Source organism: Rhodovulum sp. 12E13 (genome assembly GCF_003340565.1).
Lineage (GTDB): Bacteria > Pseudomonadota > Alphaproteobacteria > Rhodobacterales > Rhodobacteraceae > HLUCCA09.
The window spans coordinates 1-55,512 of sequence record NZ_QPLK01000020.1 but is presented as its reverse complement, the minus strand read 5'-3'; the positions used below and the strand labels follow the sequence as shown (position 1 = coordinate 55,512).

Annotated in this window: 51 protein-coding genes and 1 pseudogene (1 of these 52 only partly in view); 29 read left to right on the top strand and 23 right to left on the bottom strand. The window is 72.3% G+C overall.

Features of this window, described 5'->3' with window-relative positions; all coding sequences use genetic code 11:
* On the bottom strand, nt 1–757 hold the 5' portion of the coding sequence (locus DLJ49_RS15980) for an efflux RND transporter periplasmic adaptor subunit (protein WP_115394554.1). It extends 596 nt beyond the left edge of the window; only the first 757 of its 1,353 coding nucleotides appear in the window; its start codon is at nt 755–757; its stop codon lies off the left edge, out of view.
* A gap of 325 nt (nt 758–1,082) precedes the next feature.
* On the opposite strand from DLJ49_RS15980, the gene DLJ49_RS15975 reads away from it, so the two are divergent.
* From DLJ49_RS15975 to DLJ49_RS15955, 5 genes are all read left to right on the top strand, one after another.
* On the top strand, nt 1,083–1,748 hold the full coding sequence (locus DLJ49_RS15975) for a hypothetical protein (protein WP_115394553.1): 666 nt from the start codon (nt 1,083–1,085) through the stop codon (nt 1,746–1,748).
* A gap of 53 nt (nt 1,749–1,801) precedes the next feature.
* A complete protein-coding gene (locus DLJ49_RS15970; protein ID WP_115394552.1) occupies nt 1,802–3,190 on the top strand; it encodes an outer membrane protein assembly factor BamB family protein in 1,389 nt (462 codons plus the stop codon).
* A 373-nt stretch (nt 3,191–3,563) separates the two neighbouring features.
* Nucleotides 3,564–6,557 (top strand): isoleucine--tRNA ligase, encoded by a 2,994-nt coding sequence (ileS, locus tag DLJ49_RS15965; protein WP_115394551.1) that lies wholly within the window; start codon nt 3,564–3,566, stop codon nt 6,555–6,557.
* 48 nt (nt 6,558–6,605) lie between these two features.
* Nucleotides 6,606–6,968: a DsrE family protein gene (locus DLJ49_RS15960; protein WP_115394550.1), complete on the top strand. Its 363-nt coding sequence runs from the start codon at nt 6,606–6,608 to the stop codon at nt 6,966–6,968.
* The gene (locus DLJ49_RS15955; RefSeq protein ID WP_115394549.1) at nt 6,965–7,222 is read left to right on the top strand and encodes a DUF3253 domain-containing protein; all 258 of its coding nucleotides are present in this window, start codon (nt 6,965–6,967) and stop codon (nt 7,220–7,222) included. The genes DLJ49_RS15960 and DLJ49_RS15955 overlap by 4 nt, the downstream gene beginning before the upstream one ends.
* 10 nt (nt 7,223–7,232) lie before the next feature.
* Here DLJ49_RS15955 and DLJ49_RS15950 read toward each other — a convergent pair whose 3' ends face one another.
* The 4 genes from DLJ49_RS15950 to fsa all read right to left on the bottom strand — a co-directional run bounded on the left by DLJ49_RS15950 (nt 7,233) and on the right by fsa (nt 10,426).
* Complete coding sequence (locus DLJ49_RS15950) at nt 7,233–7,931, bottom strand: CDP-alcohol phosphatidyltransferase family protein (RefSeq protein ID WP_115394548.1); 699 nt, start codon at nt 7,929–7,931, stop codon at nt 7,233–7,235.
* A gap of 130 nt (nt 7,932–8,061) precedes the next feature.
* Nucleotides 8,062–8,985: a tyrosine recombinase XerC gene (locus tag DLJ49_RS15945; protein WP_115394584.1), complete on the bottom strand. Its 924-nt coding sequence runs from the start codon at nt 8,983–8,985 to the stop codon at nt 8,062–8,064.
* Complete coding sequence (locus tag DLJ49_RS15940) at nt 8,982–9,680, bottom strand: DUF484 family protein (RefSeq protein ID WP_115394583.1); 699 nt, start codon at nt 9,678–9,680, stop codon at nt 8,982–8,984. The genes DLJ49_RS15945 and DLJ49_RS15940 overlap by 4 nt, the downstream gene beginning before the upstream one ends.
* Nucleotides 9,681–9,772: 92 nt before the next feature.
* A complete protein-coding gene (gene fsa / locus DLJ49_RS15935; protein WP_115394547.1) occupies nt 9,773–10,426 on the bottom strand; it encodes a fructose-6-phosphate aldolase in 654 nt (217 codons plus the stop codon).
* 119 nt (nt 10,427–10,545) lie between these two features.
* Here fsa and DLJ49_RS15930 point away from each other — a divergent pair, with 119 nt between their 5' ends.
* Nucleotides 10,546–12,771, top strand: coding sequence for a primosomal protein N' (locus tag DLJ49_RS15930; RefSeq protein ID WP_115394546.1), 2,226 nt, complete (start codon nt 10,546–10,548; stop codon nt 12,769–12,771).
* 194 nt (nt 12,772–12,965) lie between these two features.
* Here DLJ49_RS15930 and DLJ49_RS15925 read toward each other — a convergent pair whose 3' ends face one another.
* On the bottom strand, nt 12,966–14,036 hold the full coding sequence (locus DLJ49_RS15925; protein WP_115394545.1) for a YeeE/YedE family protein: 1,071 nt from the start codon (nt 14,034–14,036) through the stop codon (nt 12,966–12,968).
* Between the two features lie 258 nt (nt 14,037–14,294).
* On the opposite strand from DLJ49_RS15925, the gene DLJ49_RS15920 reads away from it, so the two are divergent.
* From DLJ49_RS15920 to DLJ49_RS15910, 3 genes are all read left to right on the top strand, one after another.
* A complete protein-coding gene (locus tag DLJ49_RS15920) occupies nt 14,295–14,828 on the top strand; it encodes a cupin domain-containing protein (protein ID WP_115394544.1) in 534 nt (177 codons plus the stop codon).
* A 163-nt stretch (nt 14,829–14,991) separates the two neighbouring features.
* Entirely contained in the window at nt 14,992–15,702 is a 711-nt protein-coding gene (msrA, locus tag DLJ49_RS15915) for a peptide-methionine (S)-S-oxide reductase MsrA (RefSeq protein WP_115394543.1), read from the top strand.
* 115 nt (nt 15,703–15,817) lie between these two features.
* The gene (locus tag DLJ49_RS15910; RefSeq protein WP_199533393.1) at nt 15,818–16,468 is read left to right on the top strand and encodes a P-loop NTPase family protein; all 651 of its coding nucleotides are present in this window, start codon (nt 15,818–15,820) and stop codon (nt 16,466–16,468) included.
* 119 nt (nt 16,469–16,587) lie between these two features.
* Here DLJ49_RS15910 and ald read toward each other — a convergent pair whose 3' ends face one another.
* Complete coding sequence (ald, locus tag DLJ49_RS15905) at nt 16,588–17,706, bottom strand: alanine dehydrogenase (RefSeq protein ID WP_115394542.1); 1,119 nt, start codon at nt 17,704–17,706, stop codon at nt 16,588–16,590.
* 131 nt (nt 17,707–17,837) lie between these two features.
* Between ald and DLJ49_RS15900 the strand changes: the two genes are divergently transcribed.
* A complete protein-coding gene (locus DLJ49_RS15900) occupies nt 17,838–18,293 on the top strand; it encodes an Lrp/AsnC family transcriptional regulator (protein WP_115394541.1) in 456 nt (151 codons plus the stop codon).
* On the opposite strand, the gene DLJ49_RS15895 is transcribed toward DLJ49_RS15900, so the two are convergent.
* On the bottom strand, nt 18,278–19,006 hold the full coding sequence (locus DLJ49_RS15895; protein ID WP_115394540.1) for a glutathione S-transferase: 729 nt from the start codon (nt 19,004–19,006) through the stop codon (nt 18,278–18,280). The genes DLJ49_RS15900 and DLJ49_RS15895 overlap by 16 nt on opposite strands.
* Nucleotides 19,007–19,303: 297 nt before the next feature.
* Nucleotides 19,304–20,800 carry a diguanylate cyclase gene (locus DLJ49_RS15890; RefSeq protein WP_115394539.1) on the bottom strand — a complete coding sequence of 499 codons (1,497 nt, stop codon included), beginning with the start codon at nt 20,798–20,800 and terminating at the stop codon, nt 19,304–19,306.
* A 131-nt stretch (nt 20,801–20,931) separates the two neighbouring features.
* On the opposite strand from DLJ49_RS15890, the gene DLJ49_RS15885 reads away from it, so the two are divergent.
* The 6 genes from DLJ49_RS15885 to DLJ49_RS15860 all read left to right on the top strand — a co-directional run bounded on the left by DLJ49_RS15885 (nt 20,932) and on the right by DLJ49_RS15860 (nt 26,331).
* Complete coding sequence (locus DLJ49_RS15885; protein ID WP_115394538.1) at nt 20,932–21,210, top strand: DUF3572 domain-containing protein; 279 nt, start codon at nt 20,932–20,934, stop codon at nt 21,208–21,210.
* Nucleotides 21,207–21,935 carry an HAD family hydrolase gene (locus tag DLJ49_RS15880; RefSeq protein WP_233489101.1) on the top strand — a complete coding sequence of 243 codons (729 nt, stop codon included), beginning with the start codon at nt 21,207–21,209 and terminating at the stop codon, nt 21,933–21,935. Before DLJ49_RS15885 ends, DLJ49_RS15880 begins: the two co-directional genes overlap by 4 nt.
* A gap of 163 nt (nt 21,936–22,098) precedes the next feature.
* A complete protein-coding gene (locus DLJ49_RS15875) occupies nt 22,099–23,706 on the top strand; it encodes a trimethylamine methyltransferase family protein (protein ID WP_115394537.1) in 1,608 nt (535 codons plus the stop codon).
* 65 nt (nt 23,707–23,771) lie between these two features.
* Nucleotides 23,772–24,425 carry a heme NO-binding domain-containing protein gene (locus DLJ49_RS15870; RefSeq protein WP_115394536.1) on the top strand — a complete coding sequence of 218 codons (654 nt, stop codon included), beginning with the start codon at nt 23,772–23,774 and terminating at the stop codon, nt 24,423–24,425.
* Nucleotides 24,422–25,480 carry a GGDEF domain-containing protein gene (locus DLJ49_RS15865; protein ID WP_233489100.1) on the top strand — a complete coding sequence of 353 codons (1,059 nt, stop codon included), beginning with the start codon at nt 24,422–24,424 and terminating at the stop codon, nt 25,478–25,480. Before DLJ49_RS15870 ends, DLJ49_RS15865 begins: the two co-directional genes overlap by 4 nt.
* A gap of 152 nt (nt 25,481–25,632) precedes the next feature.
* Nucleotides 25,633–26,331, top strand: a complete 699-nt coding sequence (locus tag DLJ49_RS15860) for a M48 family metallopeptidase (RefSeq protein WP_115394535.1) — start codon at nt 25,633–25,635, stop codon at nt 26,329–26,331.
* Nucleotides 26,332–26,502: 171 nt separating this feature from the next.
* Here the strand turns inward: DLJ49_RS15860 and DLJ49_RS15855 are convergent, their stop codons facing one another.
* Both DLJ49_RS15855 and DLJ49_RS15850 read right to left on the bottom strand, forming a co-directional pair.
* Nucleotides 26,503–29,103 carry a methyl-accepting chemotaxis protein gene (locus DLJ49_RS15855; protein ID WP_115394534.1) on the bottom strand — a complete coding sequence of 867 codons (2,601 nt, stop codon included), beginning with the start codon at nt 29,101–29,103 and terminating at the stop codon, nt 26,503–26,505.
* 105 nt (nt 29,104–29,208) lie between these two features.
* Nucleotides 29,209–29,781 carry a hypothetical protein gene (locus DLJ49_RS15850; RefSeq protein WP_115394533.1) on the bottom strand — a complete coding sequence of 191 codons (573 nt, stop codon included), beginning with the start codon at nt 29,779–29,781 and terminating at the stop codon, nt 29,209–29,211.
* A 262-nt stretch (nt 29,782–30,043) separates the two neighbouring features.
* On the opposite strand from DLJ49_RS15850, the gene DLJ49_RS15845 reads away from it, so the two are divergent.
* The 6 genes and pseudogenes from DLJ49_RS15845 (at nt 30,044) to DLJ49_RS15820 (ending at nt 36,130) form a co-directional block, all read left to right on the top strand.
* Nucleotides 30,044–32,908 carry a monovalent cation/H+ antiporter subunit A gene (locus DLJ49_RS15845; RefSeq protein ID WP_255566695.1) on the top strand — a complete coding sequence of 955 codons (2,865 nt, stop codon included), beginning with the start codon at nt 30,044–30,046 and terminating at the stop codon, nt 32,906–32,908.
* Nucleotides 32,908–33,219: pseudogene (locus DLJ49_RS15840) on the top strand (Na+/H+ antiporter subunit C); the annotation flags it as partial. The gene DLJ49_RS15845 and the pseudogene DLJ49_RS15840, both read left to right, overlap by 1 nt.
* A gap of 140 nt (nt 33,220–33,359) precedes the next feature.
* On the top strand, nt 33,360–34,967 hold the full coding sequence (locus DLJ49_RS15835; RefSeq protein WP_115394530.1) for a monovalent cation/H+ antiporter subunit D: 1,608 nt from the start codon (nt 33,360–33,362) through the stop codon (nt 34,965–34,967).
* Nucleotides 34,967–35,458, top strand: coding sequence for a Na+/H+ antiporter subunit E (locus DLJ49_RS15830; protein ID WP_115394529.1), 492 nt, complete (start codon nt 34,967–34,969; stop codon nt 35,456–35,458). Before DLJ49_RS15835 ends, DLJ49_RS15830 begins: the two co-directional genes overlap by 1 nt.
* Nucleotides 35,455–35,724 carry a K+/H+ antiporter subunit F gene (locus DLJ49_RS15825; protein ID WP_115394528.1) on the top strand — a complete coding sequence of 90 codons (270 nt, stop codon included), beginning with the start codon at nt 35,455–35,457 and terminating at the stop codon, nt 35,722–35,724. Before DLJ49_RS15830 ends, DLJ49_RS15825 begins: the two co-directional genes overlap by 4 nt.
* Nucleotides 35,725–35,734: 10 nt before the next feature.
* On the top strand, nt 35,735–36,130 hold the full coding sequence (locus DLJ49_RS15820; protein WP_115394527.1) for a Na+/H+ antiporter subunit G: 396 nt from the start codon (nt 35,735–35,737) through the stop codon (nt 36,128–36,130).
* 201 nt (nt 36,131–36,331) lie between these two features.
* Here the strand turns inward: DLJ49_RS15820 and sucD are convergent, their stop codons facing one another.
* From sucD to DLJ49_RS15805, 3 genes are all read right to left on the bottom strand, one after another.
* Nucleotides 36,332–37,228 carry a succinate--CoA ligase subunit alpha gene (gene sucD, locus DLJ49_RS15815; protein ID WP_115394526.1) on the bottom strand — a complete coding sequence of 299 codons (897 nt, stop codon included), beginning with the start codon at nt 37,226–37,228 and terminating at the stop codon, nt 36,332–36,334.
* A 16-nt stretch (nt 37,229–37,244) separates the two neighbouring features.
* Entirely contained in the window at nt 37,245–38,417 is a 1,173-nt protein-coding gene (locus DLJ49_RS15810; RefSeq protein WP_115394525.1) for a malate--CoA ligase subunit beta, read from the bottom strand.
* Between the two features lie 266 nt (nt 38,418–38,683).
* Nucleotides 38,684–39,889 (bottom strand): pyridoxal-phosphate-dependent aminotransferase family protein, encoded by a 1,206-nt coding sequence (locus DLJ49_RS15805; RefSeq protein ID WP_115394524.1) that lies wholly within the window; start codon nt 39,887–39,889, stop codon nt 38,684–38,686.
* Nucleotides 39,890–40,065: 176 nt separating this feature from the next.
* Here DLJ49_RS15805 and DLJ49_RS15800 point away from each other — a divergent pair, with 176 nt between their 5' ends.
* Nucleotides 40,066–41,490, top strand: coding sequence for a helix-turn-helix domain-containing protein (locus DLJ49_RS15800; protein WP_115394523.1), 1,425 nt, complete (start codon nt 40,066–40,068; stop codon nt 41,488–41,490).
* A gap of 257 nt (nt 41,491–41,747) precedes the next feature.
* Here the strand turns inward: DLJ49_RS15800 and DLJ49_RS15795 are convergent, their stop codons facing one another.
* From DLJ49_RS15795 to DLJ49_RS15790, 3 genes are all read right to left on the bottom strand, one after another.
* Nucleotides 41,748–42,929 (bottom strand): vWA domain-containing protein, encoded by a 1,182-nt coding sequence (locus DLJ49_RS15795; RefSeq protein WP_115394522.1) that lies wholly within the window; start codon nt 42,927–42,929, stop codon nt 41,748–41,750.
* A 160-nt stretch (nt 42,930–43,089) separates the two neighbouring features.
* Nucleotides 43,090–43,254 (bottom strand): hypothetical protein, encoded by a 165-nt coding sequence (locus DLJ49_RS22160; RefSeq protein ID WP_199533392.1) that lies wholly within the window; start codon nt 43,252–43,254, stop codon nt 43,090–43,092.
* A 35-nt stretch (nt 43,255–43,289) separates the two neighbouring features.
* A complete protein-coding gene (locus DLJ49_RS15790) occupies nt 43,290–44,720 on the bottom strand; it encodes a DUF2927 domain-containing protein (RefSeq protein ID WP_115394521.1) in 1,431 nt (476 codons plus the stop codon).
* 242 nt (nt 44,721–44,962) lie between these two features.
* Here DLJ49_RS15790 and DLJ49_RS15785 point away from each other — a divergent pair, with 242 nt between their 5' ends.
* The 3 genes from DLJ49_RS15785 (at nt 44,963) to DLJ49_RS15775 (ending at nt 47,328) form a co-directional block, all read left to right on the top strand.
* Nucleotides 44,963–45,517, top strand: coding sequence for a CBS domain-containing protein (locus tag DLJ49_RS15785; protein ID WP_233489095.1), 555 nt, complete (start codon nt 44,963–44,965; stop codon nt 45,515–45,517).
* Nucleotides 45,518–45,602: 85 nt separating this feature from the next.
* Nucleotides 45,603–46,184: a glutathione peroxidase gene (locus tag DLJ49_RS15780; protein WP_115394520.1), complete on the top strand. Its 582-nt coding sequence runs from the start codon at nt 45,603–45,605 to the stop codon at nt 46,182–46,184.
* A gap of 19 nt (nt 46,185–46,203) precedes the next feature.
* Nucleotides 46,204–47,328, top strand: a complete 1,125-nt coding sequence (locus DLJ49_RS15775) for an acetoin utilization protein AcuC (RefSeq protein ID WP_233489084.1) — start codon at nt 46,204–46,206, stop codon at nt 47,326–47,328.
* Between the two features lie 84 nt (nt 47,329–47,412).
* On the opposite strand, the gene DLJ49_RS15770 is transcribed toward DLJ49_RS15775, so the two are convergent.
* Entirely contained in the window at nt 47,413–48,663 is a 1,251-nt protein-coding gene (locus tag DLJ49_RS15770) for a 3-deoxy-D-manno-octulosonic acid transferase (protein ID WP_115394518.1), read from the bottom strand.
* 52 nt (nt 48,664–48,715) lie between these two features.
* A complete protein-coding gene (locus DLJ49_RS15765; RefSeq protein WP_115394517.1) occupies nt 48,716–49,555 on the bottom strand; it encodes a response regulator in 840 nt (279 codons plus the stop codon).
* Nucleotides 49,556–49,634: 79 nt separating this feature from the next.
* Here DLJ49_RS15765 and DLJ49_RS21825 point away from each other — a divergent pair, with 79 nt between their 5' ends.
* From DLJ49_RS21825 to DLJ49_RS15755, 3 genes are all read left to right on the top strand, one after another.
* Complete coding sequence (locus DLJ49_RS21825; protein ID WP_158547487.1) at nt 49,635–49,781, top strand: NepR family anti-sigma factor; 147 nt, start codon at nt 49,635–49,637, stop codon at nt 49,779–49,781.
* A gap of 93 nt (nt 49,782–49,874) precedes the next feature.
* Entirely contained in the window at nt 49,875–50,522 is a 648-nt protein-coding gene (locus DLJ49_RS15760; protein WP_115394516.1) for an RNA polymerase sigma factor, read from the top strand.
* Between the two features lies 1 nt (nt 50,523).
* Nucleotides 50,524–52,470, top strand: a complete 1,947-nt coding sequence (locus tag DLJ49_RS15755) for a sensor histidine kinase (RefSeq protein WP_115394515.1) — start codon at nt 50,524–50,526, stop codon at nt 52,468–52,470.
* Nucleotides 52,471–52,657: 187 nt separating this feature from the next.
* On the opposite strand, the gene DLJ49_RS15750 is transcribed toward DLJ49_RS15755, so the two are convergent.
* The 4 genes from DLJ49_RS15750 to DLJ49_RS15735 form a co-directional block, all read right to left on the bottom strand.
* Nucleotides 52,658–53,845: an aspartate aminotransferase family protein gene (locus DLJ49_RS15750; RefSeq protein ID WP_115394514.1), complete on the bottom strand. Its 1,188-nt coding sequence runs from the start codon at nt 53,843–53,845 to the stop codon at nt 52,658–52,660.
* Nucleotides 53,846–54,190: 345 nt separating this feature from the next.
* A complete protein-coding gene (locus DLJ49_RS15745) occupies nt 54,191–54,388 on the bottom strand; it encodes a hypothetical protein (protein WP_115394513.1) in 198 nt (65 codons plus the stop codon).
* 153 nt (nt 54,389–54,541) lie between these two features.
* Nucleotides 54,542–54,739 carry a hypothetical protein gene (locus DLJ49_RS15740; protein WP_115394512.1) on the bottom strand — a complete coding sequence of 66 codons (198 nt, stop codon included), beginning with the start codon at nt 54,737–54,739 and terminating at the stop codon, nt 54,542–54,544.
* A gap of 307 nt (nt 54,740–55,046) precedes the next feature.
* On the bottom strand, nt 55,047–55,512 hold a 466-nt coding region (locus tag DLJ49_RS15735), incomplete at its 5' end, for a TOBE domain-containing protein (protein WP_147277326.1).

Below are 55,512 nucleotides of genomic sequence, written 5' to 3'. Positions count from 1 at the left end.
CGGCGGTGTCGCTTTCCAGAAGCCCGCCGAAGGGCGCCTCGATCGCCAGCCGCTCGATCTCGGTCTCGGCGGCGGCGACGGCGGCCTCGGCGCTCTGCACGGCCGATTGCGCACCCTCCAGGCCGGCGCGGGCCGTCTCGACCTGCGCGCGGGCCGACGAGACGGCGGCGGCGGCCGCGGCGACCCGCGTCTCGGCGGCGAAGCCCGATTGCGAGAGCGACTGCGCCGCGCGGTCGTTGATCTGCGCTTCGGCGAGCCGCGACTCGGCCTCCTCGATCCGGGCGGCGGCCTCGGGGATGCGGGCACGGGCCTCGCGCAGGCGGGCGCGCGCCTCGGCCAGGGCCACCTCGCGCGTGCCGGGGGCGATCCGGCAGAGCACGTCGCCCGCCTCGACCAGCGCGCCCTTGCGCAGGGGCGCGTTGACGATGCGCCCCGACGTCTCGGCCTGCACCTCGACCTGGCGTGCGGCCTCGGTCCGGCCACGCAGCTGCACCGCGGTGTCGATCTCGCGCGCCTGCGAAGGCATGGCGACGACGCGAATGCGGTCGGGCGCCTCCTCGATGACCGAGGCGCCTGTTCCGGTCGAGCCGAGCGCCGTCTCGTCCTCGCGCTCAACGTCGGCCGCCTCGGTCGCTTCGGGGGGTGCTCCTTCGGGGGCCCCGCGGCCGGCGAACTCGAGCAGCGCCTCGCGCTGGATCACCACCATGTAGATGGCGAAGGCGACCAGAAGCGCCGTGAGACCGTAGATCAAGCGCATGTGGGGCGCCCCTTCCTCGCAAGAACCGGGCCGGTTCCGGCCCCGGCCAGACCTAACATGAATTTCTGAACCGACCAGTTCAGGTTATGCCGCGACGCACGCTTTTCCAAGGGTGTGTTGACGCAGGTAAAGGGCGGCATCCGCGCACCGGGGGTCGGGGGCGGGGCCGGTGGCGGGGGCGAGGCCGGGGCCGCGCCCCGCGGGCAGGCGCCGCGGCGGCGGGCTGTCGCGCGGCCGCATCCCCGGCCGGGCCCGGCCCGGGCGGGGCTGGCATCGGGCGGGGCGATGGGGTAGGGAGCGGGACGCAACCGGGGCCGGGCGCAGCATGAGCGAGACCGACAGCTTCATCGAGGAAGTGACCGAGGAGGTCCGCCGAGAGCGGCTCTTCCGATACCTGCGGCGATATGCGTGGATCGGCGTCGTGGCCGTGGTCGCGATCGTCGGTGGCGCGGCGGCGAACGAGTGGCGCAAGGCGCGGGCCGAGGCAGAGGCGCAGGCGCTGGGCGACGCGCTGCTCGCCGCGCTCGAGACGCAGGATGCCGGGTCCAGGCAGGAGGCGCTCGCCGCTGCCCCGGTCGACGGGGGCGCCGGCGACCTCGTGGCGCTGCTCGTGGCCGCCGAGCGGCTTTCGGCCGAGCAGCCGTCCGCGGCGGCCGACGCGCTGCGTCCGCTCGCTCAGGATATGGACGCGCCCACGCTCTATTCCGATCTTGCAGCACTGAAGCTCGTGATGCTGGGCGAGTCGGGCGGCGTCGATGCCACGACACGCGCCCAGCTGATCGAGCGTCTCTCGGCGCCGGGCGCGCCCTACCGGCTGCTCGCGCTCGAGCAGCAGGCCTACGGGCACCTCGCCGAGGGGCGGCGTGACGCGGCGGTTCAGGCGGCGCGCGATCTGTTGCTGGAGCAGGGCGTGACGCCCGGCATGCGACAGCGCCTCGCGCAGCTGGTGGTGGCGCTCGGGGGCGAGCTGCCGCAGGCCGGTTCCGGCTGAGGCGGGAGAAGGTGTGCTTGAGTGAGGGTCGCGTGACGGGGGACAGGGACGACATGCGCAACGGGACCGGCGCCGCGCGCAGGCACGGCCGCCTGCGCGGCGGGGCAGGCATCGCGCTCGGTCTCGCCATGCTGCTTGCTTCGTGCGGGCAGGAGCCGATCCTGCAGGGCGCGCGCTTCGACGTGCGCACCCCGCTCGAGGCGAGCCTGCCGGGCGAGGACGGCACGGTCGACGCCGGCGCCGCTGCCGCCGCCGACGCGCAGATCAACCGGGCCGAGCCCATAACCCTCCCCGCCACCGTCGACCACGCCGAGTGGACGCACCGCAACGGCACCCCCGCGCATCGCATTCGCCACCCCGCCCTCGGCGGAAACCTCCAGCCGGTCTGGACGGCGACCATCGGCGCGGGTGACGGGCGGCGGGCCTCGATCACTGCCGACCCGGTCGTGGCCGAGGGGCGCATCTACACGCTCGATTCGGCGGCGCGGGCGATGGCGCATTCCACCTCCGGCCAGCCCCTGTGGTCGCGCGACCTCGTGCCGGCCCCCGACAAGCCGGGCGACGCGACGGGCGGCGGCCTCGCCTATGGGGGCGGGCGGCTCTTCGTGACCACCGGATTCGGTGCGCTGCACGCGCTCGACCCGGCCACGGGCGCGGTGATCTGGACGCAGGACTTCGACGCGCCGGTCGACGGTGCGCCCACCGTGTCGGACGGGCTGGTCTACGTCGCCTCGCGCGACGCCCGCGCCTTCGCCGTGCGGGCCGACAACGGGCGGCTCGAATGGCAGCTGCCGGGTTCGCCGTCGCCCTCTTCGACCATCGGCGGCGCGGGGCCGGCAGTGACCGACCGGCTCGCCATCTTCCCCTTCGGTTCGGCCGAGCTCGTGGCGACTCTCAAGCGCGGCGGGGTGCGCGTGTGGTCGTCGACCGTGGCGGGCCAGCGCCGGGGCCGGGCCTATGCGGGCTTCTCCGACATCACGGGCGACCCGGTGGTCGATGGCGGCGTCGTCTATGCCGGCTCGCCCGCGGGCCGCATCGCCGCGCTCGACGCCCGCTCGGGCGAGCGTATCTGGACGGCGACCGAGGGCGCGATGAGCCCGGTCTGGCCGGTCGGCGGCTCGGTCTTCGCGGTGACCGACCAGGGCCAGCTCGTGCGGCTCGACGGCGCCGACGGCGGCGTCATCTGGGCGGTCGATCTGCCCCATTTCCAGAGCGACCGGTTCCGGCGGCGGCAGGCCGTCTTCGCCCATTACGGGCCGGTTCTGGCCGGTGATCGGCTGCTGGTGGCGGGAAGCGACGGGGCGATCCGCGCGTTCGACCCGCGCGACGGCAGCCTCGTCGGCAGCACCCCGATCCGCGGGGGCGCGACGACCAACCCGGTCGTGGTCGGCGGAACGCTCTACGTCGTCAGCGCCAACGGACGCCTGCACGCCTTTCGCTGATCGCCGGGGCAGGCGCACGCGCGGGCGGTTGCGGTTCCGGTGCCCGCTACCCTTTTGCGCGACGCAGGTCTTGCCCCGCGCGGGATGGCTGACGCCGGCGAGAGCCGGGCGGCGAGCCGCGCCCTTGGGTCCCTTCCCATGCGAGGGCGGCACGAGGCGGGGCATCGCCGCGCCGGGCGCCCGCCCGGCCCCTTTACCCCCGGCACCGGCGGCACTATACCCCGGCCCATGAGACTTCGGGTGGCGATCCTCGCGATTATCCGCCCGGCGCCCTGAGGGCATCGCGCCCCGCGCGGGCGTCGGGCCAAGGTGCCTGCGCGACGCGCGCCGCTTTCTTCCGCCCCCTTCTCGTTCCGTTCCGAAGGACCGCCCCATGTGCGCCCACACGACCGCCCCGACCGGACCCGACACCGAGACCGACGCCCCCGATTACAAGGACACGCTGTTCCTGCCGCGCACCGACTTTCCGATGCGCGCCGGGCTGCCCGCCCGCGAGCCCGCCTGGCTCGAGCGGTGGGAGCGGATCGGCATCTACGACCGTCTGCGCGAGCGCGCCGGGGGGCGGCAGCCCTTCACGCTGCATGACGGCCCGCCCTATGCCAACGGCCACCTCCATATCGGGCACGCCCTGAACAAGGTGCTCAAGGACATGGTGGTGCGCTCCCAGCAGATGATGGGGCGCGACGCGCGCTACATCCCCGGATGGGACTGTCACGGCCTGCCGATCGAGTGGAAGATCGAGGAGCAGTATCGGGCCAAGGGGCAGGACAAGGACGAGGTCGACGTCGTCGCCTTCCGCCAGGAATGCCGGCGTTTCGCCGAGGGCTGGATCGACATCCAGCGGCAGGAGTTCAAGCGGCTCGGCGTCACCGGCTGCTGGGAGCGTCCCTACCTGACGATGGACTATCACGCCGAGGCGGTCATCGCGTCGGAATTCATGACCTTCCTGATGAACGGCACCCTCTATCAGGGCTCGAAGCCGGTGATGTGGTCGGTCGTGGAAAAGACCGCGCTGGCCGAGGCGGAGGTGGAATACCACGAGCACCAGTCGCACACGGTGTGGGTGAAGTTCCCTGTCCTCTCGGACCGGCGTACCGAGCCCCTCGTCAAGGGCGAGGGCGTTGTCGCGGGCCGGGTCGAGGCGCTCGGCGATCTCGACGGTGCGTCGGTCGTCATCTGGACGACGACGCCCTGGACGATCCCGCAGAACCGCGCCGTCGCCTTCAACCCCGACCTGTCCTACGGCCTCTACGAGGTCACGGGCACGCCCGAGGAGTGCTGGGCCAGGGTGGGCGACCGCTACCTGCTGGCCGACGCGCTGGCCGAGGAGACGATGGTGAAGGCCCGGCTCGACGACGGCCAGTGGCGGCGCCTGCGCGACGTCTCGGCCAACGAGCTCGCCGGCCTCGCCATGGCCCATCCCCTGCGCGGCGTCGAGGGCGGGCAGGACGAGTGGGATTACGACGTGCCCATGCTGCCGGGCGAGCACGTGACCGACGAGGCGGGCACTGGCTTCGTCCACACCGCGCCCTCCCACGGCGCCGACGACTACGCGCTCGGCCAGCGCCACGGCCTCAAGATGACGCACAACGTGCTGGAAGACGGCTCCTTCCGCCCCGACCTGCCGCTCTTCGGGGGCGCGAAGATCTTCGACCACAAGGGCAGGGAGGGCGACGCCAACAAGCGGGTGATCGAGGCGCTGGTGGGCGCGGGCGCGCTGATTGCGCGCGGACGGCTCAAGCACTCCTACCCGCATTCGTGGCGCTCCAAGGCGCCGCTGATCTTCCGCAACACGCCGCAATGGTTCGCCGCCATCGACCACAAGCTCGACGACGGGATGGGCGACTACGGCGACACGATCCGCGCCCGCGCGCTGCGCTCGATCGACGAGCTGGTGACGTGGACACCGCCCTCGGGCCGCAACCGCCTGTATTCGATGATCGAGAACCGCCCCGACTGGGTGCTCTCGCGCCAGCGCGCCTGGGGCGTGCCGCTCACCTGCTTCGTGAAGAACGGGGCCAGGCCCGACGACGCCGACTTCCTGTTGCGCGACCCGGCCGTGAACGCCCGCATCGTCGCGGCCTTCGAGGCGGAAGGGGCGGATGCGTGGTATGCGCCGGGCGCCAAGGCCCGGTTCCTCGGCACCGATCACGACCCCGACGCCTATACCCAGGTCTTCGACATCCTCGACGTGTGGTTCGATTCAGGCTCGACCCACGCCTTCGTGCTTCGCGACCGCGAGGACGGCACGGAAGACGGCATCGCCGATCTCTACCTCGAAGGGACCGACCAGCACCGCGGCTGGTTCCATTCCTCTATGCTGCAGGCCTGCGGCACCAAGGGCCGCGCCCCCTATCGCGGCGTGCTGACCCACGGCTTCACGCTCGACGAGAAGGGCGAGAAGATGTCGAAGTCCAAGGGCAACACGGTCGCGCCCGAGGACGTGCAGAAGCAATATGGCGCCGACATCCTGCGGCTCTGGGTGGCGCAGTCGGACTATACGGGCGACCTGCGGATCGGGAAGGAGATCCTCAAGGGCACGGCCGACAGCTATCGCCGCCTGCGCAACACGATGCGGTTCATCCTCGGCGCGCTGGCGCACTGGGACGAGGCGCTGCGGGTCGAGCCGGCCGAAATGCCCGATCTCGAGCGGTCGATCCTGCACCGGCTCGAGGCGCTCGACCGCGAGGTGCGGGCGCGCTACGCCGCCTACGACTTCCAGGAGGTGTGGACGCGCGTCTTCACCTTCGCCACGGTCGATCTGTCGGCCTACTATTTCGACATCCGCAAGGACGCGCTCTATTGCGACGCGGCCGAGTCGCTCCGCCGCCGGGCCTGCCTGACGGTGCTCGACGCGCTGTTCCACCGGCTCGTGACGTGGCTTGCGCCGATGCTCGTCTTCACCATGGAAGAGGTGTGGCTCGAGCGGTTCCCCGGCGAGGGATCGTCGGTGCACCTGCAGGACATGCCGGCGACGCCCGTGGCGTGGCGCGACGACGCGCTGGCCGCGCGGATGGAGAAGGTGCGGCAGGTGCGGCGCGTGGTGACCGGGGCGCTCGAGATCGAGCGGCAGGCGGGGAGGATCGGCGCCTCGCTCGAGGCCGCGCCGCATGTCTATGTGACCGAGGAGGTGGCGGGCCTGATCGACCGAGAGACCTTTGCCGATCTCTGCATCGTCAGCGACATGCGCATCTCGACCGAGCCGGCCCCCGACGAGGCGTTCGCGCTGCCCGACGTGCCGGACGTGGCGGTGGTGGCGGCCCCCGCCGAGGGGGCGAAGTGCCAGCGCTGCTGGAAGGTGCTTCCCGACGTGGGCCACCACGCGCATCCCGGCGTCTGTGGCCGGTGCGACGCGGCGCTGACCTGACGGGCGGGGCGTGTTAGCCTCCCCCGCGATCGAGAGGGGGAGGACGGCATGGCGAGCATTCTCGTGCATATCCACACCGGGCCGGGCGACGCCACGAAGGCGGCGCTCGGCCTGCTCGTGGCGGCGACGGCCGCGAAGAAGGGGCACGCGGTGAGCGTGTTCCTCGCGGGCGACGGGGTGCACCTGCTGGCGCCCGACACAGCGGCCTCGCTCGAGGGGCAGGGCACGGGCAGGGCGCGCGACCACCTTGCCGCGCTGTCCGAGCACGGGGCGCGCTTCTTCGTCTCCGCGATGTCGGCACGGGCCCGCGGCTACGACGACAGCCTGCTCGCGGGACAGGCGGCAGAGTTCGCCTTTCCCGACCAGCTGGTGGACCTGGCGACGGAGGCCGACACGGTGCTGTGCTATTGAGCGCCTCGCCGGATGACGACCGGATCGCGGACATCCTGCGCGACCTCGCCCGGCGGCGCGGGCCGGGAAAGACGTTCTGCCCCTCCGAGGCGGCGCGGGCCCTCGCGGACGACTGGCGCCCGCTCATGCCCGGGGTGCGCCGCGTGGCCGGCGAGATGCGGCGACGGGGCGAGCTGCGGGCCACGCGCAAGGGGGCGCCGGTCGATCCCGAAACGGCGGCCGGCCCGATCCGCCTCGGCCTGCCGGATGCCTGACCGGAGGCGGTCAGGCCGGCTGCCGTGCCTCGATGAGTTGCTGCGCGATGCCGGCGAGCAGTAGGTACACGCTGGTCGCCACCAGACCCCAGATCGCCCAGCTCTGCGGGTCGAACTCCACCCACGCCGCCCAGAAGGCGAAGAACGTCCACGCGAAGGCGACGGGCAGCGAGACCGCGCGCCAGCGGTCGGTCCGCACCGGGTGGATGAACTTGAGATCGGTGAACATCGCGCCCGCAAGCACGATCACCAGCGCCAGCGAGACGAAGGGCGGCGGCGAGACCGCAAAGAGCACGAGCACCAGCATGTTCCAGCAGCCGGGGAAGCCCGCGAAGGAATTGTCCTTCGTCTTCATGCGGGTGTCGGCGAAGTAGATGGCCGAGGTGAAGACGATGGCGAGGAGCGCCAGCCACCCCGGCCAGCCGGGCAGCAGGCCCGACTGGAACAGCGCATAGGCGGGGATGAAGACGTAGGTCAGGTAGTCGATGATGAGATCCATCAGCACGCCGTCGACCTGCGGCGCGTGTTGCTGCACGCCGAACCTGCGCGCCAGCGGTCCGTCGATGCCGTCGACCGCGAAGGCGACCACGAGCCACAGAAACATCATCGGCCAGTCGCCCCGGCTCGCCTCGAGCATGGCCAGCATGGCGAAGATCGCGCCGGTGGCGGTGAGCAAGTGGACGGAATAGGCGCGCAGATGCGGGGTCATCGGCTTCTCTTGCCGCATCGCGGGCGGCGGTGCAAACGTCGCCGCCCCCGCGCGGCGCAAATTCCTTGACGAAGGAATTTGCAAATCCCTTGCGAAGGGATTTGCGCGCGCTCCCCGTCGCGCTTGCGCCTCATGCCTTGGGGTGCGCGCTTGCGTAAACCTCCAGAAGGCGGGCGGTGTCGACAGCGGTGTAGCCTTCGGTCGTGGCCAGAGAGGCGTGGCCGAGCAGGTCCTGGATCGCGCGCAGGTCGCCGCCCGCATCGAGCAGATGGGTGGCGAAGCTGTGGCGGAGCGCGTGGGGCGTGGCGGAGGCGGGCAGGCCGAGCTGCATCCGGGCCCGTTCCATGGTGCGCGCGACCAGACGGGGGTTGAGCGGCCCGCCACGGAGGCCGCGGAAAAGCGCGGTGCCTGGGACAAGCGGATGCGGGCACGCCGTGGCGTAGGCCGCGACCGCGTCGCGGGCCGGGGCGATCACCGGCACCACCCGCTCCTTGCCGCCCTTGCCGCTGATCCGCAGCGACTCGCCCAGCGGCAGCAGGCCGGCGTCGAGTCCGAGCGCCTCGGAAATGCGCAGTCCGCAGCCGTAGAGAAGCGTGAGAACGGCGGCGTCGCGCGCGGCGATCCAGCGCTCGGTCGCCTGCGCCGGCGCGGTGTCGAGCATGGCGCGGGCGGCCTCCTCGGCCAGCGGCCGGGGCAGCTTGCGCGCCACGCGCGGCGCGCGCGTGGCGAGGATCGCCGTCACCTCGACCCCGTCGTGATCGGCAAGCCACCGCGCGAAGGACTTCACCGACGACAGCGCGCGGGCCAGCGAGCGGGCCGAAAGGCCTCGGGCGCGTTCGCGCGCCATCCACGCCCGCATGTCGGCCTGTGCCATGCGGGCGAGCGCGGAGGGGCCGGGGGCGCCGCCAAGGTGCTCGGTCAGGAAAGCGAGAAAGCCGCGCAGGTCGGCCGTGTAGGCCGCCACGGTCGCCTCGGCCCGGCCCTCGACGCCGCGCAGGTGGTCGGCCCAGCGCGCCGAGGCGTCGCGCAGGGCGGGGGAGATATGCAGGCTCAGCTCAGCCAGCGCCGCATCTGCCGCTCGAACACGCCACCGAAGAAGGTGAGCAGGTCGGTGCCCTGCGACGGCTTGAACTGGTGCGGGTCCTCGGCGCCCATCGCGATCATGCCGGCCTGCCGCCCGGGCCCGAAATCGAGCCGGACGAGCGCCTCCGACGCCACCCACTGGGCCTGCTCGCCATAGGGGTTGTCTTCCCCCGGCACGGCCTGCCGCAGGGTCACGGTGCGCCAGGGCAGGCCCTCGCGCCCGCCGTCGATATAGGCGTCGATCCAGCCCTCGGGGCGGATCGAGAGGATGTCGGCAAGCCTCGCCTCGAGCGCGTCGCCCGACCCCGGCTCGGGGCTCTCGAGCACCAGCCGGATCGACTCGACCCGCAGGATCGCGGCGACGTCGGTGGCGAGGTTGTGCAGGAACTCCTCGAAATCGACCGGGTCGAGCATGCGCAGGATGGCGCGGTGCACCTGGTTGGTGCCGGCGAGGTTCTCGTAGGCGGCCGCGATGACCGAGCGGTGGGTGTCTTCCAGCCGGTCGAGGCGGGCCTCGAGCCGCTCCATCGCGATGCCGCGCAGATCGACGATCTTGCCGCCGGTGGTGCCGCGCTCCGCGCCCACGAGGGCGCGCATGACCTCGCGGTCCTCGAGGATCCGCTCGGGTGCGGCGAGGATCCGCTCGCGCAGGTCATCCCGCTCCATCGCCGCCTCGCTCATGCCCCGTCCCCCATGCGCCCCTCCTTGTCACGACCATCGCCATGCACATCAACTCTTCCGCCCTTCCCCTTGCGGCGTCAGAGAATTTTCTGCCCCGTCTTTTCCCAGTCCTTGAGGAAGGCGTCCAGACCCTTGTCGGTCAGGGGGTGGGCTGCGAGCTTCTTGATGACCTCGGGTGGCATCGTGGCCACATCCGCGCCGATCTTGGCGGCCTCGCTGACGTGGTTCACGGTGCGGATCGAGGCGGCGAGGATCTGGGTCTCGAAGCCGTAATTGTCGTAGATCTGGCGAATGTCCGAGATCAGCTCCATCCCGTCGAGGTTGATATCGTCGAGCCGGCCGACGAACGGCGAGATGAAGGTCGCGCCCGCCTTGGCTGCCAGCAGCGCCTGGTTGGCCGAGAAGCACAGCGTGACGTTGACCATACGTCCCTCGCCCGTGAGCGTCTTGCACGCCTTGAGCCCGTCGAGCGTGAGCGGCACCTTGATCGCCACGTTGTCGCCGAGCCTGGCCAGTTCGCGCCCCTCGGCGATCATGGTCTCGGCGTCGAGCGCGACCGTCTCGGCCGACACGGGGCCCTCGACCATGGCGCAGATGTCCCGCACGACTTCCTTGAAGTCGCGGCCCGACTTCATCACGAGCGAGGGGTTCGTCGTCACCCCGTCGAGCAGGCCGGTCTCGGCCAGTTCGCGGATGGCGGCGGTGTCGGCGGTGTCGGCGAAGAATTTCATGGCGGCGCTCCTGCTCGGTAGGGGGACGGTCGGGGCGGGTCCCGCCGGCCCCGGCCTGTTCGGGGGCGGGAATACCGCAGAGGCGGGGGCCGGGAAAGGCCGGAACGGGCGCGCACGGCATGGATGATCTGTTCACTCGGGGGCGGGAAGGGGCGGCGCCCGACTTTGCGGAGGGTGCGGTGGTGGCGGTGCTGACGGTCGAGCCGCTCGACCGGCTGCTCGACTACACCGCGCCGACGGGCGGCTGCGGGACGGGCGATTTCGTGGAGGTGCCGCTGGGCCCGCGCCGGGTGCTCGGCGTGGTCTGGGGGCCGGGCACGGGCGGCTACGACCGGGCGAAGCTCCGCCCGGTCACGCGGGTGCTCGATGTGCCGCCGATGGCCGCGGAGATGCGCGAGTTCCTTGGCCGCGCCGCCGACTACACCCTGACGCCGATGCCCGCGATGCTGCGACTGGCGACCCGCGCGCCGGGCCTCGGCGAGGCGCCCGGCACGCGGCGCGTCTATCGCCGGGGCACGGGCGAGCCCGCCCGTATGACCGAGCCCCGTGCCCGCGTGCTCGAAGTGCTCGAGGAGGAGCCGGGCGCGCTCTTCACCCTGTCGGAGCTCGCCGCGCGGGCGGGCGTGACGAGCGGCGTCGTCAAGGGGCTCACGAACGGCGGCTGGGTGGAGGAGATCGAGGCCCCGCGCGACACGCCTTTTCCCAGGCTCGACCCCGACCGCCCCGGCGTGACCCTGTCGGACGACCAGCGCGCGGCGGCCGCGGCGCTCTGTGCCGGCGTCGCCGCGGGCGGCTATGGCACGACCCTGCTGCGCGGCGTCACCGGCTCGGGCAAGACCGAGGTCTATCTCGAGGCGGTGGCGGCCTGTCTCGCGCATGGGCGGCAGGCCCTGGTGCTGCTGCCCGAGATCGCGCTGACCGGAGAGTTCCTCGCCCGCGTCGAGGCGCGTTTTGGCGCGCGCCCGGCCGAGTGGCATTCGGGCGTCACCCAGACCGAGCGGCGCCGGGCCTGGCGGATGCTGGCCGAGGGAGAGGCGCAACTCGTCGTCGGCGCGCGATCGGCGCTGTTCCTGCCGTTCCGCGACCTGGGGCTGATCGTCGTCGACGAGGAGCACGACCCCTCCTACAAGCAGGAGGACGGGGTGCTCTACAATGCCCGCGACATGGCGGTGCTGCGCGCCTCGATCACCGGGGCGCGGGTGGTGCTCGCCTCGGCCACGCCCTCGCTCGAAAGCTGGGCCAACGCCGAGGCGGGCAAGTATGCGCGGCTCGACCTCGCCGCGCGCCACGGCGCCGCCGACCTGCCCGTGATGGCCGCGATCGACATGCGGGGCGAGGACGTGCCGCAGGGCCGCTGGATCTCGCCTGCGCTGACGGCCGAGGTGCGCGCAGTCCTCGAGCGGGGGGAACAGGCGCTTCTGTTTCTCAACCGGCGGGGCTACGCCCCGGTCACGCTCTGCCGCGCCTGCGGGCACCAGGTAGGCTGCGCGCAGTGCGACGCGCGGATGGTCGAGCACCGGTTCCTCAAGCGGCTCGTCTGCCACCAGTGCGGCGAGACGACACCGATCCCGACCGTCTGCCCGGCCTGCGCGGTGGCGGGCAAGCTCGCCGCGCTCGGACCCGGCGTGGAGAGGCTCGCCGAGGAGGTGGCGGAGGTGTTCCCCGAGGCGCGCGTCGCGCTGCTCTCGTCCGACCTGTTCGGCTCGGCGCGGGCGCTCAAGGCGCGGGTGGAAGAGATCGCGCACGGCGCGGCCGACCTGATCATCGGCACGCAGATCGTGGCGAAGGGGCACAACTTTCCCAACCTGTCGCTCGTGGGCGTGATCGACGCCGATCTCGGTCTGCAGGGGTCCGACCTGCGCGCGGCCGAGCGGACCTTTCAGCTCATGCGGCAGGTCTCGGGCCGGGCGGGGCGGACGGTCGAGCACAGGGGCCGCGCGCTCCTGCAGACCTGGCAGCCCGCGCACCCCGTCATCCGGGCGATCCTGTCGGGCGAGGAGGAGGCGTTCTGGCGGGCCGAGGCGTCCGAGCGCGAGGCAGCCGGCATGCCGCCCTACGGCCGGCTGGCGGGCATCGTGCTGTCGGGGCCGGAACTCGCCCCGGTCTTCGACCTCGGCACCGCGCTCGCCCGCGCCACAGCGCCGCTCGACCGGATCGGCGCGCAGGTCTTCGGGCCGGCGCCCGCGCCTGTCGCTCGCATCCGCGGCCGCCACCGGGTGCGACTGCTGGTCAAGGCGGGCAAGGGCGCCGCGCTGCAGGGGGCGCTGTCGGCGTGGCTCGCGCAGGTGAAGGTGCCGAGCCGGATCCGCGTGACCGTCGACATCGACCCGCAGAGCTTTTTCTGAGGGTCGGTATCGCGGCGGAGCGCCTGCGGCGCGTTCCCCCTGGGTCGCGCCCGTTCCGGGCGCGGGCCTCCGGCGGGGATATTTTCAGCAAGAAGAAGGGGCGGGGGCCGCGTTTCGACTCGGCCCGCGAGGGCGCGGCTCACGAGGACCTGGCCTGCGACGGCGAGGACCGTGACGGCTAGGACCGTGACGGGTCAGACGGCGACGGGGGCGCCGCGCGCGCCGCGCTGGTCGAGCAGGCGGTCGGTGATCGCGGCGCCCACCCACATCGCCGTCAGCGCCGCCCAGGCGGTGCCGACGAAGATCGAGCCCCCGGTCACGCCGGCGCCGATCGCGCAGCCGCCGGCGAGCATGCCGCCGAAGCCCATCGCCGCCGCGCCCAGCCCCGAGCGCGTCATCGTGACGGGGTCGTGAAAGCTCTGGGCCTTGAGCTCGCCCGCCGCCCAGGCCGCCAGGAAGGCGCCGATGAACACGCCCGGCACGAGCCCGATATCGAAGTCGAGCACCCGCTCGGGCGCGAGGAAGAACATCAGCGTCGAGGCCGACGGCCCGGTGAAGGTGACGCTCTCGATCTGGACGGGATCGAAGGCGACCCGGGAAAGACCGAAGGTGACGGCCCAGCCCACCGCCACGGCGAAGCCCACGCCCGAGGCGAAGACCAGGGTGGCGACGCGCAGCCGGTTGCGGAAGGACAGCCACAGGGCGATGCCGGCCAGCGCGAGCCCGAGGGCGAGGCCCGACGCCTCGGGCAGGTGCAGGGCGGCCAGCAGATCGAGGTTCCGCCCGCCGCCGGTGATCCAGAGCCCCGCGATCTCGGCCCGCGCGGGGGCGAGGATGCCGTAGAGGCTCATCTGCGCCACGACGGCGAAGACGAGGCCCGCCACCACCGCGCGCAGGTTGCCGGTGCCCGCGAGCACCAGAAGCCGCCCCGAACAGCCGCGCGCCAGCACCATGCCGACGCCGAACAGGAGCCCGCCGACGATGGCCCCCGACCACGAGCCCGGCACCGCCATCATGCGGGCGTCCTCCGCGCGCATCAGCCCGGCGAGGTCGGCCGCCTGCACCCAGACGAGCGCGGTGGAGAAGCACAGCAGCCAGATCGCCATGCGGGGGCCGAGGCGGCCGCGGGCGAACTCCACCGTCGCCGCGCGCAGGCAGAACTGCGAGCGCTGGGCGGCGATCCCGAAGATCACGCCGGTCATGACGCCGAAGAGGGCGGCGGCCGGCGCCTCGCCGATGCGCTCCACGATGCCGAGGATATCCATGCCGCGTCCCTCCACCGACCGCGATCACGTATTCGCACCGCGGAATGGATGCCTTGATCTGGATCAGGGCGGGCGTGTCGCGGCGAAAGCGGCCGGGTTGCGCGGCCTGTCGCGGCGTCGGCGGCGCTCTGGCGGATCGGCCCGCGCCAGTCGGGCCGAAGAAAAACGACTCGCGCGCGTCGCCCGTGGGCGATCCTCGGCCGGCGATCCCGTGCGAGACGGGCGGCGGGGACGCACCGCCGCGAGGGAGACACGGCCATGACGCCCGACCCGACCCTGACCGCCTTCGACCTGGCCGCTGCCGCCCCGGGTGGCGTCGACTGGGAGGGAGCCGAGTGCTGTGGCGAGCTGATCGCCCCCGAGGCGCTCGACGACGCCGCCGGGGCGCCGGCCAACGTGCCCGTCGCGCCCGGGGCGGGCTTTGCCATCATGGCCGAGGCCGTGCCTCTCGAGGGGGGCGACGACCCGGCCTTCGGCACCGTGCGCTGGCGAACGGTGATCTGCGCCGACCGCACGCCCTCCTCCGGCGTGGTGCTGGGCGTGGCAGAGTTCGGCCCCGGCGACACCCTGCTGCCGCATCGCCACGGGCCCGCCGAGGTGTATTTCGGGCTCGAGGGCGGTGGCACGGTCACCATCGAGGGCGTGGCGCACGAGATCGCCGCGGGCGTGGCCGTCTACATCCCCGCCGAGGCCGAGCACGACGTGATGGCGGGGCCGGCGGGCCTGCGTTTCGCCTACACCTTCCCCACGGGGCGGTTCGCCGAGGTCGACTACCGCTTCACGCCGCGCTGAGGCCGTCGCGCGCCCCGGGATGTCTGCCCGGGGGCCCGAGATGCCGAGCCCGGGCCTATGGCGGGCCGCGCCGCGGCGCCCCCTGCGACAGCCCGCCCCGGCGGAGTGGGACGCCGATCGTGGCAGGACTATATCGCGCCCTGACACGAGGCGGAGGGACTCCATGTTCGGATTTCTGAGACGGACCGCGGCCAGGATCGCCGCCGACGAGACGCTGCCGGGACGCGACACGCCGATTCCCACGGCGGAGGCGCATTTCGTGACGGGCCGGCCCCTGACGCTCGAGGTGCCCGAAGGGATGGAGGTGGCGCTGTTCGGGATGGGCTGCTTCTGGGGTGTCGAGCGGATGTTCTGGCGCCGCGACGGCGTGTGGCTGACCATGGTCGGCTATGCGGGCGGCGAGACGCCCAACCCCACCTACCGCGAGGTCTGCTCGGGGCGCACCAACCACAACGAGGTGGTGCGGGTGGTCCACGACCCGGCAGTGATTCCCTACGAGGAGCTTCTGCGGGTGTTCTGGGAGGGGCACGATCCCACCCAGGGGATGCGGCAGGGCAACGACGTGGGCACGCAGTACCGGTCGGGGATCTACTGGACGACCGAGGCGCAGCGGAAGGCGGCCGAGGCCAGCCGCGAGGTGTATGCGGCACGGCTTGCCGAGGCCGGCTACGGCCCCGTGACGACCGAGATCGTCGAGGCGCCGCGCTTCTACTTCGCCGAGGACTATCACCAGCAATATCTCGCGAAGATCCCTGGCGGCTATTGCGGCGTCGGCGGCACGGGCGTGTCCTGCCCGGTCGGCACGGGCGTGGAGGCCGGGTCTGGCGGCGGCACGGGCGGCGGCACGGGCGGCGGCGCCAGGCGGGGCGCCTGACGGGGGCGGCCGGGCGGCCGAGGCGCGTGACGCGGGAAAGGGTGCGCATGGCGGCAGCGACGAGAGCCTCGACCGGTATGACGAGCCCCAGCCGGGGACGCCGCGAGGCGGAGCGGTGAGCGCCGAGGGTGCCTCGGGGGCGACGCAGGACTGCGTCGACGCTCCGCCACCCGGTCCCGGCATCGAGGTGGCCGGGCGCAGCCACCGCATCCACGTCTTCGGTGCCTCCGGCACCGGCACCTCGACGCTCGGGCGGCTGCTCGCCATGCGCCTCGGCTCGCAGCATTTCGATGCCGACGATCTCTACTGGTACCCGACCGATCCGCCGTTCCGCCGCAAACGACCGCCCGCGGAGCGGCGCGCCCTTGCCGGCGAGTTGTTCCTGCCGCGGTCGGACTGGGTGCTGTCTGGCGCAATGGAAAGCTGGGCCGCCGACATTCCCCGCCGCTTCACGCTGGCGGTGTTCCTGACCCTGCCGCAGCCGGTGCGCCGGGCGCGGCTCGAGGCGCGCGAGCGGCTGCGGCACGGGAAGGCCGCCGATCGCGGCGGGGCGGCACACGAAGAGGTGCGCGCCTTTCTCGCCTGGGCCGACGGCTACGAGCACGGGCGCCGCCCCGGACGCTCGCTCGCCCGCCACGAGGCCTGGATCGCCACGCTTCCCTGCCCGGTGCTGCGGCTCGACGCGACGCCGCCGCCCGAGCGCCTCGCCCATGCGGTGCTCGACGCGGTGGCCCGCGCCCCCATCCCCGCCCCTGCGCCCGCCTGAGCGGAACGCTCCACCGGCCGGCGGTGCGCCGCGCAAGAGCCTTCCGCAAGGCTCTTGCCAAATTCCTTCATGAAGGAATTTGCCTCGCGCCGGTCGGGCCGGGGTGCGCTGCTCGTCCGTCAGAGCGCGGCGAGGGCGTCTTCGGCCGGGGCGTGGTTGAGGTTCTGCGCTTCGGCCACAGGGGCGCAGGTGATCCGTCCGGCGGCCACGTTGAGCCCCGCGCGGAGATGCGCGTCGCGCGTCAGGGCCTCTTTCACGCCGAGATCGGCGAGCTTCAGCAGGTGGGGCAGGGTGGCGTTGTTCAATGCGTAGGTCGAGGTGCGCGCAACCCCGCCGGGCATGTTGGCCACGCAGTAATGCACGATGCCGTCGACGGTGTAGAGCGGATCGGCATGGGTCGTCGGCCGCGACGTCTCGAAGCAGCCGCCCTGGTCGATCGCCACGTCGACCAGCACCGCGCCGGGCCGCAGGATCGACAGGTCTTCGCGGCGCACCAGGTTCGGCGCCGCCGCGCCGGGCACCAGCACCGCGCCGATCACCAGGTCGGCCTCGGGGAGGAGCTCCAGCAGGCGCGTGCGCGTCGAATGGGCGGTCTTGGCCGAGGCGCCGAAATGCGTCGCCCGCGCCTCGAGCACCTCCGCGTCGCGGTCGAGGATGGTCACGTCGGCGCCCAGGCCCACCGCCATCTGCGCGGCGTTGAAGCCCACCACGCCGCCGCCGATCACCACCACCTTCGCCGGCGCCACGCCCGGCACGCCGCCGAGCAGCACGCCGCGCCCGCCCTGCGCCTTTTCGAGCGCGTGGGCGCCGGCCTGGACCGACATGCGCCCCGCGACCTGGCTCATGGGCTTGAGCAGCGGCAGGCCGCCCTGCGCGCCGGTCACCGTCTCGTAGGCGATGCAGGTGGCGCCCGAGGCGATCAGGTCGGCTGTCTGCGCCATGTCGGGCGCGAGGTGCAGGTAGGTGTAGAGCGTCTGCCCCGGGCGCAGGCGCTTGCGCTCCTCGGCCTGCGGCTCCTTCACCTTCACCACGATGTCGGCGGTGGCGAACACCTCTTCGACATCGACGACGCGGGCGCCGGCCGCCGCGTAGGCGGCGTCGGTCGCGTCGATCCCGGCACCCGCGCCGGCTTCGACGACCACCTCGTGGCCGTGCGCCACGAGCTCGGCCGCGCTCTCGGGCGTAAGCCCGACGCGGTATTCCTGCGGCTTGATCTCCCTCGGGCACCCGATGCGCATTTCGTCTCCTCCGGCCTGGCGTTTGGCCGGATCGTATCCCGTTGCATGCGGGAAATCGCGGCAAAGTGCTGGCGATTCGGCTCCTGAGATGGAATATTTCCGATCAATCGGCATCTTGGCGGGAAGAAGAGATGGATGAGCTCGACCGCAGGATCCTGGCGCGCCTGCAGGCCGATTCGGGCCGGCCCGTCGCCGCGCTCGCCGAAGAGGTGGGCCTGTCGACCTCGGCCTGTCATCGCCGCGTCCGCCTGCTCGAGGAGAGGGGGCTTGTCGCGGGCTATGCCGCGCGGCTGGATCCGGAGGCGCTGGGGCTGACGATCGAGGTCTTCGTCGACATCTCGTTGTCCGGGCAGGACGAGAAGACGCTGGCCGCCTTCGAGAAGGCGGTCGAGCGCCACGCCGAGATCCTCGAATGCTGGCTGACCGCGGGGCGGGCCGATTACCACCTGCACATCATGGCCCGCGACATGGGCGATTACGACCGAATCCACCGCCACGTGCTCTCGCGCCTGCCCGGCGTCGCCTCGATGCACACCCGCTTCGCGCTGCGCCGGATCAAGCCGTTCCGCGGCTACCCGGTGGCCTGAGCCGCGATCGCCGCGCGCAGCGACGCCTCGATCTGCCCGCCGCACCAGGCCTCGCCCCACGCCTCGACGCTGCGCGCACGCAGGGCGGCCTGCTCGGGCCGGGCGCCGATCCGATCCGACAGGGCGGCGAGCGTGGGCGCGGTGCGCTCGAGGAGGGGGCGAAGCGCGGGCAGCGTGTCGGTCATCGTGCCCCAGAGGACATGGCTCACGAGATCGGCGAGACCGGGCGCCTCCGTGCCGAGCAGGGTGCCGCCGCCCTCGGTCAGTCCGTGGCGCCGGCCCGTCTCGTCGAAGATCGCCATCCAGCGCGACAGGCGCGGCCCGTACTCGGCCCAGGCCTCTGCCGTCCACATCTGCGCGCCGTTGTGGCGGGTCATCTCCATCAGCACGTCGTTGGCGTCGGCCACGACCTTGCGGGTCAGCGCGTCGCGCGCGGGGTCGCCGGGCATCAGACCGTGGACACGGGCGAGGTAGTCGAGGATCGCGGGCATCTGCGCCAGCGTCACCCCTGCCTGACGGTCGGTCAGCACGGGCGGGCCCATGAAGGGCACCGGCTGGTCTTCCGGGTCTTCGGACATCGCGTCCGCGACCGCGTCGATATCGGCCTCGTCCCATGGCGCGTCGGCATGGGCGAGGGTCGCGCGGACGAACTGGCCACGGAACATGACGGGCCAGTATTGGAGGCCGTAGCGGGGGGGCGGATCGCCTTGCATCGCCTTCGCCAACGCCTGGCGGGTGCTGCCGGTTCCGCGCGACGGCGGGTCCGCTCGGAGGGGGCTCGCCCGGTCGGCCGGTCGAGAGCGTGACGCCGATCGACGGCGGCCGTGTCCGCCGAGCGGGGAGGCGCGCTCTTGCCCGAGGGCGGGCGGCGGGCGCGGCGACACACCCCCGTCCGCGATGCGGCCGGACCTGCCAGCATGCCAGACCTGCCAGCGTGCCACTGGCCGGGCGTGCCGAACGCTGGCGGCGATTGCGCCCGGTCGCGCGTATCGGTCCGGCCGGGGCGTGGCTCAGGCCGCCGCCACGCCTCTCGCGCCGGGGCGCCGACCCGACGCTGGGGAGGGCGCGGGGGCGTCGCCGGAGCAGCAGACGCGGTCGCGGCCTGCGCTCTTGGCCCGGTAGAGCGCCCGGTCGGCCCGCTCGATCAGCGTGTCGACGTCGGTCGGGCTGCCGCCGGGCGGCCCGGCATCGACGCAGGCGAGCCCGATCGACACGGTCGGCGCGACCGAGCCGCCGCCCGGCAGGGGCACGGGCAGGGCCGCGACGGCGCTGCGCAGCCGCTCGGCCACGGTGCGCGCCCCGTCGCGGCCTGTATCGGGCAGAACCGCGAGGAACTCCTCCCCCCCGATGCGGGCGAGCAGGTCGACGGCGCGCAGGCCGCGCTGCAGCCGGTCGGCTACCGCGCGCAGCACCGAGTCGCCGGCGGCGTGGCCGTGCGCGTCGTTCACCTGCTTGAAGTGGTCGAGGTCGAGCACGAGCGCGGCGAAGCCGCTGCCGCGCCGCGCCGCCCGTTCGGCCACGCGCCCGAGGTGCGACAGCGCGTAGCGGCGGTTGGGCAGGCCGGTGAGCGGGTCGGTCACGGCCATCTGCAGCCCCTCGCGCAGGCGCCGGCGCATCGCGTCGGCCGCCCGGGCCCGGCGCAGCTGCGTGGCCACGCGCAGCGCCATCTCCTCGGGCTCGGCCGGCTGCTCGAGCAGGTCGGACGCGCCGAGATCGAGGGCCATCGGCCCGAGCTGCGGCGCCCCCGCTCCCAGCACGACGAGGATCGCGGCGTGGCGCGTCGCGGGGCTCGCCCGCAGCTCCGAAAGCAGCATCAGGCCATCGCCGGGCGAGGCGAGGTCGGCCCCGAGCACGACCACCTCCGGCACGTCGTCGCCCGGATCGCGCGCGTCGTCCGCGGCGCCCGAGCGGGCGAGCCGCAGCGCCTCTGCCCGGGTCATGGCGTCGAAGCGGTGCGGCAGGCGGGGCGCGAGCGCGCGCTGCCAGCCGCGGGTCGTCAGGCGGTCGGGGCCGACGAGGGCGACGCGCGCGGGCGCCGCCGCGGCCTCGGCCCCGCCCCATTCGACGCGCGCCTGTGCCTCGCCGAAGCCGAGGGCGCGCCACGTGCCCTCGCGCAGCGCGAGTTCCTCGGCCAGCATTCGCGTGCGTAGCAGCGAGCGGACGCGGGCCGACAGAATCGCGTCGTCGACCGGCTTGGCGAGGTAGTCTTCCGCCCCGGCCCGCAGGGCGGCAAGGCGCGAGCGCGTGTCGGCTTGGGCGGTGACGACGACGACGGGGATCGCCGCGGTCTCGGCCTCGGCCTTGAGCGCCGCGAGCACCTCCAGCCCGTCCATCCCCGGCATGGCGAGGTCGAGCAGGATGAGATCGGGCCGCGCGCTGCGCGCAAGCTCGAGCGCGCGCGTTCCATCGGCCGCCTGGAGCACCTCGTAGCAGGCGATCGACAGCTTCGCCCTGAGCAGGATGCGGTTCGTCGCCACGTCGTCGACCACGAGTATTCTGCCGCCCATGCCAATGCCTCTCGTCGCGTTTCCGGTCGCCTGCCCGCCGCATGGCCTGCGCCTAAGGGGGTCCTTGCCCCGCGTCACTTTTCTTGTCAGTTGGTTAACAAATCCTTAGTCGTTGACCCTGGGGTAGTGGGATGCAGCAGGATCTTGCCGAGACGGTCGCCCTGCGCGCGCTCGCCTGGCTCGTGGCCGATGACGCGTTGCTGCCGGTCTTTCTCGGCTCCACCGGCGCGTCTGAGGCTGACCTAAGGGCGCGCGCCGGAGACCCAGAGTTTCTTGGCGCGACGCTCGACTTCCTGCTCCTCGACGACGCCTGGCTCGGGCGCTTCGCCGCCGAGGCAGACGTCGCGCCAGAGGACGTCGCCCGCGCCCGCGCGGCGCTGCCCGGCGGCGAAGCGCCGCACTGGACGTGAGCGTGCCGGCGGCCCCCGAACCCGGCGCCGAGGCGCGTGGCCTGCGCGGGCTGCTGTTCGACAAGGACGGCACGCTCTTCGGGTTCCAGGCGACGTGGGGCGGCTGGGCGGCCGACCTCGTGGAACGGCTGGCGGACGGCGAGAGCGGGGTGCGCGACGATCTCGCCGCGCGCATCCGGCTCGATCTCGACGCCCGCCTGTTCGACCCCGGCAGCCCCATCGTGGCCGGCACCGTCGACGAGGCGGTGGCGCTGATGCTGCCCGCCCTGCCGGGCTGGGAGTTCGGCGCCCTGCGCGCCCGCGTCATCGACGAAAGCCGCGCCATCGTGCCCGTCGAGGCGGTGCCGCTCGCGCCGCTCCTCTCCCGGCTCGGGCAGGCGGGCTACGCGCTCGGCATCGCCACGAACGACGCCGAGGAGGCCGCGCGCGCGCAGCTCGCCGGGCTGGGCCTCGGCGAGAGCTTTCCCTTCCTCGCCGGGGCCGACAGCGGCCACGGGGCCAAGCCGGGGCCGGGCCAGTGCCTCGCCTTCGCCGCCGAGACGGCGCTCGCGCCGGAAGAGGTGGCGATGATCGGCGACAGCACGCACGACCTGCACGCGGGGCGCGCGGCGGGCATGGTCTGCGTCGCGGTGCTGACCGGCACCGCCACGGCCGACGACCTCGCCCCCCATGCCGACGCGGTGCTGCCCGATATCGGCCACCTGCCCGGCTGGCTGGGCCTCTGAGCAGCCGCCGGCAGAGGTGGGGCCGCGGCCGCCTCCACGGGCTCGCGGCGTGCCGCATCGCCCGACTTTTCCGAAACCGACATCCCGCGTCGGAAAGCGGCATCCGCCCGGCCCTGCGGCTGCCAAGGTGACCCCGAGTTTGCCACGCTCCGGAAGGCCCGACATGTCCGACGCTCCCCGCCCCGCCGGCCGCTCCCGCCCGAACGACGATGCCGACGAGGCGCGGGGCGGGCGCCGCCGCCGGTCGGGCGGGCGCGCGGGCAACGCGCGCCGCATGTCGGCCGGCGCCATCGCGCAACGCCCCTGGCAACTGGTCGAGGCGAGCGACCCCTGGGTGGAGCCGCTGACGCAGGAGGGCGTGCAGGCGATCCACGATGGCGCCATGCGCATCCTCGAGGAGATCGGCATCGAGTTTCTCAACGACGAGGCGCTGGCGCTCTTCCGGCAGGCGGGCGCCACGGTCGAGGAGCGCAACGTGCGGATGGGCCGCGACTGGGTGATGGAGATGGTCGCCCGCGCGCCGGCCGAGTTCACCGTCACCCCCCGCAACCCCGAGCGCGCGCTGCGCATCGGCGGCCGCACCCTGCTGTTCGGCAACGTCTCCTCCCCGCCCAACTACTGGGACAGGCAGAACGGCAAGATGCCCGGCACGCGCGCGCAGTGCCGCGACCTGCTCAGGCTCACGCAGGCCTTCAACTGCATCCACTTCGCCGGCGGCTATCCGGTTGAGCCGGTCGACCTGCACCCGTCGACCCGCCATCTCGATGTCCTGTTCGACAAGCTGACGCTCTCCGACAAGGTGATGCACGCCTATTCGCTCGGGGCCGAGAGGGTCGACGACGTGATGGAGATGGTGCGCATCGCGGGCGGCCTGAGCCACGAGGCGTTCGAGGCGCAGCCCCGGATGTATACCAACATCAACTCCACCTCGCCGCTCAAGCACGACCAGCCGATGATCGACGGCTGCCTGCGCATGATCCGCCGCGGCCAGGCGGTGATGGTGACGCCCTTCACGCTGGCGGGCGCCATGGCGCCGGTCACGATGGCCGGCGCCGTGACCCAGTCGATCGCGGAGAGCCTCGCCGCGATCGCGCTGTTCCAGTGGGTGCGGCCCGGCTGCCCCTGCGTGATCGGCACCTTCACCTCGAACGTCGACATGAAGTCGGGCGCGCCGGCCTTCGGGACGCCGGAATACATGCGCGCCACCCAGATGACCGGGCAGATGGCGCGCTTCTACGGGCTGCCGATGCGGGCGAGCGGCAGCTGCGCGGCCAACGTCCCCGACGGGCAGGCGATGTGGGAGACGAGCCAGGCGCTCTGGTCGGCGGTGCAGTCCGGCGCGCACGTGATCTACCACGCCGCGGGCTGGCTCGAGGGCGGCCTGGTGGCCAGCCCCGCCAAGTTCGTGATGGATTGCGAGGTGATCCAGCAGATCCAGCGCTATTTCGATCCCGCCCTGGCCGCGACCGAAGAGGGCGACATCGCCCTCGAGGCCATCGCCGAGGTCGGCGCGCACGGGCACTTCTTCGGCACTGCGCACACCCAGGCCCGCTACGAGACGGCCTTCTACCAGCCGTTTCTCTCGGACTGGCGCAACTACGAGGCGTGGGAGGCGGGGGGCGCGCAGTGGACCGAGACGCGCGCCGACCGGATGTGGCGCGAGATCGTCGCCGCCTTCGAGCCGCCGCCGATGGACGCCGGCACCCGCGAGGCGTTGTCGGACTTCGTCGAGCGCCGCCGCGCCGAGGGCGGGGCGCCGACCGACTTCTGAGGCGTTGGGCCTTTGTTAAGCCCTCTGTCCTAGCGTTCCGCCTCGAACGGCAGGGGCCAGAGGCGATGCACGGACTGATCAATCGGTCGATCCAGCTCTTCATGCGCGACACCTATGGCGAGGAGCGGTGGCGCGCCGTCGCCCGTGCGGCCGGCATCGGGCCAGAGGGGTTTGAGCCCATGCTCGCGTACGACGATTCGGTGACCGACACGCTGCTGGCGATGGTCGCCACGCATCTCGACAAGCCAGAGGCGGCGGTGCTCGAGGATCTCGGCACCTACCTCGTCAGCCACGAGACGACACGCGGCGTGCGCCGCCTGTTGCGCTTCTCGGGCGAGAGCTTCGCCGATTTCCTCCACTCGCTCGACGATCTGCCCAGCCGGTCGCGGCTGGCCATGCCCGATCTCGATCTGCCCGAGCTCGAACTGCGGGAAGAGCAGGGAGGCCGGTTCCGCCTCTTCGTGCTGTCCACCCAGCGCGGCTGGGGATACGTGATGCTGGGCCTCCTGCGCGCCATGGCCGACGATTACGGCGCGCTGGTGATGATGGACATGGCGCCGGGGGCGAGCTCGGTTGCGGTGATCGAGATCGCGCTGCTCGACAGCGCCTACGCCGAGGGTCGCGCCTTTTCGCTCGCCGAGGGCGTCGCGCAAGAGGGTGTCGCACCGGCTGCCGGCAAGGCTTCCGCACGCACGCGCCAAGAGGGAGGGACACCGTGACCCTGCACACGCCCTCGCCCCTGCGCGCGCCCGGGGCGCGCTGCGCCGCGTCGGAGTGCCGGGGTGGCTGCGCCGCCGCGCTCGGCATCGACCGCGCCGCGCTCGACCGGCTGATGCCGCTTCACCTGATCGTGACCATGGAGGGCACGATCCTCCATGCCGGGCCGACCCTGCACAAGCTGCGGCCCGAGATCGAGCTGGTCGGTGCGCCTTTCCAGGCGCATTTCGACGTGCGACGCCCGCGCGAGGCCGATAGCGTCGCCGATCTCGCGCGCCTGACGGAAAGCCCCCTGCGGCTGCACCTGCGCGATCGCGATCGCACGGCCCTCAAGGGGCAGGCGGTGCCGCTGTCCTGCGGTCGGGCGATGCTGATCGACCTGTCCTTCGGAATCTCGGTGGTCGAGGCGGTGCGCCGCTTCCGGCTCACCTCGGCCGATTTCGGCGCGACCGACCTGACGGTGGAGATGCTGTTCCTCGTCGAGGCGCAGCGCGCCGCGCTGGAGGAGTCGAAGAAGCTGAATGGTCGCCTGCAATCGGCCCGCCTGGCCGCGGAGCAGGAGGCCGCGACCGACAAGCTGACGGGCGCCAAGAACCGCCGCGCGATGGATCACATGCTGATCCGGCTCTTGGGGCAGGGCACGCCCTTCGGGCTGATCCATGTCGATCTCGACGACTTCAAGGCGATCAACGATACCCATGGCCACCCGGCCGGCGACGCCGTGCTGCGCGAGGTCGCCCGCGTGCTGAAGGACGCGACGCGCGCGCGTGACATGGTCGCGCGGATCGGCGGGGACGAATTCGTGGTCGTCCTCCATGGCATGACGCATACCGCCCGCCTGTCTGATCTCGCCGAGCGGATCCTCGCGCGGTTCGACAGGCCGATCCGCCACGACGGGGCCGAGATCCCCGTCTCGGTCAGCCTCGGCATCGCGGCGAGCGCGCTCTACGACAGGCCCGAGGCCGAGACACTGCTGGCCGACGCCGACCGGGCCCTGTATGCCTCCAAGCGCGACGGGCGCGGTCGCTACAGCATCGCGCCCGGCAAACCGGGCTGACGCGGCAGCGGTCTGTCCGTCCGCTCGAGCAGGCCCGGCGACCGGCGATCTGATCGCCCGGTTGACCGATGGCCGCGCCATGCGCTGCACCCTTCGCGCTTTGCCGACGACGGTCGCTTGCCCAAGCGGCGTGCCTCGCCCATATCCAGGGTATGCTGAAGCTCACGCCGCTCCTGATGATGCTGGCCTACGGGTTGGTGATGTATCGCTTTTCCGTCTGGCGGACGAAGCGCGAGCTCGACGCGCGCTCCACCGAGCTGGCCGATGCCAGCCTGCGGCGGCTGACCGATCGGATGGCCGACGCGCTGGGTCTCGAGCGGATCCGCGTGCATATCTACGAGGTGGCGCCGGTCAACGGGCTCGCCGCGCCCGACGGGCGGATCTTCATCACACGCGGCTTCCACGACCGCTACAGGTCGGGCGATGTGTCGGCCGAGGAACTGGCGAGCGTGATCGCGCACGAGTTGGGCCACGTCGCGCTTGGCCATGCCCGGCGGCGGATGATCGACTTCTCGGGGCAGAATGCGATCCGTCTCGTGCTTGCCACCGTTCTCAACCGCGTCCTTCCCGGGCTCGGGGCCTGGATCGCGGGCGCACTCGCCTCCCTCCTGGCCGCACGCCTCTCCCGGCAGGACGAATACGAGGCCGATGCCTACGCCTCGGCGCTGCTGGTCAAGGCCGGCATAGGCACGGCACCGCAAAAGAGCCTCTTCGCCAAGCTCGAGTCGCTGGCCGGTGGCGGGAGCGGCGGCATGCCGGCCTGGCTGATGAGCCACCCCAAGACCGCCGACCGGATCCGCGCGATCGAGGCGCTCGAAGCACGGTGGCAGGTTCCGCGCCTGCCGAGCTGATCGATGTCGCCTGCCGCCCGGTCTCGTCCATGCCGAGCAGGCCCTGTCCGAGGCGCGCGCATTGTAGGTTCGCCCCCCTAAGTCGGTTCGCCCCCTAAGTCGGGACGGCGCTTGACCCGGCATATGGGCGGACAGCTCGAACCGGCTGGCGCCACGGCTGGGGACAGGCCGTCAGAACTCCTCCCATCCATCATCGAGCCCCGGCTCTTCGGGGGCGGCCTCGGCGACGGCGGTGGATGCGGCCGCTGCGCCGGCCGCTCTGCCGCTGCGCACCGCGGACGGGCGGGCGGTCTCTGCGGCAGCGTGCGGTGCGACGGGGGCATGGTCCTTTGCGGGGGCCGGCGCGGCCGGTGGTCGGGGCGTTTGCGGCGCGGCAGAGCCGACCCCGGTCGAGAATCGTGCGACGGTTCCGTTGAGGCTTTCGGCAAGCTGGGTGAGTGAATGGCTCGCGGCGGTCGTCTCCTCGAACATCGCGGCGTTCTGCTGGGTCGACTGATCGAGCTGGTTCACGGCCGTGTTGATCTCGGAGACCCCGGTCGATTGCTCGCGCGACGACGACGCGATGCCCGCCACGAGGTCGGAGATCTCGGTGACCGAGCTCACGATCTGCTCGAGCGCCGTGCCGGCACGGTTCACCAGGTCTACCCCGCGCTGGACCTGCGTGCCGCTCGAGGTGATCAGCTCGTTGATCTCGCGCGCGGCATCCGACGAGCGCTGGGCGAGCGCGCGCACCTCCGAGGCGACAACGGCGAAGCCGCGCCCGGCCTCGCCGGCCCGCGCGGCCTCGACGCCGGCGTTCAGCGCGAGCAGGTTGGTCTGGAAGGCGATGTCCTCGATCACGTCGATGATCTTCGCGATCTTGCCGGCCGAGTCCTCGATGGCCGACATCGCCGCGACCGCCTCGCGCACCACCTCGCCGCTCTGCACGGCGTGACCGCGTGCATCCGACACCACGTCGTTGGCGCGCTGGGCCCCCTCGGCGGCGGAACTGACCGAGGAGGTCAGCTGTTCGAGCGCGGCAGCGGTCTCTTCCAGCGTGGCGGCGGTGCGCTCGGTGCGCTGAGAGAGCGAATCGGCCGACGACGAGATCTCGGCTGCCTCCTTGCGCACGTTCGCCGCCATCTCGGAGACCGACCCCACGAGGCTGCACAGGCTGTCGATCGCCGAATTGAAGTCGGCGCGCAGCCCCTCGTAATCGGCGGCGAAGGCGGTCTCGATACGGGCGGTCAGGTCGCCCTCGCTGACCTTGCGCAGTGCCACGGAGAGGCTGTCGACGACGCGGCTCTGGCGCTGCTCGAGCGCCTCGCGCTGGGCCGTCGCCTCTTCGCGGGCGCGCTCGACCTCCGTCACGTCCTGGCCCATCGCGTAGATGCCCATGAGCCGGTGCTTGCGATCCATGATCGGCGCGAAGCTGCCATCGACGATCGCGGCGCTGCCATCGGCGCGGTGCAGGCCGACCCGGGCGAAAACCGACCGGCCGCCGCGCAGCTCGTCCATGGCGTTCGCCGGCAGGTCGAAGAGCTTGTCCAGCCGGCCTTCGCCAACGGGGGGCTCGCCGCCGTAGGCTGCGCGGAAGTGCGCGTTGGCTGCCAGCAGTAGGCCATCGGGGTCGAACTCGGCCTTGATCTGGTTGTTCTCGATCGCGTCGTTCAGCGCATAGGTCTTGCGACGCTGGGTCACGTCGGTCCACTCGACGACGCTGCCGATGTGGGCGCCCGTCTCGTCGGCGACCGAGCTGACCTTCAGCGCGATGCGGTTGTTGCCGAGCGCGATATCCTCCTCGAAGGGCAGGCGCGACGGGTCGTTGAGGATGGCCTCGATATGGGCGGAGCCCTTGTGGAAGGCCGAGATGTGCCGTCCGACAACGTCGTCGGGGTCGAACCCCTCGATGATCCGGGCGAAGCCCTCGGCATGCTCGGTGAAGAGCTTGTCGACCTGGGCGTTGACGTAGCGGATGGTCAGGTCTTCGTCGATCATCATCATCGCCGCCGACGACGCCTCGAAGGCGGCGGAGCGGAAGGCGTTGTCGCGCTTCTGTTGCTCGGCGGCGGCCAGTCCCTCGCGGAATTCGGCGAGGCGCGCGGCGATCGCCCCGATCTCGTCTCCCCGCCGCTGAGCCGGCAGGTCGCCATCGTAGTCGCCGCCCGCCACGCGCTCCATCGCGCCGGCGAGCGCCACGAGCGGGCGCGAGACGTGGCGGCGCAGGAAGAGCATCGCGGCGAGCGTGGCCAGTATGGTGACGGCGCCCGCCGCCGTGAGCTGCGCCAGCATCTGGCCGCGCGCCGCCGCGAGCGGTGCGGCGGTCGACCATTCCATCGCCACGGCGCCCGCGACCGAGTCGTTCTGCCCGAAGAGCGCGGGGACGGCGACCGACAGCCGGTCGTCCGAAATCGCCACCTCGCCCGCCTCGGCCGCGCTTCGGGCCAGCTCGCGCAGGGCGGGCGACACTGCGCCGCTCTCGGCGGCGGGGCCGTTCGCGAGAGAGTGGCCGAGGCCCGCGAGCGCCTGGCCGTCGGAGGCGGCGATGGAACTGGCGAGCAGATCCGCCAGCGCCTCCGGCTTGTCGAACTGCAGCGCGCCGCCGCTCTGGGTGGCGATGAGGCGCGTGACTTCAAGCGCCCGGGTCTCGACCGTCTCGATCACGGAGGCGCGCTTGGTGGCGCCCGACATGACCGTGAGCGTGGCGCCGACCGCGAGAATGCAGGCGACGACGACCGCGGCGCTGACGAGGAAGACGGACCGGCGAAGCCGGGGCGTGGACGGGGCGGACATCTCGACACCTTTCGGGACGGGAACGGAACGGTCGGGGCGCGCGCACGCGCGATCGGGCGATGCGCGTGCCCTTGGGCGGGCCGGGCATGCCCGGCCGTGGCCGGATTACATCAGCGCCTCGGCGTTGACCCCGACGGTCATCGCGCCGATCGCCTCGCCCGTCGCGGGGTCGGTGATCGTCAGCGAGATCTGGCCCTGGAAGGTCTGCGTGCTGTCGTCGAATTCCACCTCGCCGAAATGCACGGCGTCGGCGCCGACGGGATAGGTCTCGGAGTATTTCTCCTCGTCGCCCTGCCAGTAGTCGGATGTCACGTCGGAGGCGGCGACGTTGAGGCCGCGCGCGTCGAAGGCGAAGACCTCGGTGATCATTCCGCCCGATTCGGACACGCGGGCGCGCAGGAAGTCGGCCGCCGCGTTCTGCATCACCGGGTCTATCGTGGGGGTGGCGCCGCTGCCCACCTCGGACTGCCACGCCTGGTCGAGCGCGTCGATCTCGGACTGGGCGAGCCCGCCCGTGCGGGCGTTCTGCGCGGCGATTGCCGAGACGAGCACCGGGTCCTGGGCCCAGGAGCGCACCTGGGCGTCGAGGAAGGCCTGCATGGCCGGGGCGTAGTCGTTGGCCTGCGCTGCACCGGCGAGAAACGCGGCGGTGGCGGCGGCGAGGGCGAGCGGTTTCATGGCACCTCCTGAGACGGCGTTGACGGCCGACCGCGCGACACTCCCCGCGGCCGGACTGGACGGCCCCGTTCTAGTTGCCGTCTCCGAATCATCCGTTAAGGCGGGCCCGCCGCCTCGCGCGCACGGCATGTCCCCGGAGGGCGTGGCGGCGCGCGGCGCACTTTTCGCGGCGGGGGCGCTTTGCTTCCCGGTTGCCAGCCCATAGACACTGGGTGGGCAGGGGCCGCCGCCAGGCCCAGGCACAATGGGGATTGCACAGCCCTTGTCGCAGACCGACCCGACCCTCGCCCTGATCGCGGCGCTGCCCTTCATCGGCGCGCTGTTCCCGGGGCTAATGATCCGTGCCGGCCGCACCGCCTGCGCCGCCTCGGCCGCCGCGGCGACGCTCGCGGCGCTCATCCTGCTGCTCACGCGGGCGCCGGCGGTCATGGGCGGCACGATGATCGAGGCGCGGATCGGCTGGATGCCGCAGATCGGGCTCGAGGCGGCGCTCAGGCTCGACGGGCTGGGCCTGATGTTCGGGATCATGATCCTCGGCGTCGGCCTGCTCATCCAGCTCTACGCGCGCTGGTATCTCTCGCGCGCAGACCAGGCGGGGCAGTTCTACACCTACCTGATGCTGTTCCAGGGCGCGATGCTGGGCATCGTGCTGTCGGAGAACGTGCTGCTGCTGCTCGTGTTCTGGGAGCTCACGTCGCTCTCGTCGTTCCTGCTGATCGGCTACTGGCGGCACCTGCCCGAGGGGCGGCAGGGCGCGCGCATGGCTCTCACCGTCACCGGCCTAGGCGGTCTGGCGCTGATCGGGGGTATGCTCCTGCTCGCGCAGGCCGCCGGCAGCACCGAGCTGACCGAGATCCTGGCGCGGGGGGATCAGGTGAGGGAGTCGCCGCTCTACGTGCCGGCGCTGCTGCTCATCCTCGTGGGATGCTTCACCAAGTCGGCGCAGTTCCCCTTCCACTTCTGGCTACCGCACGCGATGGCCGCGCCCACGCCCGTGTCGGCCTACCTGCACTCGGCGACGATGGTGAAGGCGGGCATCTTCCTGATGGCGCGGCTCTGGCCGGTGCTCGCGGGCACCGAGATCTGGTTCTACCTCGTGGCCACGACGGGCCTCGTGACGATGGTGATCGGGGCCGCCATCGCGCTGTTCAAGGACGATCTCAAGGCGCTGCTCGCCTTTTCCACCGTCTCGCATCTCGGGCTCATCACGATGCTGCTCGGCTTCGGCACGGCCGATGCCGCCGGCGTGGCGATCCTGCACATCCTGATGCACGTCATGTTCAAGGCGGCGCTGTTCATGACCGCGGGCATCGTCGACCACGAGGCGCATACCCGCGACATCAAGCGGCTCGGGGGCCTTCTGTCGCTGATGCCGATCACCGCGGCCATCGCCATCGTCACGGCGCTGTCGATGGCGGGGATGATTCCGTTCAACGGCTTCATCTCGAAGGAGCTGATGCTCGAGGAGACCACGCATTTCGCCTGGGCGGGATCGGATCTCGCGCTGCCCGTCGCGGCGACGGTCGGCGCGCTGCTCTCGTTCGCATATTCGCTGCGCTTCATCGCGCATGTCTTTCTCGGGCCGGTGCGCGACGACTACCCCCACACGCCGCACGACCCGCCCTTCGGCATGTATGCCGCGCCGCTCCTGCTGGCGGTCGCCGTGATCGTGACCGGCCTGTTCTCGGACGCCACGCTCGGCGCGCTCCAGACCGCGGCGGCCGACGCGACGACGAACGGCGCCTTCGAGTATCACACGCTCAAGCTCTGGCACGGGGTGACGCCCGCGCTGATGATGTCGGGCGTCGCCGCGCTTGGCGGGTTGCTCGTGCTGGCCTTCCATGCCCCGCTAGCGCGGGGCTGGGCCGCGCGGGGGCCGTTCTTCGCCAAGGATGCCTTCGACTGGGGGATGGAGAAGGCGGCCGCCGCCGCGGCCGCGGCGACCGACAGGGCGCATGACGGCGCGATCACCCGTTACCTCGCCATCTTCGCCATCGCCACGCTCGCGGCCGGAGCGGGCGCGTTCGCCATCGGCAATCACGGGCCGGGGAGCCGCCCGCCCGTGCCCGTGACGACGGTCGACGCGGTGGGCTGGGCGCTCCTGGTCGCGGCGACGCTCTCGATGCTCGTTCTCTACCGCCAGCGGCTGCTGGTGCTGGTGCTGCTCGGCATCGTCGGGCTGATCGTGTCTCTGGCCTTCGTCCACCTCTCGGCGCCCGACCTCGCCATGACGCAGGTTTCGGTCGAAGTGGTCTCGATCATCCTTCTGCTGCTCGCCCTCAACTTCCTGCCTCAGACCGACCCCGAGCCCGATCCGCTGCCGCGCCGGCTGCGCGACGGCGCCATCGCCGCGGCCGTGGGCCTCGGCGTCGGCGTGCTGTCGTGGATGCTGATGACCCGCGATTTCGAGACGATCTCGGGCTATTACCTCGAGAATGCCAAGCCGGGCGGTGGCGGCACCAACGTCGTCAACGTGATCCTGGTCGACTTCCGCGGCTTCGACACGTTCGGCGAGATCATCGTGCTGGGGATCGCGGCGCTGGCGATCTTTGCCCTCGTCGAGGCGCTGCTCGACGGGCGCGCCTCGGCCCGGCTCGCCAACTGGCGGCCCGCGGCGCCGAGGGCGGCCGACAGGCACCCGATGATGATGGTCGTGGCGACGCGCCTGATGATGCCCATCTCGCTGACGGTGGGGGGCTACATCTTCCTTCGCGGGCACAACGAGCCCGGCGGCGGCTTCATCGCGGGGCTCGTCGTCGCCATCGCCCTGCTGATGCAATACATGGCGTCGGGCTTCGCCTGGGCACAGGAGCGCGTGCGCATCCCCTACCACACCTTCATCGGACTGGGTGTCCTGATCGCGGGGCTGACCGGCATCGGCGCGTGGTTCGCGGGCTACCCCTTCCTGACGTCGTGGTACGACTACTTCCATATCCCGCCGATCGAGGAGTTCGAGCTGGCCTCGGCCATGGCCTTCGATCTCGGCGTGTTCCTTACCGTCGTCGGCGCGGTCATGCTCGCGCTCTATTCGCTGAGCCGGATCGCGCGGCGCACGGGCGAAGAGGTGAACGTCGAGGCGATGGACTACGACCCCTCGGTCGAGGCGCCCACGGGGCGGCGCACCTGATGGAGGCGCTTCTGGCCTCCGCCATCGGCGTTCTGACGAGCGCGGGGATCTACCTGATCCTGCGCGTGCGCACCTTTCCCGTGGTGGTCGGCACGACGATGCTGTCCTATGCGGTCAACCTGTTCCTGTTCGCCTCGGGGCGCCTCGCGCTCGACCTGCCCCCGATCCTCAGCCCCGATCAGGCGGGCTATACCGACCCGCTGCCGCAGGCGCTGGTGCTGACCGCCATCGTCATCTCGTTCGGCATGACCGCGATCACCGTGATGATCGCCCTCGGCGCCTATCTCGAGAGCGGCAGCGACCGCTTCGACATCGCCGCGGCGCCCCGCCCGGGCGACCACGGCGCGCCGCAGGACATGAGGCTCTCGGCCGATTACGACCCGCGGCGCGAGCCGGGGCCGCAGGGTGAGGGCGGCGGGGATCCGCACGACACGGCGCCGGAGGGCCGGCGATGAGCCACCTGATCGTCCTCCCCGTGGTGTTGCCGGCGTTGCTCGCGCCGGTCATGGCGATGGCCATGCGCCACGACCTCGTGCTGCAGCGCACCTTCGGCCTCGCCGGGCAGGTCGCTCTGCTGGCGCTCGCCGTGGTGCTGGCCGTGCAAGCCTTCACGACCGGCGAGATCCATGTCTACGAGCTCGGCGCCTGGCCCGCGCCGTTCGGCATCGTGCTGGTGCTCGACCGCCTTTCGGCCACCATGCTGACCCTGTCGGCCCTGCTGGGCGTCATGGTCACCCTCTACGCCATCGGCTCGGGCTGGGACCGGCGCGGCTGGCATTTCCACGCGCTGTTCGCCTTCCAGATGATGGGGGTGAACGGGGCGTTCCTGACCGGCGACGCCTTCAACCTGTTCGTCTTCTTCGAGGTGCTGCTCATTGCCTCCTACGGGCTGGTGATCCATTCGGGCGGCGCGTTCCGGCTGCGGGCGGGCCTGCAATACGTGGTGATGAACCTGGCCGGCTCCACCCTCTTTCTCTTCGCGCTCGGCACGCTCTACGCGGTGCTCGGCACGCTCAACATGGCCGACATGGCGATCAAGGCGGCCGCGGTGGCGCCCGAGGATGCCGCGCTGCTCGCGGTGGGCGCGGTGCTGCTGCTCCTCGTCTTCGCGGTCAAGGCCGCGGCCTTCCCGGTGCAGTTCTGGCTGCCGGCGACCTACTCGGCCGCGCCCGCGCCGGTGGCGGCGCTCTTCGCCATCATGACCAAGGTCGGCGCCTACGCGATCATCCGTGTCTACACGCTGATCTTCGGCGAGGGCACGCCCGAGCTTTCGGCACTCGTCTCGGCCATGCTGCTGCCGGCGGCGCTGGTGACGCTCGTCGTGGGCGCGGTGGGGGTTCTCGGCTCCGCGCGGCTCGAGCGCGCGATCGCCTTTTCGGTGCTCGCCTCGATGGGGACGCTGCTGACCGCCATCGCGCTGTTCACGCCGGCGGGCCTGACGGCGGCACTCTACTACATGGTGCACTCCACCTTCGCCGGCGCCGCGCTGTTCCTCGTGGCCGACCTCGTGCGGCGGGGTCAGGAGGGGGGGAGGCGTCCACACGGGGTCACGGTGGCCTTCTACTTCGTCGCCGCCATCGCCATGGCCGGCATGCCGCCGCTCACGGGGTTTCTCGGCAAGGTCTTCGTGCTGCAGGCGGCGGCCCCGGCAGAGGGGGCGCCGGTGATCTGGGGGGTGATCCTCGTCACGTCTCTGGTGCTGATCGTGGGCTTCACCCGCCTCGGCTCGGCGCTCTTCTGGAAGACGGCGCCGGTGCCGGATGGAGATCCGCCCGACGCCGGCGGCGGCCTCGCGCTGCCGGGCGGGCTCGCCGCCGCGGCCGCAGCGCTGCCAGTGGCCGCCCTGGCGCTGATGACGCTGGCCTCCGGCCCCGTGGCCGAGGCGATGGACCGAACGGCGGCGCAGCTCATCGACCGGCCGACCTATATCCGCGCGGTGCTCGACCCGGCCGAGCCCTCCGCCGAGGGCCTCAGGCGCGGCGGTGGTGCCCACGATCGCGGTGCAGACGATCCCGTCGCACCGGGCAGGGGCGCCGCGCCCGAAGAGGAGGCCGAGTGATGCTGCGCCGGATCTTCCCCCACCCGCAACTGACCCTGATGCTGACGGGCGTGTGGCTCCTGCTCGTCAACACCGTCTCGGCGGGTAACCTGCTCCTCGGCCTCGTGTTCGGCCTCGCGATCCCGGTCATCACGCAGCCCTTCTGGCAGAAGCGACCGGTGATCAAGCGCCCCCTCAGGGTCGTGGAATACATCGCCCTGGTGACCTGGGACATCGTGATGGCCAACGTCGTGGTGGCCTACACGATCCTGTTCAAGTCGAACGCGCGCACGCGCTCGGCCTGGGTGCGCGTGCCGCTCGACCTGACATCGCCGGAGGCGATCACCCTGCTGGCAGGGACGATCACGATGACGCCCGGCACCGTCGCGTCGGTGCTGTCGGCCGACGCCTCGTCGATCCTCGTGCATTGCCTCGACACCGACGACCCCGAGGCCGTGCGCGACGAGATCAAGCATCGCTACGAACGCCGGCTCAAGGAGATCTTCGAATGATCCAGGCCGCCCTGACCTTCGCCGTCACCTGCTTCGCGCTCGCGCTGGTGTTCAATCTATGGCACCTCGCCCGGGCGCCCGGCGTCGTCGACCGCATCCTCGCGCTCGACACCATGGTGATCAATGCCATCGCCCTGCTCAATCTCTACGGGATCAGCCAGGGCACGCCGGTCTATTTCGAGGTGTCGATGCTGATCGCCATGGTCGGGTTCGTCTCGACCGTCGCCTATTGCCGCTTCATCCTGCGCGGCAACATCATCGAGTGAGGAGAGACCCATGCTCGAGGACACGACCCTGATCGCCGAGATCGTCGTCTCGGTCCTGCTGGTTGTGGCGGGGGTGTTCGGCCTCGTCGGCTCGCTGGGGCTGGTCAAGCTCGATGACACGATGCGGCGGCTCCACGCGCCGACCAAGGCGACGACCCTGGGGATCGGCGGGGTGCTGATCGCCTCGATGATCTATTCGGCCGTGTTCCTCGACCGGCTGTCGTTCCACGAACTGCTGATCACGGTCTTCCTGTTCCTGACTGCGCCGATCACCGCGAACTTCATCGCGAAATCCTACATGCACCGCCATGTCGACGAGGGTGACCTGCCGCCCACCGAGGGCCCCTACGGCTGGGCCGTGTACGACGCGGTCCCCGAAGACGAGCGGCCGATCGACACGAAGTGACCGCCCGCAGGCGGGAAAGGTCAGGACCGGGGGGCCAGCCCCCCGGACCCCCCGGGATATTTCGGGCAAGAAGAAGCAGGGCCCGGGCGACGGCGACCACGGCTGGAGCGACGGGCGCCGCGCGCAGGCGAGGGATCGCCGGGCGGGCGGGCCGTCGTTCGAAGAACGCGGTCCGCGCCGCCCGGACCGTGGAGGGCGGCGTCAGGCGGCGGCGCGGTGTCCCAGGACGCGGGCCATCGTCTCGCCCATGACCGAGGGGTTGGGCGCCACCGTGATCCCGGCATCCTCGAGGATCACGACCTTTTCCTGCGCGCTCTCGCCGAATGCCGAGACGATCGCGCCGGCATGGCCCATCTGCCGGCCCTTTGGCGCCGAGAGTCCGGCGACGAAGGCGACGACCGGCTTGGTCATGTGCTCCTTGACGTAGGCCGCGGCCACGGCCTCCTGCGGGCCGCCGATCTCGCCGATCATGAACACCGCGTCGGTCTCGGGATCGGCCTCGAACAGCTCCAGGATGTCGCGGAACGACGAGCCGTTGATCGGGTCGCCGCCGATGCCCACGGAGGTGGAGACGCCGAGGCCCAGAGCCTGCATCTGGCTCGCCGCCTCGTAGCCCAGCGTGCCCGAGCGGCCCACGATGCCGACGCGCCCCTCCTTGTAGATGTGCGGCGGCATGATGCCCATGAAGCCGCGCCCGGGCGAGATGACGCCGGCGCAGTTAGGCCCGATCAGGCGCATCTTGCGCTCGCGCGGATAGCGGCGGAGAAACCGCTTGACGCGCATCATGTCCTGCGCGGGGATGCCGTCGGTCACGCAGACGGCGGTGCGGATGCCGGCGTCGGCCGCCTCCATCATGGCGTCGGCGGCGAAGGGCGGCGGCACGAAGAGGAGCGAGGCCTCCGCGCCCGTCTCCCCGACCGCCTGGCGCACGGTGTCGAAGACGGGGCGGCCGAGCACCTCGGTGCCGCCCTTGCCGGGCGTCACGCCGCCCACGACCCGGGTGCCGTACTCGATCATTTCCTGCGCGTGGAACCGGCCGATGCGGCCCGACATGCCCTGCACGATGACGGGGGTGGTCTCGTCGATGATGATGGCCATGGCTGTGTCTCTCCCCTCAGGCGGCGACCGGCTCGCGCGCCGCGACCGCGCGGTCGGCGGCCTCGGCCAGCGTGTCGGCGGTGACGAGCGGCAGGCCGCTCTCGCGGACGATCCTCCGCCCTTCCTCGACGTTGGTGCCCGACAGGCGCACCACGACGGGCACCTTCAGGTCGAGCGTGCGACAGGCCTGCACCACGCCTTCCGCCACCCAGTCGCAGCGGTTGATGCCGGCGAAGATGTTGACGAGTATCACCTTCACCTTCGGGTCGGTCAGCACGGTGCGGAACGCCTGGCAGACCCGCTCCGGCGAGGCGCCGCCGCCGATGTCGAGGAAGTTGGCAGGCGCGCCGCCGGCGATCTTGATCATGTCCATCGTCGCCATGGCGAGGCCGGCGCCGTTGATGATGCAGCCGATGTCGCCGTCGAGGCCGACATAGGCCAGCCCGTGGTCGTGGGCGTAGCTCTCGCGCGGATCTTCCTGCGCCCTGTCGCGCAGGGCCGCGACCTCGCGGCGGCGGAACAGCGCGTTGGTGTCGAAGCTCATCTTGGCGTCGAGCGCGATCAGGTCGCCCGCGCCGGTAACGACGAGAGGGTTGATCTCGACCATCGTGGCGTCGAGGTCCCGGTAGGCGCGGTAGCAGGCGCGCACGACCTGCACCATCTGCGCCACCTGCGGGCCGGTCAGGCCGAGCGCGAAGGCGAGCTCGCGCGCCTGGTACTCGACGAGGCCGGTGGCGGGGTCGATGACCATCCGCACGAGGCTGTCCGGGTCGGTCTCGGCGAGGTCCTCGATCTCCATCCCGCCGTGGCGGGAGGCGACGATCATGATCCGCTCCGACTTCCGGTCGAGCACGAAGCCAAGATACATCTCCTGCGCAATGTCGGTCGCGGCCTCGACCCAGAGCCGATCCACGGAGCGGCCCCGCTCGCCGGTCTGGCGCGTCACCAGCGTCCGCCCGAGCAGCGCGGCGGCAAACTCGCGCGCTGCGTCGGGGCTCTTGCAGACCCTTACGCCGCCCGCCTCGCCGCGGCCGCCCGAGTGGATCTGTGCCTTGACCACGCAGGGGCCGCCGCCGAGCTCGCGGGCGCGATACTCGGCCTGCTCGGGGCTCCAGGCGAGCGCGCCGGGCGGCACCGGCACGCCGAACCGGGCGAGGATCTCCTTGGCCTGGTGTTCGTGAATGTCCATGTGCGTCCTCCTTCGGATGCGTGGGGCGGGGGCGCGCCGCGCCCGCAGGCGACACGCCGCCACGAGCGCGACGCCGGGGCTGCGCGGGGAAAGGCGTTTCGAAACGCCTTCCCGCCCTGTCCCGGCGGCGTGCGGGCGGCCCGGGTCGCGCGCACCGGCGCCGCGCGCGGCTCGCCGCAGGGCCGGTGCGCGTGGCAGGGCGCCGGATCGGCGCGGGGCGGTTCGGGCGGGCGCAGGCCGGGGCGCGCGCCCCGGCCTGCCCGGCGTCACTCGGCGGCGACCTGCAGTGGCGTTGTCACCGGGGCAGAGTCGAGGTACCATTCCTGCGCGGCGGCCACGCCGGCACCGAGCGGCACCCGGGCGCCGGCGCGGGACAAGGAAAGCTCGGCCACCGACAGGGCGGTCAGGCACATCCCCTCGTTCAGGTCGCCGAGATGGCCGATGCGGAACACCTTGCCGGCGAGCCGGGCGAGGCCCGAGCCGAACGACGTTCCGTAATCCTCGTACGCGATCCTCAGGACGTCGCGGGCATCGACACGCGCAGGCACGCGGATCGCGCTGACCGTGTCGGAGTGAAACGACTGGTGTTCCGCCACGAGGTCCAGCCCCCAGGCCGCGATGCCGCGGCGCACGCCCTCGGCGAGGCGGTAGTGCCGGGCGATCACCGCGTCGAGCCCCTCCTGCCGCAGGATGCGGTCGAGCGACACCTTCAGCCCGTGAAAGAGCTGCGTCGGCGGGGTGTAGGGGAAGTAGCCGTCGGCGTTGAACTTCGCCTGGTCGGCGAACTCGAAATAGGCCCGGCGCATCGTGGCCGACTTGGCCGCCTCCATCGCCTTCGGGCTTGCCGCCAGCACACCCAGGCCCGCGGGCAGCATCAGGCCCTTCTGGCTGCCGGTCACGGCGAGATCGACGCCCCAATCGTCCATCCGGAAGTCGATCGAGGCGATCGACGACACGCCGTCGACGAAGAGCAGCGCGTCGTGAAAGCAGGAGTCGAGCGCCTGCCGCACGCCCGCCACGTCGGAGGTGACGCCCGTGGCCGTCTCGTTGTGGGTGGCAAACACGGCCTTGATCTCGCCGTGGCGGTCGGCGGCGAGGCGGCGCTCGTATTCCTTCACGGGCACGCCTGCGCCCCAGGCCACGTCGATCACCTCGACGTCGAGGCCGAGGCGCTCGGCCATCTCGACCCAGAGGGTCGAGAACTGTCCGAAGCGGCTCATCAGCACCTTGTCGCCCGGGTTGAGCGTGTTGGTGATCGCGGCCTCCCAGGCGGCGGTGCCGGAGCCTGGAAAGAGGAAGATCTCGGCATCGCGCGAGCGGACCACCTGCCGCAGGTCGGAGAAAAGCGACAGCGTCAGTTCGCCGAAATCGGGGGCGCGCATGTCCTGCATCGGCACGTTCATGGCCTGGCGCACCGCCTCGGGCACGTTGGTGGGGCCGGGGATGAAGAGATGGGTGATGCCGTTGCGCATTGGGCCGCTCCGCTGGCGATGTCTCGTGTCGCCCCGCTTGTGCGCCCCTCTCCCCCGTTTCTGCAAACGAAAGCGGGTCCTGCTGTGAAAGCGAGATTTTACAAACGGCCAAAAATGTGAAAATGTAAACATCACAGTTTCGCATGCCTTTGCGTACAACCGCCGCGGGAGGGGCCATGCACAAGACCTTCATCGGGCCGCACCTGCGGCGGCTGCGGCAGGAGCAGGGCAAGACGCAGGCCGAGATGGCGCGCGCGCTCGGCATCTCGACCTCCTATGTCAACCTGCTGGAAAACAACGAGCGCAGCGTGTCGGTGCCGGTACTGCTGCGGCTGTTCGAGGCCTTCGGCGTCGACTGGCGCGACATCGCCGAAGACGACGACCCGACGGTGCTGGCCGACCTGCGCGCTGCCGTGCAGGACCCGCTGTTCGAGGGAGAGCGGCCCGACCTCGCCCAGCTGCGCGCCGCGCTTGTCCACGCGCCGGGACTCTCCGCCTGCTTTCTGCGGCTGCACAAGGCGTGGCAATCCGCGACCGAGCAGATGATCTCGGTCGCCGGCACTGTGGGGGCGGCAGGCGGCGGGGGCGAGGCCGCGCCGGTGCTGGCCGAGAGCGCGGAATCGGCGGTGCACGCCTTTTTCCGCCGCAACCGCAACCATTTCCGCGCGCTCGAGAGCGCCGCGGCCGCCTTCTGGGATGGCGCCCGCGTGCCGACCGACGAGATCTATATCCGCGTGAAGGAGCGGCTGCAGGGCAAGCTGGGCCTTGCCGTGCGGGTGCTGCCGGCCGACGCCATGCCCAACACCCTGCGCACACACGACGAAGCGTCCCGCGAGGTGTGCCTGTCGGAGGCGCTCGACCACCCCAACCGCGTCTTCCAGCTCGTCCATGTCGCGGGGCTGATCGAGCAGTCGCGCCTGCTCGATTCGCTGCTCGAGGGCTCCGGCATCTCCGAGTCGTGGGGCCTGTCGCGCTGCCGGGTTGAGCTCGCCAACTACTTCGCCGCCGCGGTGCTGATGCCCTACGGGCCGTTCCTCGACGAGGCGCGCGCCTCGAAATACGATTTCGACCACCTCGCCACGCGCTTCGGGGTGTCGTTCGAGCAGGCCTGCCACCGGGCGACCACGCTGCAGCGCGAGGGGGCACAGGGCGTGCCGTTCTTCTTCCTGCGCGTCGACAAGGCTGGCAACGTGACCAAGCGATTCAATTCCACCGGCTTCCCCCTTGCCGAGCACGGCGGCGCCTGCCCGCGCCTCGACGTGCATACCTCGTTCCGCACGCCAGGGCGGATCGTGCCGCAATTCGTCGAGATGCCGGACGCCTCGCGCTATTTCGTGTTCTCGCGCACGGTCGACCGCCCGACCTTCACCCGTCACCGGCAGGACGTGCGGCTGGCCGTGGCGATGGGCTGCGCGATCGAGCATGCCGGCGAGATCGGCTATGCCGAGAGCGTGACTCCCACCGCCGAGACGGTCGTGCCCATCGGCATCAACTGCCGTGTCTGCCCGCGGTCGAACTGCGACCAGCGCGCCCACCAGGCGCTGATCCTCTCGCAGCCCTTCGACGAGCGCCGCCGCGGCGCGACCCGCTACGAGGCGTGAAGGCGCGCCGCCCGCAGGGCGCGCGGGGCGGCGGCGTCGGGCCGTGCGTATTTGGAACAGAAAGAAGCAGGAGTGTGCCCCACCCGAACCGGCGTGCCGGGGGTAAGCCCGGTAGCGGACACGGTGGCGGGTCCGGTGGTGGCTCCGGTCCTGCGCGTCAGGGGCAGGGGGCGGCCCTTCGATGCCCGCGGCGCCAAAGCGGGTGCACGGGACCCGGACCCGGAGACCGGGACCCCTCAGTCGCGCGGGGCGGCAGATCACGCGAGCAGGCGCATGCCCCGGTCGAGTCCATCGAGGGTGAGCGGCACCATGCGATCGTCGAAGACCTGGCGGATCAGGCCCACCGACCGGGTGTGGCCCCAGTGCCGCTCGGGGAGCGGATTGAGCCAGAGCGTGCGCGGCCACGCCTCGCGTGCGCGCCGGAGCCAGACCGCGCCGGCCTCCGGGTTCCAGTGCTCGGTCGCGCCGCCGGGGTAGAGCACCTCGTAGGGGCTCATCGCGGCGTCGCCGACGAAGATGCACACCCAGTCGGGCCCGTAGGTGTGCAGCACCTCCCAGGTCGGCACCTGCGCGCCCCAGCGGCGGCGGTTGTCGCGCCAGACGCCCTCGTAGAGACAATTGTGGAAATAGTAGTGCTCGAGATGCTTGAACTCGGCGCGGGCGGCCGAGAACAGCTCCTCCACCCCCTTCACGTGGTCGTCCATCGACCCGCCGACGTCGAGAAAGAGCAGCACCTTCACGGCGTTGCGCCGCTCGGGGCGCGTGCGCACGTCGAGATAGCCGTGATCGGCGGTGGCGCGGATCGTGCCCTCCAGATCCAGTTCCTCGGCCGCGCCGTCGCGCGCCCAGCGGCGCAGGCGCTTGAGTGCCACCTTGATGTTGCGGGTGCCCAGCTCCACCGTGTCGTCGAAATCGCGGAACTCGCGCCTGTCCCACACCTTGACAGCGCGGCGGTGGCGGCTCTCGTGCTGCCCGGTGCGGACGCCCTCGGGGTTGTAGCCGTAGGCGCCGAAGGGCGAGGTGCCGGCCGTGCCGATCCATTTCGAGCCGCCCTGGTGGCGCCCTTCCTGCTCGGCCAGCCGTTGGCGCAGCGTCTCCATCAGGCGGTCGAAGCCGCCGAGCGACTCGATCTCTGCGCGCTCCGCCTCGGTCAGGTGCGCCTCGGCTTCGCGGCGCAGCCAGTCCTCGGGCAGGTCGAGCGCCTCGAGCACGGCGGCGAGCGGTATCGCCTCGAGCCCGCGGAACGCCTCGGCAAAGGCCCGGTCGAAACGGTCGATATGGCGCTCGTCCTTCACCATGGCGGTGCGGGCGAGATGGTAGAAGCCCTCGACGTCGTAGGTGACCAGGCCGGCCGCCATCCCGTCGAGCAAGGCGAGATACTCGCGCAGCGATACCGGTACGCCGCCGCGGCGCAGGGCTTCGAAGAAGGGCAGGAACATGCCGCTCACCTCCTGTGGTCGAGGCTAGGGCAGGGGCGCCGCCGCGCCAAGGGGCTCGCCCCTCTGGCGCGCGGCCCGACGTCCGCAGGGAGGCGCGGGGCGCGCCGGCCGAGGGGGCGGGAGGACCCCCGGCGCAATCGGGCGTCGGAGTGCCGTGCGCTCAGAACAGGGTGTCGACCGCGATCGTGGCGAACAGGCCGAGGAGCGCGACGGCGATGGCGTGCGCGGCGGCGTATTGCGCCATGTCGGCCCGGCCCCCGCCCCGCAGCTTCGCCCGGCGTGCGCCGAGCGCCGCTCCTGCAAGCCCTGCCGCCAGCACGATCATCCGCCTCTCCCCGCTTCGGTCCCGCGGGGTCGCGCTTACCGGTCTGCCCGCACGCGGGCAAGGGTGGCGATTTCGGACGCCCGCGCCCGCACCACATCGTCGCGGCCGAAACCGTAGCGCGCCCAGCCGAGCGCGTCCTCGCGCACCGACGCGGCCTCGCGTCCGCGGCCGCCCGCCTCGAGCGCTTCGGCCCTGATCAGCAGGAGGGTGGCGAGCAGCGCCGCGTTCTCGGCCGCGCTCACCGCCGGCAGGCTCTCGTCGACCAACGCCAGCGTTCCCTCGATCTGCCCCGCCGACAGCGAGAAGGCGGCAAGCTGCATGTTGACGTGCGCCGCCTGAATGCGCGTGTCGGGCCGCGCGCGGTAGATCGCGGCCGCCTCGAGGAACGAGGCGAGAGCAAGCTCGGGCTCGGAGCCGAGCGACAGCCGCCCCAGCGCATAGAGCGAGAAGGCGCGCCGCGTGTCGCGCCAGCCGCGCGCCTCCGCGATCCGCACTGCGCGGCGGGCTGCCGCCTGCCGCTCGGCGGGCGTGGCGCGGGGGCCGAGCGCCGTCTCGATGGCGCGGGTCCATTCGGGCGGCGTGGGGTCGGTCGCGCGGCCTGTCCGCCCCTGGCCGGCGGGGTTGAGGCGGGCGAGCACGCCGGGCAGGCGGCTCGCCACCTCGGCGCGTGACAGTCCCGACGAGAGCGCGTCGTCATAGAACACCCGCAGCATCAGCATGTCGAAGCCGGTCAGCACGGTGTGGAAATTGTCGTCGTTGAAGACGCTGTCGGGCAGGCGATAGAGGTCGTTGAGCGGCCCCAGCGCCTGCGCGATCTCTTCGTGCAGGCAATCGCGCGTCTCCTGCGGGCTGACATCGCCCGGCAGGAACACGGCGGCGCGGGTGCGGGTGCGCACCGTCGTCCAGTCGACGGCCGCGGTGCGGCGAGCGCGGCGGAACTCCTCCCAGCTTGTGACGCGCGGCACCACGAAACAGGCGGCCTGCGGCACCAGCCGCTGCAGCTCGCGCCGCGAGAGCACCTCGACGACGAGATTGGCCTCGGCGGCGGGACGGGCGCGGCGGATGTCGATCCCGGCCTCGTTGCGCAGGCGGGCGAGCAGGGCATCGAGGTCGCGCTCGAGGCTCGGCGTGGCAGGGCCGCGCACGCCCACGCGCACCGGACCCTCGAAGCGCGCGAGCGCCGGCAGGCGGCGCCCGCTCTCCATCTGGAAGGAGAGATCGAGGAAGTCCTGCGCGATCTCGCGGTTGGATCGGATCGAGGGCGCGGTGCGCGCGCCGGCGAAGCTCTTCATCGGCGGCAGCGGCCCCTCGAACGCCACGCGGCGTTCGGCGATCTCCGGCGCGGGCGGCGCAGGCGCGCAGGCGGCGAGCGCCGCGGCGAGCGCGCCGGCAAGGATCGCACGCGTGCCAGAGGCCCGGCGGGGGGCGGGGCCGGCCGGAGCCGTCGGGTCGGAGCTGTGCCGCATCGCGCGCGCCTCGTGCAGATTGCGGCCGTGCTCGCCGCCAGTCGTGACCTTAACGGCGAATTGGGCCACATATAGAAACAATTACGCCGGCAAGTTGACCCGCTGCCCGAACGTTGCAGCGCTGCCTCGGCGGTCCGCCGCGCGCGGGCACCCGTTGCCGGGCGCCGGGCCGGGCGACGGGACGTGCGGCGCGGGCGCCCTAGGTGGCAGGGGCGACGCGAACAGGCAAGGGAGACATGCACATGGCCACGCAAGCCGCCGTCGCCGCCAATGACCGCCCCATCATGCGCATCCGCGACAGGGCGGAATTCCGCTCCAAGCCGCGCCCGTTGACCATGCGCGCCGAGACCACGGTCGCCGACGCCGTGGCCGAGATGAGCCGGCGCCGCTACGGCTCGGTGGTGGTGACCGATGCCGACGAGCGGGTGCAGGGCATCGTCACCGAGCGCGACGTGATGACGAAGATGGTCCACGAGGGGCGCGACGCGGCCACGACACCGCTGTCCGAGATCATGACCGCCGAACCGCGCGTCGCCTCGGCCGACGACGACGTGCTCGACTGGCTGCGGATCATGTCGAACGAACGGTTTCGCCGCCTGCCCGTGGTCGATGCCGACGGCCGCGTGACGGCGGTGTTCACGCAGGGCGATTTCGTCAGCTACACGTGGCCCGACCTGATGGGGCAGGCGCGCGAGCTCGCCAAGGCGACCGTGTTCCGCAACTGGCACTTCTTCCTGATCGGAGGCGGCCTGATGGTCTACACGATCGTGATGGCGATCGTGCTCGGCACGGTCTGAGACGGGGCCCGACCGGCCGGCGGGGCGGGATTTGACGCCGCCGGGCGCGGGCATACCTCGACATCGCACAGCGGGGGAGGGCGGAATGGCCGACGGCATCGAACACCACACGACGGGCGGGATCACCCGGCGCGCCACGCTGGCCGGGGCGGTCGCCGCGCTCGGCCTCGCCGCGGCGGGCACGCCGACGTCGCTGCGCGCCGCCGCGCCGTTCACCTTCGCCTCGATCGACGGGGGCACGCTCGCGCTCGGCGACTGGGCGGGGCGGCCGGTGCTGGTGGTCAACACCGCCTCGCTGTGCGCCTTCACGCCTCAATACGAAGAGCTGCAGACGCTGTGGGAGCGGTACCGCGAGCGGGGGCTGGTGGTGCTCGCCGTGCCGTCGAACGACTTCCGCCAGGAACTCGGCAGCGAGGAGGAGGTCAGGGAGTTCTGCGAGGTCACCTTCGGCCTCGACCTGCCGATGACCGAGATCACCCGGGTGCGCGGCCCCTCGGCACACCCGTTCTATCGCTGGCTCGCCGCCGAGCACGGCTTTCGCCCGCGCTGGAACTTCAACAAGGTGCTGATCGGCCCCGATGGCATGCCGGTGCGCAGCTGGGGCTCGGGCGCCTCTCCCCTGTCGGCCTCGGTCGTGGGCGAGATCGAGGCGCTCCTTGACCCGTGAGCCGCCATCCCAACCCGTCATGCTCGGCCACGAGATCTACCGCGGCTCGAGCTATGGCTCCTGGCATCCGCTGCACATTCCCCGCGTCTCGACCGTGATGGACCTGTCGCGCGCGCTGGGCTGGCTGCCGCGCGACCGCTTCCGCACCTCGCCCCGCGCCAAGCCGGCCGCCGTGACCGCGTGGCACACGCCGGATTACGTTGCCGCGCTCCAGCGGGCCGAGGCCGAGGGCGCGGCGCGCGCGGGCGATCCGCAGGCCTACGGCCTGGGGACCCATGCCAACCCCGTGTTTCCGGAGGTCTGGCGGCGGCCTGCCACCTCGGCCGGCGGCTCGTTCCTCGCGGGCGAGTTGCTGGCCGAGGGCGGCGTCGTGAACCACCCGGCGGGCGGCACGCATCACGCCATGCCGGGGCGCGCGAACGGCTTCTGCTATCTCAACGACCCGGTGCTGGCGATGCTGGCGCTCAGGCGCGCGGGCGCCCGGCGGATCGCCTATGTCGACATCGACGCGCACCATTGCGACGGGGTCGAGGCCGCCTTCGCCGGCGACCCCGACACGCTGATGATCTCGGTGCATGAGGAGCGGCGCTGGCCCTTCACAGGCGCGCTCGACGAGACGGCGGGCGGCGCGGCCGTCAACCTGCCGGTCCCGCGCGGGGTCAACGACACCGAGATGGCCTTCGTGCGCGAGGCGCTGATCGTGCCACTGGTGGCGCGCTTCGCCCCAGACGCCGTGGTGCTGCAATGCGGCGCCGACGCGGTGGAGGAAGACCCGCTCTCGCGGCTGTCGCTGTCGAACAACGCGCACTGGGCCGTGGTGGCGGCGCTGCGCCCGCTCTCGCCCCGTTTCCTCGTGCTGGGCGGCGGTGGCTACAACCCGTGGTCGGTCGGCCGCCTCTGGACGGGGGTGTGGGGCGTTCTGGCAGGCGAGGAGATCCCCGACCGGCTGCCGGTCGAGGCCGAGGCGGTGCTGCGCGGGCTGACATGGCAGAACCGGCGGGGGCGCACCCCGCCGGACCACTGGTTCACCACCCTTCGAGACGCGCCCCGCGAGGGGCCGCTGCGCCCCGAGGTTCGCGAGCGCGTGGCGCGGGCGCGTGCGCTGCGCGAGGCCGGGGCGGGCCGCTCTCGCGCCACGGCGTGAGCGGGGCGACGTCGCCCGCGGCAGGTCGGGCAGCGGGGCGACGGGGCGCGCCGGCGCTGAGGCGCGTGGCCTCCCGGCGCCCGGTCAGCCGGCCGAACCGAGACCGAGCCGATCGTGAAGCGCGTCGGCCAGAGGGCCGATATCCTGCGCGGCGAGCGTCTCGCGGGCGCGCATGCCGAGCCGCTCCTGGTCGCGGGCGTCGAGCGTGGCGAGCGCGTCGGCCAGCCCGGCTGTATCAGCGACCGGCACCGCCGCCCCGGCCGCGGCGAGCGCGGCGTAGGCGTCTGCGGCGTTCTCCACATGTGGCCCGTGCAGGATGGCGCAGGCGAAGCCCGCCGGCTCGTAGGGCGTATGCCCGCCCTTCGCCACCAGCGAGCCGCCGACGAAGCAGAGGCCGGCGGCGGCATACCACAGCGCCATCTCGCCCAGCGTGTCGGCGAGATAGACAGGCGTGTCGCCCGGCGCCGCCCCGGCCGAGCGGGTAGCAAGGCCGACGCCGCGCGCAGCGATCAACCGGGCGATTTCGGGCCCCCGCTCGGGGTGGCGGGGCGCGAGGATCAGGCGCAGCGCCGGGCGACGGGCGCGGGCGGCGAGGAAGGCGTCGAGCACCGGCCCCTCCTCGCCCGCATGGGTCGAGGCGGCGAGCAGCGTCTGCGCCCGGTCGTAGCCAAGGGCGGCGAGCGCCGAAGGATCGGGCGGCGCGAGCGCCACGGCGGATTTCAGCGGCGCGGCCGGGCCGAGCGCGGCGCGGGGCAGGCCGAGCGCCACCAGCCGCTCGGCCGAGGCCGCGTCGTGCGGGGCGGCCAGCGCGACCGGTGCGATGAGGCTGCGCACGAGCGCCGAGGCGCGCGCCCAGCGCGCCGCGCTGCGGGAGGAGAGGCGCGCGGCGACCAATGCCACCGGCATCCCGCCTGCATGGACGAGCGACAGGCGATTGGGCCACAGTTCGTTCTCGATCACGACCAGCGCAGCGGGGCGGAGCCGCCGCAGGAACGCCGCCACGGCCCGGCGATAGTCGAGCGGGGCGAGGCGCGCGTCGATGCCCGACAGCCGCCAGTCGCGTGCCGCGCGGCGCCCCGTCACGGTGTTGCAGGTGACAACGACCCTCAGCCCCGGCGCCTTCGCCTGCAGCGCCTCGATCAGGGGGCGTGCGGCGGCGAGCTCGCCCACCGAGGCCCCATGGACCCAGAGCGCGCCGGTCGCCCCCGGCTCGCCGCGGCCGAGGCGCTCGCGCAGGTCGGCCCATGTCTCGCGCCCCCGCGCGAGACGTACGAGCCAGAGCGCCAGCAGGACGGGCGCGGCGAGGCTCAGGGCGAGTCGATAGGCGCCGATCATCTGGCGCTCCCTGCGGTCACGGCGCGGCCCACGCGCGGCGGGCGGAAGGCGGTCAGCCCCCGAGGCCCTCGGTCGAGGCGAAGAACATCGCCTGGCTCACCGCGCTGCGCACCTGTTCCTCGGTGTAGGGCTTCGAGATCAGGAAGGCAGGCTCCGGCCGGTCGCCGGTCAGCAGCCGCTCGGGGAAGGCGGTGATGAAGATGACCGGCGTCTCGGGAAACGACTGCAACAGCTCGTTCACCGCGTCTATGCCCGAGCTGTCGTCGGCGAGCTGGATATCGGCCAGGATCAGGTCGGGCCGGTCGTTGCGGCCGAGCTCCACCGCGCGGGCGCGGGTGCGGGCGATGCCGGTCACCGCGTGCCCCATCGAGGTGACGATCCCCTCGATGTCCATGGCGATGATCGCCTCGTCCTCGATGATCAGGATGCGGCCCGTGACGCTGTCTTCCATCTCGGCGCGGGCACGGTCGAGAAGGTCGCGCGCCTCTGGCTCCGACACCTGCATGATGACCGCGATCTCGCCCAGCGGGAACTCCTCGATCGTGTGCAGAAGCAGCGCCTCGCGGCTGTTGGGCGTGAGCTGCGCCATATGGCCCTGCGCCCGGCGCGACATGGCGTCGTCGCCGTCCGAGACGGGCGAGCCGGCGCTCGACCAGATCAGGTGAAAGGCGCGGAAGAGCGCCGCCTTTCCCGACACGCTGTCGTCGAAGATCGAGGCATCCTCGATCAGCGCCTCGAGCGTGGCCGAGGCGTAGGTGTCGCCGGTCTCCTGGCTGCCGGTCAGCGCCCTTGCGTAGCGGCGCAGGAAGGGGAGGTTCTCGCCCACGACGTCGGCGAGCTGGGACGGGTTGGGCACGGACGATCCCTGTGATGTCTGCAAGTCTTTTCCCATTCTTCGGGAACCGGCAGGCCGCGTCAACGTTGAGACGCACCACTGGAAATGGCGAGACCGATCGCGCATGTATGCCGAGATGACGCAGGATGACCGGAAGAAGCGGCTGGACCAGCAGATCGACGAGAATCTGCGCAAGGTCTATCAGAGCACCCTCGAGGAAGAGGTGCCTGACCGCTTCCACGACCTCCTGCGCAAGTTGCGCGAACAGGGGCGGCCCGAATGAGGCTCCCCCGCACGAGACCGATGCGAGGATCGCCAGCATGACGACGCCCGACAAGGGCAGCTGGAAGGCGACCGGCCGGCGGCCCCGATCCTGATGGCCGGGGGCCAGCGGGACAGGGCGCCCGCGCGCCATGCGGGCGGGGATCGTGCGGGCCAGAGCACTCCGGCCGGTGCGACCGGCGGGCCGGTGCGCGGCGACCCGCGCGACGAGATTCCCGAATACCTGGCCGCGATGCGCGCCTTCGCCATGTCTCTCACCCGCGACCCGTCATCGGCCGACGACCTCGTGCAGGACACGGTGGTCAAGGCCTGGACCAATATCGGCAGCTACACCCCCGGCACCAACATGCGGGCGTGGCTCTTCACCATCCTGCGCAACCACTTCTATACCCAGCGTCGCCGCCTGCGGCGCGAGACAGCCGATAGCGAGGGGGCCTTCGCCGCGCGGCTTGCCGAAAAGCCTGCCCATGACGGCCGCCTCGCGCTGCGCGACTTCGCCGTGGCCTTCGCGCAACTGCCCGACGAGCAGCGCGAGGCGCTGGTGCTCGTGGGGGCCTCGGGCTTTTCCTACGACGAGGCCGCGCGCATGACCTGCGTGCCCGCCGGAACGGTCAAGAGCCGCGCGAACCGGGCCCGGCGCAAGCTCGCCGAGCTGCTCGGGCTGGAGGCGCACGAGGAGATGGAGATGACCGACCGCGCCACCCGCGCCGTGATGAGCGGGCAGGGGCGGCAGGGGCTCTGACATGGCACGCCTTCGCAGCGGCTCGGCGCGCGCGCGCCTCGCGGTGCTCCTCACGCTCGCCTTCGTGCCCATCGGGGCGATCGCGCTGGTCCAGGCGCACCGGATGGCCGAGCAGGCGCGCGAGATGTCGGAGCGGGCGCTGCTGGGCGAGACCCTGCGCGCGGCGGCCGCCCAGCGCGAGGTGATCCGGACCGCGCAGGGGCAGGCCCGGGCGCTGGTGCCGCTGGTGCGCGACGTGGCGGCCGCGCCCGACCGCTGTGCCGAATTGATGGCGCGCGTGGTCGAGGGGGCGGCGGCCCTGCGCTTTGCCGGCTTCCTCGGGAGCGAAGGTCGGCTCGACTGTGCGTCCGATGGCGTGCGCCGCGACCTCTCGGGCACGGCCCTGGTCGCCGGACTCGACGGCGAGGCCCGCGTCGTGTCCGGCATCGGCGGGCCGGCGGGGGGGCTGCTGCCGGTGGCGGAGGCGCTACTGGTTCTCCAGCCGGTGCGGGGGCGGGTGCGCCCCGTGCCGGGCGGCACGCCCGAGGAGGTGCCGCTCGGCACGATCCTGCTCGCCCTGCCGCAAGGCGCGCTGATCTCGGGCGAGCTCATTCCCGGCGAGACCGACGCGCCGCTCGAACTCGTCACCTTCGATCGGGGCGGAGAGGTGCTGTGGTCGTCGCCGCTGCCACCCGGCGCGACGGTGGGCCCGGTGGACGACGCGCGGGCGGCACGATTGCCAGAAGGGGGCGATCTGGGAGCCTTCATCGGCCAGCCGGCGCATGCGATGACCCTTCGTTCGGGCGAGGGCGACCGGCGCGCCTACGCCGTTGTGCCGGTGATCGAGGGCGAACTCATGACGCTCGGCGCCTGGCTGCCGGGCACGCTCTTCGCCGGGCCGGGCGTCGGGCCGATTGCGCTCGGTGCCCTTCTGCCCGCCCTGATGTGGGCGCTGTCGCTGCTCGTCGCCTTCGTCGCGGTCAACCGGATGATCCTGTCTCCGCTGGGCGCCCTGCGCGGGCGGATGCAGTCCTTCACCGCGGGGGCCCGCGCGCTGCCGCCCTTGCGCCTGTCGCGGGCGCCGGACGAACTGCGCGAACTCGCCGGGAGCTTCGACGCGATGACGGCGCGGATCGTCTCCGACGAGACGCGGCTGGAAAAGGCGGTGCACGACCAGCAGGTGTTGCTCAAGGAGGTGCATCACAGGGTGAAGAACAACCTCCAGCTCATCGCCTCCATCCTCAACATGCAGATCCGCCAGCACCGCGACACCGACGCGCGCGCGGTGCTGCGCCGGGTGCAGGACCGGGTGATGAGCCTCGCCACCGTGCATCAGCACCTCTACCAGACCCCCTCGCTGTCGGCGCTTCGGGCCGACCTGCTGCTGTCGGAGATCGTCAACCGCAAGCTCGCCGAGGCCGGCGCCGTGACCGAGGATGTCGCGGTGGACGTGCGGCTCGAGCAGGTGCGCCTCTATCCCGATCAGGCAGTGCCGCTGGCGCTGTTCGCGGGCGAAGCGGTGACGAACGTGCTGCACCATGTGGGCCGGCCGCCCGACGGCGGGCGGCCCTGGCTGCGGATCGGGCTCGCGCAGGGAAAGGACGGCGCGGTGACGCTCGAGGTGGCCAATTCCGGCGGGGCGCGGCTGCGCGAGGAGCAGCGCGAGCACCGGGCGGGCCTGGGAACGCGACTGATGGCGGCGTTTGCCAGCCAGCTCGACGGCGCGCTCGCGCGTGACGAGGGCGACGCCGCGGGCGCGCCGTGGCGCATCGCGCTCAGCTTCCGCGCTGAGGGCTTCGCCCCCCAGGCCGGAGCGCCGGCCACCGCTGCGACGGAAGAAGCGGGCGAGACCGCGGCCGGGGCGCGCGACACAGAGATCGGCGAGCGGGGCGCCTCCGGCCGGGCCGCGCCGGAGCCTGCCGCGCCGAGCCGTGCCGGGGCGGGGGGACGGCCCTTCGAAGGGCCGTGACGCGCCTTGCAAGGCGCGTCGCCGCGCTCCGACAGGCGGTGCTGCGGCAGCCCGGGCGGTGCAGTCGCGCCCTCCCGCGCACGCTGGGGGCGCCTGCCCGGGGGCGCGTGGTTGGGGGCCGGTGAACTCCGGTGGGGCAGGGGAAGGCCTTTCGAAAGGCCTTCTGCCCCGCCATCGGCGGCGCATGTCAGGCCGCGGCGGTCTCGCCGAGGCGGGTCGCGGCGCGGTCGAGCCGGGCCACGGCCTCGGTCAGCTCCTCCGCGGAAATCGTGAGCGGCGGCAGAAGGCGCACGACGTTGTCTGCCGCCGGCACGGTCAGCACCTGCTCCGCATGGCCCGCCTGCACCATCCCGGCCGGCGCGACCTTGCACTTCAGGCCCAGCATGAGGCCGGCCCCCCGCACCTTCTCGAACACGTTCGGGTGGGCCGCGACGAGGCCCTCGAGCGCCTGGCGGAAATCGCCGGCCTTGCGCCGCACCTCGGCGAGAAACGCCTCGTCGTTCACGATCTCGAGCACCTTCAGCCCCACCGCGCAGCCGAGCGGGTTGCCGCCGTAGGTCGAGCCGTGGGAGCCGGCCGTCATCGGGGCCGCCGCCGCCTCGGTCGCCAGCACCGCGCCGAGCGGAAAGCCGCCGCCGATCCCCTTGGCCACGAGCATGATGTCGGGGGCCGCGCCCGCCCATTCGTGGGCGAAGAGGCGCCCGGTGCGCCCCATCCCGCATTGCACCTCGTCGAGGATCATCAGCGCGCCGGTCTCGTCGCAGAGCGCGCGCAGCCCCTTCAGGCAGGCGTCGGGCAGGGGGCGGATGCCGCCCTCGCCCTGCACCGGCTCGACGATCACCGCGCCAAGCTCGGGGTCGGCCATCGCCGCGCGCAGGGCGTCGTGATCGCCGAAGGGCAGGTGGACGAAACCCGGCAGGAGCGGGCCGAACCCCTCGGTCAGTTTGGCCGAGCCCGCGGCCGAGATCGCCGCGATCGACCGGCCGTGAAAGCTGCCCTCGAAGGCGGCGATCTTCACCCGCTCGGGCCGCCCCCGGGCGTGCCAGTAGCGGCGGGCCATCTTGACGGCCAGTTCCATCGCCTCGGTTCCCGAATTGCCGAAGAACACCGTGTCGGCGAAGGTCGCCCGGGTCAGCGCCTCTGCGAGCGCCTGCTGCCGGGGCACCTCGTAGAGATTCGAGGTGTGCCAGAGCCGGCCCGCCTGATCGGTCAGCGCCGCGACCAGCGCGGGATGGGCGTGGCCCAGCGCGTTGACGGCGATCCCGGCGGCGAGATCGAGAAAGCGTCGCCCGTCGCGCTCCACCAGCCAGGCGCCCTCGCCGTGCTCGAAGGAGAGGGGCGCGCGATTGTAGGTCGGCAGGAGGGGGGGGATCATCTTTCTGTCCTCGCGCAAGGGAGGGGAGCCGGGGAACATGGCACGGAAGACGGCGTGCCCCGCGACGGAGCGTTCCGGGCACGTCAGGCGGGGCGTCGGAGCGTCGGTCTGGCCATGAGCCTCGCTCTAGGCATGCGGGAGGAGGATGTAAAGAAGGCGGGGCGCCCTGCGCCATCCGGCCGGCGCGCCTCGGGCGAAGGGCGCAGGGGGCCAGCCCCCGTCGGCGCCGCGGCGCCGACTCCCCCGGGATATTTCGGGCAAGAAGAAGCCGGGGGTGGTGTGGCCTGCCCGGGCGGCGCCTCCCGCGCCGCAAGCCGGCGCCGACAGGAAGTGCCGAAAGGGGGGTCAGGCTTCGTAGTAGGCGTACATCTGGTCGAGCGCCGCCAGGGCGCCGTTGTCGGCAATGCGGCTGCCGCGCGGGCGCGGGGCGGGCGCCTCGTAGGCATAATAGGCGGCCAACCAGCTGTCGCCGGCCAGCGGCACTGCGGCGGCAGCGCCAGCATGGTCGCTCGGGCGGGCAAGGGTGGGGTCATGGCGGCTCATGGCGCATCTCCTGCTTGGTGCTTGCCGGAAGATAGAGCTTTGCCGCTCCGCTGAGCACCGGACCACTCCGCATCCTCGGCATGCCCGGAACGCATGGCGAACGTTGCGTCGCGGTCCTTGATGTAAAACTGTTTTCCGGGGCGGAGCGGGGCCTCAGCGCGGCGCGCGGCAGACGTTCGGTGGCCGGCCCTTCGCCGTCTTCTCGGTCGCGCCGCAGACATGGCAGCGCCAGTAGCTCAGGCCCTCGGTGTCGACTGTGCGATCCTCGCGCCAGCGGCAGGCCGCCGTGCCGCCCGTGTTGAGCAGGGCGAGAACGATGAAGACGACGATCACGGCGACGATCAGAAGCATGGCGTTCAGCCTAGCGCAGCGGCCGCCGCCGGCCAGGGCGCGGGCGCCGCGCGAAGGTGTGGAGGGCGCAGGTGTTGGCGATGCGGCCGCGCCGGTCGAAGAGCGGGCCGCGTGCGCCCGGAATGGGACCGGGAACGGGCGGTGCTGGGCGCACCGGCGCGGCTTTCCTGCATTATGGAGCGGCCCGGCCGGAGTGGCAGGGGCGAAGCGGGCCTGGTCGACGCGGGCGTGGCCGACGCGGCCGTGGTCGACGCGGCACGGAGGCGCGGAGGCAGCGGCGGCGGACCGGCCGCGGGGAGGCCGCCCCTCAGCGCAGGCGTGCCTCGCTCTCGCCGTCGAAGAACAGGGCGCGTTCCGGGTCGAAATCGACGACGACGGCGCTGCCCTCGGGGATCGTCTCATCGCCGCGCGTCTCGACGATCACCCTGGCGCCGCCCGGCATTTCCAGGTGATCGTAGGCCACGCCCCCGAGCCGCTCGCGGATGTCGAGGCGCACGGGGCTCTCGCCCTCCTCGACGCGCAGGTGCTGGGGTCGGATGCCCATCAGCACCCTCCGCCCCTCGCCCGGCAGCGCGACCTCTGCCGGCACCGCCCGGTCGCCGAGCGCGGGAATGCGCACTGCCCCGCGCTCGGCCACGCCTTCCAGGAAGTTCATCGAGGGCGATCCGATGAAGCCTGCGACGAAGCGGTTGTCGGGGTCGTCGTAGAGCTGCATCGGCGAGCCGACCTGCTCGACGCGCCCGCCCCGCAGCACCACGATCTTGTCGGCCAGC

Bases quoted from the DNA above. Each gene is read 5' to 3' on its own strand.
- DLJ49_RS15975 (WP_115394553.1), top strand. From the start codon at position 1,083: ATGAGCGAGACCGACAGCTTCATCGAGGAAGTGACCGAGGAGGTCCGC.
- DLJ49_RS15970 (WP_115394552.1), top strand. From the start codon at position 1,802: ATGCGCAACGGGACCGGCGCCGCGCGCAGGCACGGCCGCCTGCGCGGC.
- ileS (WP_115394551.1), top strand. From the start codon at position 3,564: ATGTGCGCCCACACGACCGCCCCGACCGGACCCGACACCGAGACCGAC.
- DLJ49_RS15960 (WP_115394550.1), top strand. From the start codon at position 6,606: ATGGCGAGCATTCTCGTGCATATCCACACCGGGCCGGGCGACGCCACG.
- DLJ49_RS15950 (WP_115394548.1), bottom strand. From the start codon at position 7,931: ATGACCCCGCATCTGCGCGCCTATTCCGTCCACTTGCTCACCGCCACC.
- DLJ49_RS15940 (WP_115394583.1), bottom strand. From the start codon at position 9,680: ATGGAGCGGGATGACCTGCGCGAGCGGATCCTCGCCGCACCCGAGCGG.
- fsa (WP_115394547.1), bottom strand. From the start codon at position 10,426: ATGAAATTCTTCGCCGACACCGCCGACACCGCCGCCATCCGCGAACTG.
- DLJ49_RS15930 (WP_115394546.1), top strand. From the start codon at position 10,546: ATGGATGATCTGTTCACTCGGGGGCGGGAAGGGGCGGCGCCCGACTTT.
- DLJ49_RS15925 (WP_115394545.1), bottom strand. From the start codon at position 14,036: ATGGATATCCTCGGCATCGTGGAGCGCATCGGCGAGGCGCCGGCCGCC.
- DLJ49_RS15920 (WP_115394544.1), top strand. From the start codon at position 14,295: ATGACGCCCGACCCGACCCTGACCGCCTTCGACCTGGCCGCTGCCGCC.
- msrA (WP_115394543.1), top strand. From the start codon at position 14,992: ATGTTCGGATTTCTGAGACGGACCGCGGCCAGGATCGCCGCCGACGAG.
- ald (WP_115394542.1), bottom strand. From the start codon at position 17,706: ATGCGCATCGGGTGCCCGAGGGAGATCAAGCCGCAGGAATACCGCGTC.
- DLJ49_RS15900 (WP_115394541.1), top strand. From the start codon at position 17,838: ATGGATGAGCTCGACCGCAGGATCCTGGCGCGCCTGCAGGCCGATTCG.
- DLJ49_RS15895 (WP_115394540.1), bottom strand. From the start codon at position 19,006: ATGCAAGGCGATCCGCCCCCCCGCTACGGCCTCCAATACTGGCCCGTC.
- DLJ49_RS15890 (WP_115394539.1), bottom strand. From the start codon at position 20,800: ATGGGCGGCAGAATACTCGTGGTCGACGACGTGGCGACGAACCGCATC.
- DLJ49_RS15885 (WP_115394538.1), top strand. From the start codon at position 20,932: ATGCAGCAGGATCTTGCCGAGACGGTCGCCCTGCGCGCGCTCGCCTGG.
- DLJ49_RS15875 (WP_115394537.1), top strand. From the start codon at position 22,099: ATGTCCGACGCTCCCCGCCCCGCCGGCCGCTCCCGCCCGAACGACGAT.
- DLJ49_RS15870 (WP_115394536.1), top strand. From the start codon at position 23,772: ATGCACGGACTGATCAATCGGTCGATCCAGCTCTTCATGCGCGACACC.
- DLJ49_RS15860 (WP_115394535.1), top strand. From the start codon at position 25,633: ATGCTGAAGCTCACGCCGCTCCTGATGATGCTGGCCTACGGGTTGGTG.
- DLJ49_RS15855 (WP_115394534.1), bottom strand. From the start codon at position 29,103: ATGTCCGCCCCGTCCACGCCCCGGCTTCGCCGGTCCGTCTTCCTCGTC.
- DLJ49_RS15850 (WP_115394533.1), bottom strand. From the start codon at position 29,781: ATGAAACCGCTCGCCCTCGCCGCCGCCACCGCCGCGTTTCTCGCCGGT.
- DLJ49_RS15835 (WP_115394530.1), top strand. From the start codon at position 33,360: ATGAGCCACCTGATCGTCCTCCCCGTGGTGTTGCCGGCGTTGCTCGCG.
- DLJ49_RS15830 (WP_115394529.1), top strand. From the start codon at position 34,967: ATGCTGCGCCGGATCTTCCCCCACCCGCAACTGACCCTGATGCTGACG.
- DLJ49_RS15825 (WP_115394528.1), top strand. From the start codon at position 35,455: ATGATCCAGGCCGCCCTGACCTTCGCCGTCACCTGCTTCGCGCTCGCG.
- DLJ49_RS15820 (WP_115394527.1), top strand. From the start codon at position 35,735: ATGCTCGAGGACACGACCCTGATCGCCGAGATCGTCGTCTCGGTCCTG.
- sucD (WP_115394526.1), bottom strand. From the start codon at position 37,228: ATGGCCATCATCATCGACGAGACCACCCCCGTCATCGTGCAGGGCATG.
- DLJ49_RS15810 (WP_115394525.1), bottom strand. From the start codon at position 38,417: ATGGACATTCACGAACACCAGGCCAAGGAGATCCTCGCCCGGTTCGGC.
- DLJ49_RS15805 (WP_115394524.1), bottom strand. From the start codon at position 39,889: ATGCGCAACGGCATCACCCATCTCTTCATCCCCGGCCCCACCAACGTG.
- DLJ49_RS15800 (WP_115394523.1), top strand. From the start codon at position 40,066: ATGCACAAGACCTTCATCGGGCCGCACCTGCGGCGGCTGCGGCAGGAG.
- DLJ49_RS15795 (WP_115394522.1), bottom strand. From the start codon at position 42,929: ATGTTCCTGCCCTTCTTCGAAGCCCTGCGCCGCGGCGGCGTACCGGTA.
- DLJ49_RS22160 (WP_199533392.1), bottom strand. From the start codon at position 43,254: ATGATCGTGCTGGCGGCAGGGCTTGCAGGAGCGGCGCTCGGCGCACGC.
- DLJ49_RS15790 (WP_115394521.1), bottom strand. From the start codon at position 44,720: ATGCGGCACAGCTCCGACCCGACGGCTCCGGCCGGCCCCGCCCCCCGC.
- DLJ49_RS15785 (WP_233489095.1), top strand. From the start codon at position 44,963: ATGGCCACGCAAGCCGCCGTCGCCGCCAATGACCGCCCCATCATGCGC.
- DLJ49_RS15780 (WP_115394520.1), top strand. From the start codon at position 45,603: ATGGCCGACGGCATCGAACACCACACGACGGGCGGGATCACCCGGCGC.
- DLJ49_RS15775 (WP_233489084.1), top strand. From the start codon at position 46,204: ATGCTCGGCCACGAGATCTACCGCGGCTCGAGCTATGGCTCCTGGCAT.
- DLJ49_RS15770 (WP_115394518.1), bottom strand. From the start codon at position 48,663: ATGATCGGCGCCTATCGACTCGCCCTGAGCCTCGCCGCGCCCGTCCTG.
- DLJ49_RS15765 (WP_115394517.1), bottom strand. From the start codon at position 49,555: ATGGGAAAAGACTTGCAGACATCACAGGGATCGTCCGTGCCCAACCCG.
- DLJ49_RS21825 (WP_158547487.1), top strand. From the start codon at position 49,635: ATGACGCAGGATGACCGGAAGAAGCGGCTGGACCAGCAGATCGACGAG.
- DLJ49_RS15760 (WP_115394516.1), top strand. From the start codon at position 49,875: ATGGCCGGGGGCCAGCGGGACAGGGCGCCCGCGCGCCATGCGGGCGGG.
- DLJ49_RS15755 (WP_115394515.1), top strand. From the start codon at position 50,524: ATGGCACGCCTTCGCAGCGGCTCGGCGCGCGCGCGCCTCGCGGTGCTC.
- DLJ49_RS15750 (WP_115394514.1), bottom strand. From the start codon at position 53,845: ATGATCCCCCCCCTCCTGCCGACCTACAATCGCGCGCCCCTCTCCTTC.
- DLJ49_RS15745 (WP_115394513.1), bottom strand. From the start codon at position 54,388: ATGAGCCGCCATGACCCCACCCTTGCCCGCCCGAGCGACCATGCTGGC.
- DLJ49_RS15740 (WP_115394512.1), bottom strand. From the start codon at position 54,739: ATGCTTCTGATCGTCGCCGTGATCGTCGTCTTCATCGTTCTCGCCCTG.